Annotated in this window: 41 protein-coding genes; 14 read left to right on the forward strand and 27 right to left on the reverse strand. The window is 65.7% G+C overall.

Annotated features, from left to right (window positions below):
* The 4 genes from BO1_RS33120 to BO1_RS60380 all read left to right on the forward strand — a co-directional run.
* A partial coding sequence (locus tag BO1_RS33120) for a DUF2345 domain-containing protein (RefSeq protein ID WP_028221231.1) occupies positions 1–703 on the forward strand: 703 nt, incomplete at its 5' end.
* Between the two features lie 2 nt (positions 704–705).
* The gene (locus BO1_RS33125) at positions 706–2,583 is read left to right on the forward strand and encodes a phospholipase D-like domain-containing protein (protein WP_028221232.1); all 1,878 of its coding nucleotides are present in this window, start codon (positions 706–708) and stop codon (positions 2,581–2,583) included.
* Between the two features lie 3 nt (positions 2,584–2,586).
* Positions 2,587–3,867 (forward strand): SEL1-like repeat protein, encoded by a 1,281-nt coding sequence (locus BO1_RS33130; protein ID WP_245643967.1) that lies wholly within the window; start codon positions 2,587–2,589, stop codon positions 3,865–3,867.
* A gap of 277 nt (positions 3,868–4,144) precedes the next feature.
* Complete coding sequence (locus BO1_RS60380; protein ID WP_167338415.1) at positions 4,145–4,564, forward strand: HypC/HybG/HupF family hydrogenase formation chaperone; 420 nt, start codon at positions 4,145–4,147, stop codon at positions 4,562–4,564.
* A gap of 15 nt (positions 4,565–4,579) precedes the next feature.
* Here the strand turns inward: BO1_RS60380 and BO1_RS53775 are convergent, their stop codons facing one another.
* On the reverse strand, positions 4,580–7,114 hold the full coding sequence (locus tag BO1_RS53775) for a penicillin-binding protein 1A (protein ID WP_084688378.1): 2,535 nt from the start codon (positions 7,112–7,114) through the stop codon (positions 4,580–4,582).
* A gap of 398 nt (positions 7,115–7,512) precedes the next feature.
* Between BO1_RS53775 and BO1_RS33145 the strand changes: the two genes are divergently transcribed.
* On the forward strand, positions 7,513–8,634 hold the full coding sequence (locus tag BO1_RS33145) for a porin (protein WP_028221234.1): 1,122 nt from the start codon (positions 7,513–7,515) through the stop codon (positions 8,632–8,634).
* A gap of 9 nt (positions 8,635–8,643) precedes the next feature.
* Here BO1_RS33145 and BO1_RS33150 read toward each other — a convergent pair whose 3' ends face one another.
* The 5 genes from BO1_RS33150 to BO1_RS33170 form a co-directional block, all read right to left on the reverse strand.
* Entirely contained in the window at positions 8,644–8,943 is a 300-nt protein-coding gene (locus BO1_RS33150; RefSeq protein WP_028221235.1) for a hypothetical protein, read from the reverse strand.
* A gap of 141 nt (positions 8,944–9,084) precedes the next feature.
* Positions 9,085–9,699 carry a flavin reductase family protein gene (locus BO1_RS33155; RefSeq protein ID WP_028221236.1) on the reverse strand — a complete coding sequence of 205 codons (615 nt, stop codon included), beginning with the start codon at positions 9,697–9,699 and terminating at the stop codon, positions 9,085–9,087.
* Positions 9,700–10,226: 527 nt separating this feature from the next.
* Positions 10,227–10,382, reverse strand: a complete 156-nt coding sequence (locus tag BO1_RS60385; protein ID WP_167338416.1) for a hypothetical protein — start codon at positions 10,380–10,382, stop codon at positions 10,227–10,229.
* Between the two features lie 204 nt (positions 10,383–10,586).
* Positions 10,587–11,744, reverse strand: a complete 1,158-nt coding sequence (locus BO1_RS60390; protein ID WP_028221237.1) for a hypothetical protein — start codon at positions 11,742–11,744, stop codon at positions 10,587–10,589.
* A 311-nt stretch (positions 11,745–12,055) separates the two neighbouring features.
* Positions 12,056–12,742, reverse strand: coding sequence for an MgtC/SapB family protein (locus BO1_RS33170; RefSeq protein ID WP_028221238.1), 687 nt, complete (start codon positions 12,740–12,742; stop codon positions 12,056–12,058).
* 234 nt (positions 12,743–12,976) lie between these two features.
* On the opposite strand from BO1_RS33170, the gene BO1_RS33175 reads away from it, so the two are divergent.
* Complete coding sequence (locus BO1_RS33175) at positions 12,977–14,068, forward strand: AGE family epimerase/isomerase (protein ID WP_028221239.1); 1,092 nt, start codon at positions 12,977–12,979, stop codon at positions 14,066–14,068.
* Here BO1_RS33175 and BO1_RS33180 read toward each other — a convergent pair.
* A complete protein-coding gene (locus BO1_RS33180) occupies positions 14,065–15,657 on the reverse strand; it encodes a methyl-accepting chemotaxis protein (protein WP_028221240.1) in 1,593 nt (530 codons plus the stop codon). The two genes, BO1_RS33175 and BO1_RS33180, sit on opposite strands and share 4 nt — an antisense overlap.
* Positions 15,658–15,937: 280 nt before the next feature.
* Between BO1_RS33180 and BO1_RS53780 the strand changes: the two genes are divergently transcribed.
* Complete coding sequence (locus BO1_RS53780; RefSeq protein ID WP_043287601.1) at positions 15,938–16,393, forward strand: PaaI family thioesterase; 456 nt, start codon at positions 15,938–15,940, stop codon at positions 16,391–16,393.
* Positions 16,394–16,490: 97 nt separating this feature from the next.
* Here BO1_RS53780 and BO1_RS33190 read toward each other — a convergent pair whose 3' ends face one another.
* From BO1_RS33190 to BO1_RS33205, 4 genes are all read right to left on the reverse strand, one after another.
* Positions 16,491–17,339 carry an ureidoglycolate lyase gene (locus BO1_RS33190; RefSeq protein ID WP_028221241.1) on the reverse strand — a complete coding sequence of 283 codons (849 nt, stop codon included), beginning with the start codon at positions 17,337–17,339 and terminating at the stop codon, positions 16,491–16,493.
* A gap of 25 nt (positions 17,340–17,364) precedes the next feature.
* Positions 17,365–18,108, reverse strand: a complete 744-nt coding sequence (locus BO1_RS33195) for an SDR family oxidoreductase (RefSeq protein ID WP_028221242.1) — start codon at positions 18,106–18,108, stop codon at positions 17,365–17,367.
* 157 nt (positions 18,109–18,265) lie between these two features.
* Complete coding sequence (locus BO1_RS33200; RefSeq protein ID WP_028221243.1) at positions 18,266–19,135, reverse strand: amidohydrolase family protein; 870 nt, start codon at positions 19,133–19,135, stop codon at positions 18,266–18,268.
* A gap of 46 nt (positions 19,136–19,181) precedes the next feature.
* Positions 19,182–20,216, reverse strand: coding sequence for an aldo/keto reductase (locus BO1_RS33205; protein WP_028221244.1), 1,035 nt, complete (start codon positions 20,214–20,216; stop codon positions 19,182–19,184).
* A 397-nt stretch (positions 20,217–20,613) separates the two neighbouring features.
* Here BO1_RS33205 and BO1_RS33215 point away from each other — a divergent pair, with 397 nt between their 5' ends.
* Together BO1_RS33215 and BO1_RS33220 are read left to right on the forward strand one after the other, a co-directional pair.
* Positions 20,614–21,042, forward strand: a complete 429-nt coding sequence (locus BO1_RS33215; protein WP_245643968.1) for an excisionase family DNA-binding protein — start codon at positions 20,614–20,616, stop codon at positions 21,040–21,042.
* The gene (locus BO1_RS33220; RefSeq protein WP_028221247.1) at positions 21,043–21,624 is read left to right on the forward strand and encodes a PIN domain-containing protein; all 582 of its coding nucleotides are present in this window, start codon (positions 21,043–21,045) and stop codon (positions 21,622–21,624) included.
* A gap of 49 nt (positions 21,625–21,673) precedes the next feature.
* Here BO1_RS33220 and BO1_RS53785 read toward each other — a convergent pair whose 3' ends face one another.
* On the reverse strand, positions 21,674–23,704 hold the full coding sequence (locus tag BO1_RS53785) for an O-linked N-acetylglucosamine transferase, SPINDLY family protein (protein ID WP_052409697.1): 2,031 nt from the start codon (positions 23,702–23,704) through the stop codon (positions 21,674–21,676).
* A gap of 189 nt (positions 23,705–23,893) precedes the next feature.
* On the opposite strand from BO1_RS53785, the gene BO1_RS33230 reads away from it, so the two are divergent.
* Positions 23,894–24,439, forward strand: coding sequence for a hypothetical protein (locus BO1_RS33230; RefSeq protein ID WP_028221248.1), 546 nt, complete (start codon positions 23,894–23,896; stop codon positions 24,437–24,439).
* Between the two features lie 100 nt (positions 24,440–24,539).
* Here the strand turns inward: BO1_RS33230 and BO1_RS33235 are convergent, their stop codons facing one another.
* From BO1_RS33235 to BO1_RS33255, 4 genes are all read right to left on the reverse strand, one after another.
* Complete coding sequence (locus BO1_RS33235) at positions 24,540–26,906, reverse strand: bifunctional acetate--CoA ligase family protein/GNAT family N-acetyltransferase (protein ID WP_028221249.1); 2,367 nt, start codon at positions 26,904–26,906, stop codon at positions 24,540–24,542.
* A 179-nt stretch (positions 26,907–27,085) separates the two neighbouring features.
* Positions 27,086–28,687 (reverse strand): peptide chain release factor 3, encoded by a 1,602-nt coding sequence (locus BO1_RS33240; protein ID WP_028221250.1) that lies wholly within the window; start codon positions 28,685–28,687, stop codon positions 27,086–27,088.
* A 385-nt stretch (positions 28,688–29,072) separates the two neighbouring features.
* Complete coding sequence (locus BO1_RS33250) at positions 29,073–29,369, reverse strand: H-NS histone family protein (RefSeq protein ID WP_028221251.1); 297 nt, start codon at positions 29,367–29,369, stop codon at positions 29,073–29,075.
* Positions 29,370–29,526: 157 nt separating this feature from the next.
* Positions 29,527–29,736 (reverse strand): hypothetical protein, encoded by a 210-nt coding sequence (locus BO1_RS33255; protein WP_028221252.1) that lies wholly within the window; start codon positions 29,734–29,736, stop codon positions 29,527–29,529.
* Between the two features lie 430 nt (positions 29,737–30,166).
* Here BO1_RS33255 and BO1_RS33260 point away from each other — a divergent pair, with 430 nt between their 5' ends.
* Positions 30,167–31,357 (forward strand): helix-turn-helix transcriptional regulator, encoded by a 1,191-nt coding sequence (locus tag BO1_RS33260; RefSeq protein WP_028221253.1) that lies wholly within the window; start codon positions 30,167–30,169, stop codon positions 31,355–31,357.
* A 105-nt stretch (positions 31,358–31,462) separates the two neighbouring features.
* Here BO1_RS33260 and BO1_RS33265 read toward each other — a convergent pair whose 3' ends face one another.
* Both BO1_RS33265 and BO1_RS33270 read right to left on the reverse strand, forming a co-directional pair.
* Positions 31,463–31,741: a hypothetical protein gene (locus BO1_RS33265; RefSeq protein ID WP_028221254.1), complete on the reverse strand. Its 279-nt coding sequence runs from the start codon at positions 31,739–31,741 to the stop codon at positions 31,463–31,465.
* 105 nt (positions 31,742–31,846) lie between these two features.
* Complete coding sequence (locus tag BO1_RS33270) at positions 31,847–32,458, reverse strand: BON domain-containing protein (protein ID WP_084688384.1); 612 nt, start codon at positions 32,456–32,458, stop codon at positions 31,847–31,849.
* Positions 32,459–32,892: 434 nt separating this feature from the next.
* Here BO1_RS33270 and BO1_RS33275 point away from each other — a divergent pair, with 434 nt between their 5' ends.
* Positions 32,893–34,293 carry a GntP family permease gene (locus BO1_RS33275; RefSeq protein ID WP_028221256.1) on the forward strand — a complete coding sequence of 467 codons (1,401 nt, stop codon included), beginning with the start codon at positions 32,893–32,895 and terminating at the stop codon, positions 34,291–34,293.
* 32 nt (positions 34,294–34,325) lie between these two features.
* Here BO1_RS33275 and BO1_RS33280 read toward each other — a convergent pair whose 3' ends face one another.
* Positions 34,326–34,919: a TetR-like C-terminal domain-containing protein gene (locus BO1_RS33280; protein WP_028221257.1), complete on the reverse strand. Its 594-nt coding sequence runs from the start codon at positions 34,917–34,919 to the stop codon at positions 34,326–34,328.
* Between the two features lie 166 nt (positions 34,920–35,085).
* Between BO1_RS33280 and BO1_RS33285 the strand changes: the two genes are divergently transcribed.
* Positions 35,086–36,333: an alpha/beta hydrolase family protein gene (locus BO1_RS33285; protein ID WP_043287604.1), complete on the forward strand. Its 1,248-nt coding sequence runs from the start codon at positions 35,086–35,088 to the stop codon at positions 36,331–36,333.
* 62 nt (positions 36,334–36,395) lie between these two features.
* Here BO1_RS33285 and BO1_RS53790 read toward each other — a convergent pair whose 3' ends face one another.
* From BO1_RS53790 to BO1_RS33305, 4 genes are all read right to left on the reverse strand, one after another.
* Positions 36,396–37,967 carry an amino acid permease gene (locus BO1_RS53790; protein WP_052409698.1) on the reverse strand — a complete coding sequence of 524 codons (1,572 nt, stop codon included), beginning with the start codon at positions 37,965–37,967 and terminating at the stop codon, positions 36,396–36,398.
* A 429-nt stretch (positions 37,968–38,396) separates the two neighbouring features.
* Complete coding sequence (locus BO1_RS33295; RefSeq protein ID WP_028221259.1) at positions 38,397–39,821, reverse strand: aldehyde dehydrogenase family protein; 1,425 nt, start codon at positions 39,819–39,821, stop codon at positions 38,397–38,399.
* A gap of 26 nt (positions 39,822–39,847) precedes the next feature.
* The gene (locus tag BO1_RS33300) at positions 39,848–41,239 is read right to left on the reverse strand and encodes an aspartate aminotransferase family protein (protein ID WP_028221260.1); all 1,392 of its coding nucleotides are present in this window, start codon (positions 41,237–41,239) and stop codon (positions 39,848–39,850) included.
* Between the two features lie 50 nt (positions 41,240–41,289).
* The gene (locus BO1_RS33305) at positions 41,290–42,684 is read right to left on the reverse strand and encodes an APC family permease (RefSeq protein WP_028221261.1); all 1,395 of its coding nucleotides are present in this window, start codon (positions 42,682–42,684) and stop codon (positions 41,290–41,292) included.
* A 254-nt stretch (positions 42,685–42,938) separates the two neighbouring features.
* On the opposite strand from BO1_RS33305, the gene BO1_RS33310 reads away from it, so the two are divergent.
* A complete protein-coding gene (locus BO1_RS33310; RefSeq protein WP_028221262.1) occupies positions 42,939–44,036 on the forward strand; it encodes an AraC family transcriptional regulator in 1,098 nt (365 codons plus the stop codon).
* 47 nt (positions 44,037–44,083) lie between these two features.
* Here the strand turns inward: BO1_RS33310 and BO1_RS33315 are convergent, their stop codons facing one another.
* From BO1_RS33315 to dmpG, 4 genes are all read right to left on the reverse strand, one after another.
* A complete protein-coding gene (locus BO1_RS33315) occupies positions 44,084–45,799 on the reverse strand; it encodes a dihydroxyacetone kinase family protein (protein WP_028221263.1) in 1,716 nt (571 codons plus the stop codon).
* A 255-nt stretch (positions 45,800–46,054) separates the two neighbouring features.
* Positions 46,055–46,939: an alpha/beta fold hydrolase gene (locus BO1_RS33320; protein ID WP_028221264.1), complete on the reverse strand. Its 885-nt coding sequence runs from the start codon at positions 46,937–46,939 to the stop codon at positions 46,055–46,057.
* 87 nt (positions 46,940–47,026) lie between these two features.
* Positions 47,027–48,283: a 3-(3-hydroxy-phenyl)propionate transporter MhpT gene (gene mhpT, locus BO1_RS33325; protein WP_043287606.1), complete on the reverse strand. Its 1,257-nt coding sequence runs from the start codon at positions 48,281–48,283 to the stop codon at positions 47,027–47,029.
* Between the two features lie 104 nt (positions 48,284–48,387).
* Positions 48,388–49,177 (reverse strand): 4-hydroxy-2-oxovalerate aldolase (dmpG, locus tag BO1_RS33330; protein WP_028221266.1); only part of this gene is annotated, 790 nt, incomplete at its 5' end.

Below are 49,177 nucleotides of genomic sequence, written 5' to 3' on the forward strand. Positions count from 1 at the left end.
GGTGGCGGCGGGCGAGAGAATTTCGCTGTTCGTGCAAAAGGCTGGCTTCAAGGCTTTTGCGGCGAAGGGTCCCGTCGAGGTGCAGGCGCAGGGCGGCCCGATATCGCTTGATGCGGACCAGGACCTGACGATAGCGAGCGTCAACGGCGTGGCGCGCATCGTTGCGAAGACCGCACTTACGCTCGAATCCGGCGGCGCGTTTATACAGATGAGGGACGGCAGCATTACGCTGGGCGGCCCCAATGACCTGTTCCTGAAAGTCATCACGATCCAGAAGCAGGGCAAGGCGCCCCTGAACCAGCCTCTGGACCTGAGCCATCCGGCGCTCTCGGGCCTGCCGACCGTGCCACTCACGTTCAGCACGGGGGGCTCGCCTGCTTCGCGGGCCGCCATTCCCGCTGGCATGCCGTACAGGCTGTTTGTAGGCAGCACCCTCGTCAAACAGGGGGTATTCGATCAAACCGGGCTGCTTCAGGTCGATCATCACCCCACGACGCAGAAGTACACGCTGAAGCTCGCCAACGGCGCGAGCTATACGATTCCTGTCGCGGAGCAGTACCGTGGCAAGGAGGGCAACGGTGAGCTTGCCAACGGCGGCTTTCACCACTACGAAGGCCAGCCTGGCACGGATGCCGGCAAGGTGAATCGCGCGGAGCATCGTGCGGACTACGACAAGATGCTTGATTCCGGCAAGGATTCCTGAGTATGGAACAGCAGAAACCCATTGTTGTACCCATTGCACTGTCCCACACCCGGAGTGCGACGATCACGCTACCGTGGTTCGTGCAGCGCTCGGAATATCGTCCGAGGCGAGCAAACTACAAGCCACTTGTAAATGGGCTGGAGGCGTTCGGCGCGCTCTACGATGCCATCGATGCAGCTACCACGACCATCGATTACGTCTGTTGGGGTTTCCAGCCGTCGATGTATTTCCGGCGCGACGGTGGCAAGTCGCTTCGCATTGGCGATCTGCTTATCAAAAAGGCGAAACAGGGCGTCAAGGTCCGCATCCTGTGCTGGCTCGACACACTGCATATTGCCCAGTTTGGTGAGCCGTCGATGCCGCTGTACGACGCGACGCGGCCCTTGTCACAAAACGAAGACAAGGATCAGCGAGCGTATGACCAGAGCTGGTACTTTCGTGCGCGCATGCCAGCAAGCAGTCCTGCGGAACTGGCCCGAAGGGCCTCGGCTCGCCAGATTGGCGCACAGTTTGTCGTGAGCGGCTGGAGCAGCCCGCGTCAGTCCCTTGTTGCAGAGCCGCTGAGAGATATCGGTATCGAGCTCGTCACGCGCGATTTTTCCTGGCAGGATCGTAACGAAATCCGGGATCGAGAAAACCTGATGCGTCGGCTCGGTGCCGGACCAAGCTGGTCCGCAGCGAACATTGGCTACACGACCGAGCCATCTCACCACCAGAAAATGGTGTTGATCGACTACGAAAAGCCCGAAGTCGCAGTCGGCTTCGTGATGGGGCACAACACGCTCGATGCCTATTGGGACGACGACGGACACAGCTACGTCAAGAAATCGCCCAACGCAGGACGCAACGGCGCGACGCCACGGCAGGATATGTCGGCTATCGTGGCGGGGCCAATCCTTGAAAGCCTGAACGATAATTTTTGTAGAGCATGGAGGCGGGATGCAAAGGAGGATCTGCTCGCGAAGCGCGACGCGCTGAAGGACAAACTGCAACCGCGTGACGAGATCGGCATCCGTGTCATGGCGCAGATCAACCGCACGCAGTCACAGGAAGGTGTGCGCAATATTGAGCCGATGTATCTCCAGGCGGTCAACAACGCGACGAAGTTCATCTATATCGAGAACCAGTATTTTCGCTGGTCCGCGCTTGCGGAAAAGATCAAGAGCGCCGCGCAGGCGCAGATTTCGTGGGGGCGCGATCCTGCAAAGCCGATCTATCTGTTTGTCGTGACGAATTCCGACGATGATGCACTGGACAAGGGGCAAGGGACGACCTACGACATGCTCAACAACCTGGGGCGGGCAGACACCATGCCCAACGTTGCCCGCCTGGAGCAGACGGATTCGCTACAGGAGCAGTTGAATGCAGCCGAGCACGTCAAGGCCATCGCGCCGACGACGGCGCAACGACAGGCGGCAGCGCAAAAGGTTGACAGCCTGAGCCAGCAGATCGGCGAGGCCAATAACCATGCCGTTATTCCCCAGCCGGTTCCCGGTCTGAAAGTCCTCGTCTGCACCTTGGTGGCAAAGGACTCGCCACCTGGGCAATGGATGCCGGTGTACGTGCACAGCAAGATCATGGTGGTGGACGACGTGTTCCTTACGCACGGCTCGGCCAACGTGAACCGGCGCAGCATGGCAGTGGACAGCGAACTGAACATCTGCCATGAGCGGATGGACGTGACGCAGCCGTTGCGCAGGCAACTTTGGGATATCCACACGGGCGGACAGGGGGCGCAGGATGATCCGAAGGAAGCATTCAAGCAATGGGGAAGAATCCTTGACAGGAATACGAAGCGACAGGGTGAAAAAACGGAGTCGCCGTGTGCGTCGCTCATTGCTTTCAAGAGCATGACGACAAAACGGTTGCGCGTGGACTGACGCATGAGAACCCTGATCTATATGCTGGTGCTGGCGGGGTTGATCTGCGCCTGCTCGAACAAGGAGAATGCTGTGCCCTCCCAGACTGACATGAATGCTGCACGCACCAGGCTCGCCTTTACCTGCACTCACGAAGCGGATCATCTGCCGCCACTCGATCCGCAGGCTGATACGCTCTTCAAATACGGGCTGTTCATCGAGAAGAAACCCGGTCCAAAGGACTTCGACGCCGCTGCCCGTTATTACCGGATCGCCGCCGCACATGGTCACTACAAGGCCAACAACAATCTGCAACTGCTGGTCTCTACGGGGCAGGCGAAGTCTCCTGATGCCCCCAGAGAAACCGTCGACCTTGCCGAGCAACTGACCGCTGCCGGAATTCCAGGTGGCTACTACGACATGGGCCACTACCTTGAACTTGGCTATGGTGTGGTCATGGACGAGAAAAAGGCGCTGGTTTTTATACGCAAGGCTGCGGACCTCGGTAGTCCGGAGGCCCAGGCCTATGTTGCGGAATTGCTTGCGCCAGCAGATCGCGCACCGGATATTGCGAGGCAGATGCGCCTATGTGCAGGCGATCAAGGCTATGGTCCAGCCGCTCGTTTGCTTGGAGTAGAGGCACAAGATGACGGTAAGTTTGACGTTGCTGTAGTCGCCTTTCAGGCAGGCGTTAAAGCTGGAGATACGCTTTCTGCCTCATCTTTGGAGGCCGGCTTTAGGGGGCCATCCACATCGAACGAACTGGATTACCTTGATCTTTCGAACGACCCCGAACGCTCACGTCGCTACAAACTGATCGGCAAGTTTCTGGACGACCATGACGGCCTCAACCCCAAGGTTCCCGAGATTGACCAAATCGTACCGCTACCGCCCGCAAAGCTGCCGGAATGGGACGGCACATTCCAGTGGCAGAAGGAGCAGGACGCCGCCACGCCGCCGCAGAAGCCTGCCGAATCGCTTGTCGCGAAACTGGCCCGTGAGAAGAACCTCGACGCGGCGACAGGGTTGCCGCTCAAGCCAGCAAAGAGCGCGCAGGCCGAACGCGTACCGCTCGGCACGCTTGTGCGCACGGGCGCGATATGTCCGCAGGACGGCATCTGGAGTGACCGGTATTGGGCGGACCGGCATCCGGGCGCGACCCGTCATTTCACGAAGGGAGAGACAATGCCCAAGATCGCCCTGACCACTCCCCGTCTCATTCCGGTACTCGATGCGCTGTTCGGCATGCGCATTCACTGGACCAATGCGGACTGGAGTCTTGTGGCCTATGACGAGCAGGCGTAGCGGCGTGCTTCGCGCAAATCACAGGGTGTGATTCATGGAAACAACCAACCTCGCCTGCGGCCTCTGGAAGCTGATCGGGAACGGTATCAAAGCGTTCGTTCGCGGGCACGACTGCAAGCCCGCCGCGCTCGTCGTGCATCCCTCGCACCTGGAAGATCTGTCACTTGCGCGCAATCAATCGGCCCGTTGCCAAGCGGTCCCAGGCAACGAGATGCTGCTACCTTGCGCCGTCGTTCCCGCTCGACAAGCCGCCCATTCGCGGTGTCCAGGAAGTGCCATGACCCGATTCATCCGCCCGTCCGCTCGCCCCGCAGCTCCCGGCATGCCTCCGCGCTCGCGGCCAGACGCGCGCATGCCGCAAACCTCAAGATCCGGGCAGCCGATGCTCGTTGGCGTTCCCGCCCGCATCGTCTGCGCGGAGGGCCTGGCCGCCCAGGCCGTGACGCGTCACGGCGCCTGCGCGATCGATCTCGCGCGCACCGGCCCGCTGCCGGCCGGCGCCTGGGTGCTGGCGTTCCGCGGCGCGGCGCGCACGGTCATCGACGCCGAACGCGCCCGTGACATCGACACGGCGCTCGATGCGCTCGAAACCATCGCCAGCGGCGAGCTTGACGGCGCGCATGCGTCGCCGGGTCTCGCGCACTATCTGACGCTCGTGAATGGGCGCGGCTGCGCGCGCCTCATCCAAAACCGCTAAGCGCCGCGCGCCGGGTCAGTTGCCCTGCGGCTGCGCAGCCGATGGCGCAGGCGACGGCGTAGGCGGCGTGTATTGCGCACCGTTGCTGTTGCCCGCGTCGTTATCCGAATCGGAGTCGTCGGGCGTGGGCGTCGGTGCGAGCGACGGCTCCTGCGGCGGATACGGCGCCTGCTCCTGATGCGGCGGCTGCGCCGCCGACGCGCCCGAGGCACCCGAAGCGCCGATCACCGGCGGCTCGCCGAACATGCGCTGGATCTCAGGCGGCACGGGCGCCCCCGAAGCCGCGCCCGCTGGCGCGACGCCGCTCGTCGGCGGCACCTCAGTGGGTTCGGACGCCGGCGCCACAACAGGCGCGCTGGGCCGCGGCGCCGGAGCGCGGGCCGGCGCGCGCGGCGCCTCGGCGGGCGGCTTCGCGGCGAACAGGCCGTCGATCCACGTCTTGAGCCGGTCGCGGAAGGTTTCGAACGCGCCCGGCGTGACCTCGGTCGCGAAGCGTGCACGCGGATCGACGATGCGCGCGCGCAACGCCCGCTGGAAGAAGTCGCCGACGATCGGCAGCGCGCTGCGCGCGCCCTCGCTCTGAAGCGTGACGCGGCCGTCGTCGAAGCCCACCCACGCGCCAGCCACCAGTTGCGGGTCCATGAGGATGAACCAGCCGTCCGCGTTGTCCTGGGTCGTGCCGGTCTTGCCGGCCACGTCGGCGCGAATGCCGAAGCGCGTGCGGATGCTCGCGCCCGTGCCGCGATTCACGACGTCGCGCATCGTGTCGAGCAGCGTGCGGTCCGCCGATGCGGAAAGCGCGCGCTCGGGCGAGGCGCTCGCGAATTGCGCGAGCACATTGCCCTTGCTGTCCTCGATGCTCGTGACCATGCGCGGCTCCAGGTACTCGCCGTCGTTCGCAATGGTGCTGTACGCCGACACCATCTCCTTCAGCGTGACCGGGCTCGTGCCGAGCGCGAGCGACGGCACCGGGTTCAACTGGCTGTCGCGCACGCCCATCGCGCGCGCGAGACGCGCGACTTTGTCGGGGCCCACCGCCTGCATCACCTGCGCCGTGATGCGGTTGCGCGACAACGCGAGCGCGTCGCGCAGCGTCATCGGCTTGTTGCTGGGCGGCACGTCGTCGTTAGGACGCCAGATCTCGCCGCCTTCGAGCGGCATTTCTACGGGCCGGTCGATCAGCGTATCGGTGGGTTTCGCGCCGTCCGCGAACGCGGCGCCATAGACGAAGGCCTTGAACGTCGAACCCGGCTGACGACGCGCCTGCTGCACGTGATCGAACGGCTCGTCGGCGAAATCGCGGCTGCCTACCCATGCCTTGATCTGCCCGTTGCGCGGATCGATCGCAAGGAAGCCGGCCTGCACCGTGGTCTTGTCCTTGCACAGCGCGCGCATGAACGTGCGGTCGGCGGCGAGCTTCTTGAGCGCGTCCTCGTCGCTCGCACCCGCGTCGCGCGCGCTCTTGTAGTCGGGCGTCTCGCGCATGAAGGTCTTGAACAGATCGTTGCCGGCGTAGCAGCCGTTACGTCCGCTCCATGCACTATTCGCGCTGCCCTGCAGCTGATTGGCGTGCTGCTTGAGCGCGGCGGTGGCCATCGCCTGCAGACGCGAATCGATCGTTGTGTGCACAACGAGTCCGTCGGAATAGATGTTGTAGTCGTTGCGGTCCGCCCACGCGATCAGCCATTTGCGCAGCTGCTGCGCGAAATGCGGCGCGGGACCAGGCGGCTCGGTCTGGCGCTCGAAGTCCAGACGCAGCGGCTTCTTCGAGAGCGTCGCGTATTGCGCGTCCGTGAGCTTGCCGTACTTCACCATCTGCGCGAGCACGGTGTTGCGCCGCGCGAGCGCGCGCTCGGGATTGATCACCGGGTTGTAGTAGGCGTTGCCCTTGAGCATGCCGGTGAGCGTCGCGCTTTGCAGCACCGTGAGCTGATCCGCGGACACGCCGAAGTAGGTGCGCGCCGCCATCTCGATGCCGAACGCGTTGTAGAGGAACGGCACCGTATTCAGATAGGTTTCGAGGATCTGCGGCTTGCTATAGACGGCCTCGATCTTGAACGCGGTGATCGCCTCCTTGATCTTGCGCGTGAGCGTGGGCGCGCGGCCGATCTCGTCGGGATAGAGGTTGCGCGCGAGCTGCTGCGTGATGGTCGAGCCGCCCTGGCGGTCGCCCGAGAACGTGTGCAGCGCCGCGCCGGCCGTGCGCTTGAAGTCGATGCCGTGATGCTCGTAGAAGCGGTGGTCCTCGGTCGAGATCAGCGCATCGACCATGTGCGGCGAGATCTGCGAAAGCGGCACCCACTCGCGGTTCGAGGGCTTGAATTCGGCTAGCAGCTTGCCGTCGGCGGAAAGAATCTGCGCGGGCTGATCCACCCGCGCCTTGCGGATGTCGCCGATGCTCGGCGTGAACGGAATCAGCACCAGCACATAGAGCACGAGCGCCGCGGGCAGCACGCCGATGGCGATTAGCACGCCGCGCCAGGTGGGATGGCGCAGATGATGAAGGCCCTTGCCGAGCCACGGCCGCACGAACGCGCAGACGCGCGACATGAGGGGCTTCAGGCGGGAGGACCACTTCGCGGCTTGGGCGCGGATGAACGACACGGAACGCTTCACGCGGGGCTTCAGGATCGGCTGACAAAGCGTGCATCGTACCAAAACTGCCGGGCACGCCTTCTATCGCACCGGCGGCAATGCAAGCCGCACCCGCGCCGCGATTTATGACACGGCGATGAAATATTTATTCCGGATCGAGGAAGAATCCTCTCCAGTCACAGCCGATTTTCCGGCGGCTGTCGATCCTTACACTCCTGACGCTGCTTGCCGGCCTTCGCCCGCAGCAAGCCCATTCCAAACGCTACGAAAAAACAGCCTCAGGAGCTTTACACGTGAAAAAGAACGCCCCCACGCTCGCCTCGACTGCCGCGCTCGGCGCTGCGGTTGGCCTTATTGGCGCCCTCGCCTCCACCACCGCGCATGCGCAAAGCTCGGTGACGCTCTACGGCCTGATCGACGCCGGCATCATGTACACGAACAACGTCGCGAACGGCAAGTCGGGCAGCGCGCTCTGGCAGGCGACGAGCGGCAACGTCAACGGCAGCCGCTTCGGCGTGCGCGGCAGCGAGGACCTGGGCGGCGGATTGCATGCCGTGTTCGTGCTCGAAAACGGCTTCAACGTGCAGAACGGCAAGCTCGGCCAGGACGGCCGCATGTTCGGCCGCCAGGCTTACGTGGGACTCGCGAGCGATCAGTTCGGCACGCTCACGCTGGGCCGCCAGTACGACGATCTGGTGGACTTCGTCTCCCCGCTCTCGGCCACGGCGGGCACCTTCGGCGACACGGGCTTCGCGCATCCGTTCGACAACGACAACCTCAACCACTCGCTGCGCATCAACAACGCGGTCAAGTACACGAGCAACAGCTATAGCGGCTTGAAGTTCGGCGCCCTGTACGCGTTCTCGAATCAGCCCGATTTCGCGGCCAACCGCGTCTATAGCTTCGGCGCGAGCTACAACAACGGCCCGCTCGCGGTGGCCGCCGGCTATCTGCAAATGAACGGCACGCAAGGCGCGAATGCGAGCAGCCCGGGCGCCGTGGACCTCGCCGAGTCGACGGCCAACGGCAAGGGCGGCTTCTCGCTTGGCGCGGACCGCCTGCGCTCGTTCGGCGGCGGCCTGAACTACAGCTTCGGCCCGGCCACGGCCGGCTTCGTGTTCACGCGCAGCGAGTACGCGGGCACGAACGCGTTCGGCTCGCAGGGCGGCGACATGAGCTTCAACAATTACGAAGTGAACGGCAAGTACCAGCTGAACCCGGCCTGGAGCCTCGGCCTCGCTTATACCTACACCGACGGCCACGTCGACCGCACGAGCTGGGGCGCCGATCCGAAGTGGCAGCAGGTGGACGCGCAGGTGGTGTATCGCCTCTCGAAGCGCACCGACCTCTACGCCGAAGCGATGTACCAGCACGCCACGGGCCACAACTACGTGGCGTTCATCAACACGGCGGGCGGCGCTTCGTCGACGGCGAATCAGGTGGTGGGCACGGTGGGCCTGCGCGCGCGCTTCTAAGGCGCGACGCTAGGCCAGCACCAGCGACAGCGCGATCGAGATCCACACCGCGCACGCGCCCGCCAGAAAGGCGCGGCGCGCGAGCAGGAAGCGCGACTCGTCGCCGGCCTTCTGGGGCGAGGTGGCGAGCCAGGGCACGCTGCCGAGACAGGCGAAGCCCGCCAGCGCCAGCACGACGATCACGCGGTCGCCGAGGCGCCACGGCACGGGCTCATGCAGGCCCCAGTAGCCGAGAAAGATCATGCCGATGGAAAACATCGTCGACGCCGCCGAGCTGAGCGCGACGACCGATCCGGTCGGAGATTGCATGGACTGTCTCCCCTCGCGCGAGACGCGCCGTGTGGGCCGTTACGGGTGATTGCGGGTTCTTTGCGGGTGACTTGCGGGCCATTATCGCGGCGCACAGCGGCGGCGGCAACGCGGCCGCCAGGCCCGCCAGGCATCACGCACTCAGGCCGTGGGCCGCACCATCTCGAACATCTCGCCGATCTGCGCGTAGTCGGCGCGATAGCCCGCGCGCATGATGGGCTGCGCGGCATGGGTGTCGAAGAGCCCGTCTTTCAGATACTGCTGCTGGATGTGCACGCCCACGACCTGGCCGAGCGCGAGCCAGTTGTCCATGGGCGAGCCGTCGAGCGCGGTCAGACGCACGATCTGCAGCAGCTTGCATTCGAGCGCGGCCGGCGCCTCGGCCACGTGCGGCACCGCCACGTTGCGGCCCGGCGCGGGCGTGAGTCCGGCGAGCGCGAACTCGTCGATCTCGGCGGCAACGGGCGCGGAGCTGCGGTTCATCTGCTCGGCCAGCGGGTACGACGCGAGATTCCAGACGAACTCGCCGGTCGCCTCGATATTGGCGATGCTGTCCTTGCGGCCTTCGCTGCAAAAGCCGATCACGGCGGGGAACGTGGCGAAGGCACCGAAGAAGCTGTATGGCGCGAGATTCGGCACGCCGTCCGGCGAGCGGGTCGAGATCCAGCCGATCAGGCGCGGGGCGACGATCGCCTTGAACGGGTCGTGCGGCAGGCCGTGGCCGGTGGCGGGGTCGTAGAAGTAAGTGTCGGACATGGTGAGCGGTGGGGGTTCTTGCGGCTCACACTATGACACGGGGCGGGGACGCGCGCTGACGGTGGAAGGGTGGGTATTTATCCACAGTTTTTGTTCACAGGCCTGTGGGCAACACCGGGAAATCGAAGCCAGGTGGTTGATCCGAAAGGACTAACTGCCAGACACCGCTTCGCAGGCGCGCGCAGAGGCTCGCGACTTTTCCACAGATTTTGTTCACAGCCCTGTGGACAAGCTCTGGGCGGTTCACCCAAGTACCTGTCGACAAAGGGAAACTATGTCGTGCGCGTTAACCGCCGCCATTGGGCGCGTCGCGCCGCTTTGGGCATGGCGCAGCGGGCGCCATTAAATCTGCATAACGAAATATTTATCCTGCACGCCCTCACCGGATGGCCAGCTACACGTTCAGCTCCAGACGCAACAAAGCCGGCTCTCTAACAAGAACCGGCTTCATTTGATGTAACGACTGTGGGAGCGATCGATCAGAGCGGCGCGAATGGCTGCGCTCTTACGCTCCCGATGCGGCGAGATTAGTCGCGCGGCATGCCGAAGGGCGTGTAGTGCGAGCGACGGATGCGATCTGCTTCGCGGTGACGCGCTGCATACGAGTATTCGGCATCCATCGGCAGGTTCGGCGACGCGAAGAGGTCGTTCACCTTTTGGAGGACTGCAAGGATAAAGCTCATGGTGACTCCCGGTTAGACAAGCTTTTAAGGGTTTTCCCTAGGAACAAAAGCATTATAGGGTTTTCCCTAGTCGAACGCTAGTGCAGTGCAGCAAGAAATCTGCGGCAGCGCGTCGCAGCTTGATGGCAGGTCACCCATGTGTTGCATCAGCACAACACATAGGTGGCCATAAATTTAGGGGTCAAAACGAAGGAAGGGTGTAGGTCAGCTTTTTGGCGCAGCCTGACGGGAGGGGCTGGCGTGCTGCGGATGCGTCTTGGACGAGGTGCTGCTCGCAGCGCGCGATGCGGCTTTTTCCGGCGTTTTCGGCGCCTTGCTCACTCGCGCGGCACGGCGCGGCGGCGTTGCAGCCGACTGTGCAGCGCCCGCGCCCGTCCCAGCCGCAGCCGGCGGCGGCACCGGCGCAGCCGCCAACGCCGCAGTGGCCGGCGCGGCGAGACGCGCCGCAACGCTGTCGAGCGCGGCCTGCTGGTTCTGCATCAGCACGTCGAAGCGCTGCTGCTGCGCTGCCGTATCGGCGGAGAGGCTCGCAAGCAGGAGCGTCTGCGCGATCGCCACGCCCGCCGTCACCACGAGTGCGGCAACGGCCGCCGTCAACAGCCACTTCGTCCTGCGTGTCTGTGCGGCCATCGCCGCGACGATCTCGGTGGGCAAGCCGGCCACGGCGCGCTCGGCGCCCAGGCTTGCCGCGCGCTCGGGCACTAAGCCGTGGACCGCCGCGTCGACGTCCGCGGGATGCACCACCGAGATCAAGCGCGCGGGGTGGCCCGTGGTACTCGTGGCCGCGTAGGAAAAGCCGCTCGCCGGCAATGGCACGGCCACCGGTTCGTTGGCTGCGCCGTGAGAGCCAGGCACGGGTTCGGGAGCAGGTCGCGCAGGCTCTTGCGCGGCTACCGCTTCAGGCTGCGGCGGCGCGCTGGCCGTAGCGGCCGCAGTGGCCGCAGTAGCCGCGGTGGTCGAAGTGGCCGCACTAGCCGCCAGTTGCTGCATTTGCGCCACCGCACCTTGCACGTCACGTGATTCTGGTACCCCGGCTGCCGGAACCACCGTCCCTGATGCCTGCGTACTTGCGGACTCGTCGTTCGGTCGGTCCGGCTCCAGCGCCTCGCGCTCAAAAGTGGCAGCAAGTTGCGGCGCTTCGCTATGCGCGCTAGCCGCCGCTGGTTCGTCCGGGCCGCCGCCGGAATTCGCGGCATCCTCCACCGGCACGACTGCCGCTTTCGTGCGCGCCGCGCGCCGCGCGGGCGCCGCACGACCTTCCTTGGTGCTCGCGGCCTGCACCGTGCCTTCGGCTTCGGGCTCTAGCGCCGGCTCACGGCCTTCGCCAAAAAGATCGAGCGTGAGCGCACCGCCAGGCTCCACCGATTCGGTGTCCGCTGACAGGCTGGCTTCAGTTTCGGTGGAAGGCGTCGCTGCTCGACGCCGGGACGGCGCGCTGCGCCCAGCGCGTCCGGTATTGGAGGGTTCGTTTTCTGCGTGTTCGGCCATGGATCGACGATGAGACTCGCTTCAGGTGAACTCGCGTCGCGCGTCGGTCACGCCTGGCCGCAGCGTGACAGCCGCGTTTCGCTCCTCGGACACGCGTCCTCAAGAACCCGCGCGCCGCTGGTCAGGCATCTTAGCGGCAAACGTCAGACCTGTGAGCCCCTCGAATGTGAAGCATGCGTGACGGATCAACCTTGCGCGTCGTCCTCGCGAAACTCCTTGACGACAGACAGGCGCCGCAGCGCCGTGCAGATCGCCTCGTACTCCATCGACGAGACGCGGCTCAGCACGATCATCACCTCGTCGAGTTCGGGCGAGTCGTCGCTCTGCTGGACCACGAACTGCTTCACGCGCGGGCTGGACGTGCCCAGCGCGTCGTGCAGCGAATGGAAGCTGAGCGCGCCGCGCTCGACCAGCAGCGTGATGCGCCGGCGCTGCCGGAACGTGATGAAGCGACGCTCGAGCGGCTTGATGCCCGCGAGGATGATGAGAATGATGACGGTGGCCGCGATCGCCGCCGTGTAGAGACCGCCCCCCACCGCAAGGCCGACGGCGGCCACCGACCACAGGCTCGCGGCCGTCGTCAGGCCGCGCACGATCTCGCCGCGCAGCAGGATCGAGCCGGCGCCGAGAAAGCCGATGCCGGAGACCACCTGGGCGGCCATCCGCGAGGGATCGAGCACGACGTGCTCGCCGCCGAGCACATCGGCAAAGCCGAACGCGGAGACGATCATGATGAGCGCCGAGCCCACGCAGACCAGCATGTGGGTGCGCAACCCCGCGGCCCACGACAGACGTTCGCGCTCGAAGCCAATCACGCTGCCGAGTGCGGCGGCCAGCACCAGCCGCGAAATGAGTTCGAAGTTACCGAGCATGGTTATCGCTCTCCTTGTTGTTGTGGATGCGCGCCGCTTGCGCGGGCCATCCCGTTGTTGGAATCGCCACGGCCCAACGCCCCGGTGCCCCGGTGCCATCATGGCCGGTCCCGGTGCGGCGCGCCGCCGCGTGTCAAGCATCGTACGCCCCATAATCGAGACAGACTGGCCCCGGCGTACAATCGCGGACACCCAGTTTTCCTCGTGCCCGCGCCTTGCGCGCCCACGTCTTTCATGAACGCTCTCACCAGCGCAGCGAGCCTGCGCGATTATTTCGACCGCACGATCCTGCCGTTGTGGCGCGGCCCCGGCTTCAATGTGGCGCTACGCCTGCCGCACGAAGCGCTCGACGCGTCGGGCACGGCGCCGCTGCCCGACGTGCGCTATCGCGCGATGGCCTGCGCCCGCCAGCTCTTCGTGTTCTCGCAGGCCGGCGAGCATGAGGCCGCGCATGCGCACACGCTCTTCGAATCGCTGCGCCATACCTTTGCCGACCGCGCGCACGGCGGATGGTTCTACAGCGTCGATGCGCAGGGCGCGCCGCTCGACACCACGAAGGACCTCTATACGCATGCGTTCGTGGTGTTCGCGTGCGCGGCATACGGCCAGCGCTTCGGCGTGGCCGAGGCGCTCGAAACGGCGCGCGAGACATCCGCGCTGACCGTCGAGCGCTTCAGAGCGCACGACGGCTTGCTGAACGCGGCGCTCGACGCGTCCTTTGCGAGCGTCACGAGCGGGCCGCTGCAGAATCCGCTGATGCATCTGACCGAGGCGTGGCTCGTGGCCCGCGACGCCACCGGCGACGCCGCATTCGACACGGCGATCACGCGGCTCATCGAAGCGCTCGCGCGCAACTTCCTGCACGCGGGCACGGGCTGCATCGCCGAATTGCCGCTCGGCACGGCGGGCAACCGCCTCGAGCCCGGACATCAGTTCGAGTGGTTCTGGCTCGCGGCACAGGCGGGAGCACACCGGCTGGGTGATTCGGGGCTTCAGGAGGCGCTCGCGCGCGCGTTCGCATTCGCTGTGAAGCACGGCGTGGACCCGGTCACCGGCGCGGTGGCGGCGTCCCTCGATGAACAGGGCCGCGTGATCGACGCCACGCAGCGCATCTGGGCGCAGACGGAGTATCTGCGCGCCATCGCGACGCACGGCGATGCCGTTGTGCGCGCAACGCTGGAGGCGCAGATCGGGAAATTTGCGCAGCGCTTTCTCACGCCGCAAGGCTGGGTGGAATGCAGAAGCGCGAGCGGAGAGGTCGCCCGCGCGGACATGCCGTCAACTACGCCGTATCACCTGCTGACGGCGTACCGCGCGCTGCCCTAGCGCGCCGCGGCTTGCGCGAGCCCGCGGCCTTCGGCCAGCACCGCAGGCGAAATCTCGAACGCCGCCACCGCATCGGCCAGTTGCCGGGTCTGCTTGTGCAGCGAAGCCGCCGCCGCCGCGGCCTCCTCGACCAGCGCCGCGTTTTGCTGCGTCATCTGATCCATCTGCGAAACGGCGGTATTGACCTGGTCGATGCCCGCGCTCTGCTCGAGCGACGAGGCGCTGATGCCCGCCATCATCTGCGTGACGCGCGAGATCGACGTCGACACGTCGCGCATGGCCGAGCCCGCGCGCTCGACGAGCTCCGAGCCGCCGCGGATCTGCGCCACCGACTCGCTGATCAGGGTCTTGATCTCCTTGGCCGATTGCGCGCTGCGCTGCGCGAGCCCGCGCACCTCGCCCGCCACCACGGCGAAGCCGCGCCCCTGCTCGCCCGCGCGCGCCGCTTCCACGGCCGCGTTGAGCGCGAGAATGTTGGTCTGGAACGCAATCCCGTCGATCACGCCGATGATTTCCGCGATCTTGTCCGAGCTTTGCGCGATGCCGTGCATGCGCTCGACCACCTCGCCCACCACGGCGCCGCCGCGCGCGGTGGCGTCGAGCGCCGCCTCGGCGAGGGCATTGGCCTCGCGCGCGTTTTCGGCCGTGTTGCGCACCGTGCCCGTCAGCTCTTCCATGCTGGCTGCCGTCTCTTCGAGCGAGGCCGCCTGCGACTCCGTGCGCGCCGAGAGATCGGCGTTGCCGGTCGCGATCTCGTCCGCGCCCACGTGGATCGAGCCGGCCGCCTCGCGCACCGTGTGAACCGTGCGCGCAAGGCTCGCCTGCATCATCGCGAGATCGCGAAACAGCAGGCCGATCTCGTTGTCGCCGCGCGCGGCCACGGTTTCGTTCAGGCGTCCGCGCGCGATGCGGTCGAAGTGGCGGCCCGCTTCCTCGAGCGGCGCCACCACGCCGCGGCGCAGCGCGAAGTGCACACCCGTGGCGAGCGCGATCAGCACGATCAGGATCGCGATGCCCACGGTCTGGAACAGCGCGAGACGCGCATCGATCGACGCGAGCGATGCGTGGCTGGCCGCCGCGCTAAAGCGCGCGAAGTCGCGCAGCTCGGCGAGGTAGGCGTCCTGGTACGACTGGGTCGGCTGGTCGAGGAAGGCCTGGATGTTGTTGGCGTTGAGGTCGTCGATCAGTTCGGCGAGCGCCTTGCGGTAGACCTGATAGCGCTGGCCAAGCGCGGCCACGCGTGCGCGGTCTTCTTCATTGACCGGCTCGACCGCCGTGAGCTCCGCGTACGACTGGTCGGCGGCACTCAATTGCTCCTGCGCGTGGCTGATGATGTCGGTCGGCGCCGCGCCGCCGCCGCGAATCAGGCGGGTGCCCGCGCGCGAGAGATTGATGCGCGCGTCCATCAAATGCTGGGTGGTTTCGTTGGCGGCGCTCGCCTGGCGCAGCGCCACTCGGGACAGATCCTTCACGTCGTCGTGCGTGCGGGTGAGCGCCCAGAAGCCGAGCCCTTCGGTCACGAGTTGGAGCACGCAGAATGCGGCTAAAACGCACAAAAGGCCGGATGCGACCTTGATCTTGCTGAACATCTTGAACACCTGGGATGGCAGTGAGTAGGTTCGGCGCGCGCGGGGTAACGCACACGCCCGCACGGGTTTACGGCCTCGCAAACGTTGGATTGAGGTCAATTGCGCGAAATTTCTGCATCAAATGCGCAATAGCGTGTTGCAGAAACGATTCCCGCGCGATTTCCGCTATTTTTCGCAACAATCTGGGGATGGTGCCCTTGCGATTCACCTTGCGCCGCCGCATGGCGCTTCCTACAGTGGTTAGGAAACTACGTGGGCGTGGCCCCTGAGGAATCCGAACATGACCGACTTGCTGGATCGCGCGCGCGGCGCGCTTCACGCCCAACCGTTCAGCATGCTGCTCGGGGCCGAACTCATGCACGCCGGGCCCGACGAGCTGACGCTGCGCCTGCCCGTGCGCGAAGAACTGAAGCAGCAGCACGGTTTCGTGCACGGCGGGGTCATCAGCTATCTCGCCGACAACGCGCTCACGTTCGCGGGCGCGCTGGCGCTCGGTCCGCGCGTGGTGACGGGCGAGTACAAGATCAATTACCTGCGGCCCGCCATTTCCGGCACGCTGGTGGCGCGGGCGCGGGTGGTCTTTGCGGGGCGGCAGCAGGCCACCTGCCAGTGCAGCGTGTTCGTGATGGAGAACGGCGACGAGCACCTGGTGGCGCTCGCGCAGGGCACGGTCAGCCGGATGGGCGAAGCGGGAGGCACGAACGGCGGGCACGGAGAAACCACCCCACCCGCGTGACCGTTGCACGGCGAGGGAAGCCAAAAAGCAGAACGGCCGCGGGTGTTCCGCGGCCGTTTATTCATCATGCTGCTGTAAAGTCAGAACGGGCGCCCTCTCATTCGGCCGCGCGCGTCTTCTGCGTCTGCACGCCCAGCCCTTCAATGCCAAGGCGCACAGTCTGGCCCGGTTTCAGGTACACCGGCTCGGGCTTCACGCCCATGCCCACGCCCGGCGGCGTGCCGGTGGAAATCACATCGCCCGGCTGCAGGCTCATGCACTGCGAGAGATACGACACCAGTTTCGCAACCGTAAAGATCATCGTGCGCGTGCTGCCGTTCTGGTAGCGGTGGCCGTCCACTTCGAGCCACATCGAGAGATTCTGCGGATCGGACACCTCATCGCGCGTGACGAGCCACGGGCCGGTCGGGCCGAAGGTGTCGAAGCCCTTGCCCTTGTCCCACTGGCCGCCGCGCTCGATCTGCCACTCGCGCTCCGACACGTCGTTGACGATGCAGTAGCCCGCCACGTAGTTCAGTGCATCGGCCTCGCTCACGTTCTTCGCATGCTTGCCGATCACCACGCCCAGCTCGACTTCCCAGTCGGTCTTCTTCGAGCCGCGCGGGATCTCGATGTCGTCGTCCGCGCCGATGATCGCGCTCGTCCACTTGTTGAACACCACCGGCTCGCTCGGCACCGGCATGCCCGATTCGGCGGCGTGATCGGCGTAGTTCAGGCCGATGCACACCATCTTGCCGATATGACCCACGCAGGGCCCGAGGCGCGGATTGCCCTCCACGAGCGGCAGCGTTTCGGGGTCGATCGTGCGCAGTTGCGCGAGGCCCGCGTCGGAGAGCACGTCGCCGGCGATGTCGGCAACGGCGCCCGACAGCGCGCGAATGCGGCCTTCGGTATCCAGAAGACCCGGCTTTTCATGCCCCTTGGGGCCATAGCGAAGCAATTTCATCGTCTCTGTTCCTTGATTTGGTGCACTAGTTAGACCACCCGCCATCGATTACATGCGTCTGGCCAGTCGTGAACGCCGACTCGTCCGACGCGAGATAGAGCGCGAGCGCCGCGATCTCCTCGGGTTTGCCCACGCGGCCCATCGGCTGGCGCGCGACAAAGGCCGCGCGCGCCGCATCGACGCTCGTGCCCTGCGCCGCCGCCTGGGCGGCGATGCGCTCCTCGAGCGAGGGCGAGGCCACGGTGCCGGGGCAGATCGCGTTGCAACGGATGCCGCGCGTCACGAAGTCGGCGGCCACGGCCTTGGTCAACCCTATCACCGCCGCCTTGGACGCGCCGTAGACGAAGCGGTTGGGCACGCCCTTCACGCTCGACGCCGCCGACGACATATTGATGATCGAGCCGCCGCCCGCCTCCAGCATCGCGGGCAGGAAAGCGCGGATGGTCCGGTACATCGCTTTTACGTTGAGGTCGAATGCGAAGTCCCAGTCCGCTTCGCTTGCTTCGAGAATCGAGCCCGCGTGCACGAAGCCCGCGCAGTTGAACAGCACGTCGACGGTGCCCAGTTCCCGTGCGAGCGCCGCGATGGCCGCGCCGTCGCGCACGTCGAGCTTGCGCGCCTCGACCGGCAAGGCTGCCAGCGCGTCGATGCGGATATCGGTCGCGATCACGCGTGCGCCCTCGCGCGCAAACAGCTCGGCCGCGGCGTAGCCGATGCCCTGGCCCGCTGCGGTGATCAGGGCCGTCTTGCCGGCCAGTCTTTGTGCCATCTGCCACTCCCGTCGATGCGGACGCGCTTGCCGCGTTCAGTTCAGTGATGAGGCTTGGGTTAATGATCGATGCGATGCCGCTGGGATGCCACGCTTGTGAAGCAAGCGGCCATTATGGCCAGCCGCGCCAGCGCCGTGGCGGTTTAACGGACGTTTTCTAACCGGCTGGATCGGTCCGCAGCCCGTAGAACGCGGCCGCGTTGCCACCGAACACGGCGGCACGCTCGCGCTCGCCCAGACGCGCGAGCAGGCGCTCAGCGCTCGCATGCCAGCGTTCGTAGTCGCCGTTGAGATTGAGCACGGGCCAGTCGCTGCCCCACATGAGCCGGTGCGCGCCGAAGCTCGCGAGCAGATGCTCGACCCACGGCCTGAGCGTGGCGTCGCTCCAGCCCGGCGCGGCCTCGGTGGCGAGACCCGACACCTTGCAGTACACCTGCGGAAAGCGCGCGAGGCGCGTGATCGCCTGCGACCACGCGGCGTAGCCAGGCGAGCCTGCGCCGCCCTCGCCGGCGTCCTTGATCGGCGGCTTCGCGCCGTGATCGATCACCACGCGCAGCGCGCGATGGCGCGCGAGGAACGTTTCGAGCGCGCTCGCGTGGCGCGTGATGATGAGCGCATCGAACGCGAGGTCGTGGGCGATCAGGGCCTCGATGGCGCGTGACGTATCCGCCTTCGCGATCCAGTCGTCGTCGGGCAGGTCTTGCAGCATCGGGCGCACGGCGCGCAGCTTGGGCTCGCGCGCCAGCTCGTCGATCAGCTCGGGCGCCAGCGGATCGTCGAGCGGCACCCAGCCCACTACGCCCGCGATCGAATCGTCGTGGCGCGCGAGATCGAGCAGATACCAGGTTTCGTCGACGGTGGGCGCCGCCTGCACGACCACGGTGCGCGCGACGCCGCAGCGTGAGCGCAGCGGCGCAAGATCGGCGGGACCGAAGGACCGGTAGAGCGGCGCGCTCAGCTCGGGCGTGAGCCAGCCATAATCGCCGCGCGCGGGGTCCCAGTAGTGCTGGTGCGCGTCGATCTGCAGGTGCGCGATGTGCTTTGTCATGGCGTCCGGCGTCGAGGGTTTGGCTTCAGGGCAGCGGCGCGCGTGCGTCGACGAGGCCCTCGTCGCGCAACGCGAGCCAAAACTCGGGCGGCAGCGTGGTCTCGAACGACGCCACGTTCTCGCGCACTTCCGCCGCGCTGCGCGCGCCGGTGAGCACGCTCGCCACGGCGGGATGCGCATAGGGAAACTGCAGCGCCGCCGCCGCGAGCGGCACGCCGTGCGCGCGGCAGACCGCTTCCAGGCGCGCCACGCGCTCCACCACGTCGGGCGGCGCCTCGCCGTAGTTGAACTTGCGGTCTCCGGCGAGACCGCGCGCGAGAATGCCCGAATTGAAAGCGCCGCCCAGCAGGATGCTCACGCCATGCTGGCTGCACGCGGGCAGCAGATCGTCAAGCGGCGCCTGTTCGAGCAGCGTGTAGCGGCCCGCCAGCAGTGCGCAGTCGATCGGGAATTCGCGCATCGCTTCGAGTATCACTTCGCGCTCGTTCACGCCGAAACCCACGGCCTTGACCGCACCCGACGCGCGCAGTTCGTCCAGCGCGCGAAAACCGCCGCCATCCGTGAGTTGCCGCCAGTAGTGCGCGTTGCGCTCGCCATGCGTGAGGCGGCCGATGTCGTGCACGAGCAGGATGTCGATCTCGACGATGCCGAGCCGCTGCTGGCTATCCTCGAACGAACGCAGGATGCCTTCGCGCGTGTAGTCGTAAATGGCTTCGAACGGCAGCGGATCTTGCCAGCCTTCGCTGCCGTCGTAGGGATGGGTGCGCGGCACGAAACGGCGGCCCACTTTGGTCGACAGCACATACTCGCGGCGCGGATAGCGCCGCAATGCATCGCCGAGGCGATGCTCCGCTTTCGTATGGCCATAGTGCGGCGCCGTGTCGAACAAGCGCACGCCGGCCGCCCACGCGGCATCGACGGTGGCCTGCGCCTCTTCGCCGGTGAGATCTCGATACAGGCCGCCGAGCGGCGCCGTGCCCAGACTCAGCGCACTCACTTCGAGCGGCGTGCGCCCGATGCGGCGGCGCTGCGCGACCTGCGGATGGGGCTCCTGCGCCATGCGGGGTGTCTCCTCGATTGAATCAACGATGCACGCCGCGCGTGGGCATCAGTGCTTCAGCGCTTACAGGCTTGCGTGCTTGCTGCGAAGCGACCACCGGCGCGCGCACTGGGCCGACCGGCTCGAAGGTGTTGTCCGTAAGAATAAACTCCTGATGGTCGGGCGTCTCCGAATTCGTGCGCGCACGGCCGAAGACCGTGCAGGCGTTGCCGATGTTTCGGGAGGGGTGAGGCAAGCCGCTGGCGGGACGATATGCCTCAGCCCCATACGTTTCACTTATTGCATTTAATTCACTTGTTTCATATAGTATGTGCATCGCAGGCAGCTATTGGCTACACGCATCAGGAGCCACGCCATGCCCACTCTCAAACGAAATCCCAAGGAAGCACCTCCGGCAATGAGCGAACACGAAATGGAACTGGCCCGCGTCGCGCAGCGCTGCATCATGGAAGCGCTCGATCACTCGCGAGCGGTCTCCATCACGCTCACGACCGAAACCGGCCTCCATCCCTCGATCGAAGTGCCGCCCGCCGCGCTCAAGCTCATCGGCCAGTTGCTCGGTGCAATGAGCGAAGGCAAGACCGTTGTGCTCATGCCCGACAAGCAGGAGTTCACAACCGTCGAAGCCGCCAACTACCTCAACGTCTCGCGGCCGTTCGTGATCAAGGAGATCGAGGAAGGCCGGCTCAAGCACCGCATGGTCGGCACCCACCGTCGCATCGCCGTGGAAGACCTGCTGGCGTACGAGCGCGCGATGCGCGAACGGCAGTCCGCCGCGCTCGACCGCATGGCTGAAAACGCCCGCGACCTCGGGCTGGATTACTGAATGGCGGGGAACGCACGCTACACGGCTTTACTGGACGCGTGCGTTCTGTTCCCCATTGCCATGACCGATGCGCTCATGAGCCTCGCAACCGCGGGACTTTTTGCTGCAAAGTGGACGCGTCGCATTGAACAAGAATGGATGGCGGCCCTGGAGCGGCATCGCCCCGATCTCGTGGGCAAATTAGACGTGCGCCGCGACGCCATGCACGACGCCGTACCGGACTGGCAAATCCCGGACGGAGCATGGAAACACCTCGTGCCCTCTATCGCGCTACCCGATCCCAACGACGCACACGTACTCGCAGCCGCTATTGCGGGCCACGCCGACTGCATCGTCACAACGAACCTGCGCGATTTTCCTGCTGAGGCAGTCGCGGCCCATGGCATCGACGTGGTCGATCCCGATCGCTTCATCGTCCGTCAGTGGGATCTCGATACGCTCGTCTGCATCGCTGCGTTCAAGCGAATGCGGGCGCGCTGGAAAAAGCCCGAAGCCACCGCTGAGGATTTTGCCCGCGCGCTCGAACGCGGCGGGCTGCCGGGCACGGCCATGCGAATCAGGGAAGCCGTGGAGTTGATCTAATCCGCCGTGCCCATGCTCGTGCGATGGCATGCTCCATTCCAGCGGCGTCTCACCTCTTCACCACCACCGGTCCTTCGCTCCCTTCTCCACCCTTCGCCTCCCGCGCGACGATTGCCACGAAGAGCCGCTCCAGATCGCGCGTGAACCGCACCGTATCGAAGAGCGGCGCATCGGCCTTCGCCCGTGCGAGCCGTTTGCGGATCTGCGCATGCCAGGCCGGATCGCTCGCGAGCGCGAGCGCAATCTGAAAATAAGCGTCGAGATCGCGCGCAACCAGCGCTTCGAGCCCCACCGCGTGCAGCAGGCTCGCGCCCACGCGGCCCGCGAACAGCGAGCCCAGCGCCGACACCATCGGCACGCCCGCCCACAACGCGTCGCTGCCGGTCGTGTGCGAGCCGGTCGGCAGCGTGTCGAGTGCGAGGTCCGCGAGTTGCAGCCGCGCGAGATGCGCCTCCTGCGGCAAGCGCTTCGCGAAAATCACGCGCTCGCGTGCCACGCCGTTCGTTTCGAAGAAGTCGTGCAGATTCGCCTGCGCCCGCTCGCTCCCCGGATCGAGCAGCCAGAGCACACTGCCCGGCGTCGCGGCAAGCAGGCGGCACCAGACCGCCGCCACCTGCGCATTGAGCTTGAAGGTCTGATTGAAGCTGCAGAACACGAAGCCACGCTCGGGCAAGCCCACTTCGGCGCGCGAAGGCGGCCGCCCGCACTGGCGCCGATGGTCGTTCGGCTGGTAGCAATGCGGCATCAGCGCGAGCGTCTCGCTGTAGTGCGGCGCCGCGGCAGACGGCGTCACCACCGCATCGCCGATCACATAGTCCGCGAGGCGCGGCTCGCCGAGCGAGCCCGGATAGCCCAGCCAGCTCACGATCACGGGCGTGGGCCGCAGCGCCGTGATGCCGAGGCGCGTGCCGGTCGTATAGCCCTTCAGATCGACGAGCAGGTGGATGCCGTCGTCCGCGATCTGCGCTGCCGCCTGCGCGTCGGTGAGCGCGCCGATCTCGTGCAGCGTGGCGGGCAGCGCCGCGAGCCGTTCGCGCCATGCGGCATCGGGCACGGCCTCGCCGTACGAATACAGATGGATGTCGAAGCGCGCGGGGTCGTGCAGTTCGAGCACACCCGCGAGCAGGCGCAGCGTGGCGTGATCGTAGAAGTCGGAGGAGAGATAGCCGATGCGCAGGCGCGCATCCGCCTCCCAGGCCGCCAGCGCCTCGGCAAGACCCGCGCCGCGTGCGACGAGCGGCGGCGCGGCCAGCTCGCCGCGCCAGCGCGACTGCGCGAAGCGCCGCCCGGCCTCGCGGTGCAGCCCCGGCGTGAGCGCCGGGATGCCCAGCAGCCCCCACGGCGTGAGATTCTCGGCCGCGCCCGTGGCGACCATCTCGAGCGCCGCCTGGTCGATCTTGTCCAGATCGCGCCAGTGCGCAACGCGCCGCCGCACGTACTGCGCCGACTCCCAGCGCCCGCCCCGGCAGTACGCTTCGTCGGCCTCGTCGAGGCGATTCAGGCGCTCCAGCAAGCCGCCGTAGCACTGCCAGAAGTGCGCCGACTTCGGCTCGAGCTCGAGCGCACGCCTCAGGCTCGCCTCGGCAGCCTCGTACAGCCCTGCCTCCTGCTGCACCATGGCGAGATTGCCGTGCGCGAGGGCATAGCCGGGATCGATTTCAATGGCCGCGCGATACGCGGCCTCGGCGTGAGTGGCGTCGTTGCGCTTCTTGAGGAGGTTGCCCACGTTGTTGAACATGCGCGCCTCGCGCACGCCCAGATTGATGGCCGCGAAGTAAGCCGCGATCGCCTCGTTGTCGCGGCCCTGCCAGAGCAGCGTCCACGCGAGGTCGCGCTGCAGCGCCCCATTCTCGCCCATCGAAAGCGCCTGGCGGATCGCCTGTTCGCCTTCCACATAGCGCTTCTGGCGCGCGAGCGCGACGCCAAGCTGATGCCACGCAGCGACAGACTGCGGATCCTGCGCCACGATTTCGCGAAAAAGGGCCTCGGCAAGCGTGTACTGCTCGGCGTTCAGGCGGTCGATGCCGCGCTTGAGCAATGCGTCGGAACGCGACGACGGAGTCGGAGTGGAGATTTTCATCACGCCATCGTAGGAAGCGTGATGGGGTGCGAATATCAGAACGTTCCTGGTTTTCTGCGGCGCACGCCGGGCCCTTGCGCGCGTTCAGCATCGCGACTGGAAGCCCGGCGCGCAAAACGGTTAGAATGGCCACCCTCTCAAAATACCGTCCGGTGTGCGCAAGGCGCGCCGGACGCGCATGCATACCTCATGGCGAAACTTCTGACCGATCAAGAATTCCAGCGTTTTTCCGAGCTTCAGCAGAAACAGGCCAGCTTCACGATTTCGAGCGAGGAAGCCGACGAATTGCGCGATATCGTCGCGCGCGCCCAGCAAAAGCGCGACGACCGCGCGAGCGCGATGAAGACCGTCGAAACCGCGATCGAGCAATTCGAGATCACGCCCGATGAGTTGTTCTCGGCCGAGCAGATTGCCGAAGCCGCGCGCAACTTCGGTCTGATCCCGGCCACGCGCAAGGAGCGCGTGCTGCCGCCTTCGCTGACCCTCAACGGCAAGACGCATCAGTGGACGACGCGCGCCCTGCCCGAGGAAATCCGCACGCCGCTGTTCGAGGCGTTCCAGGGCGGCCAGTCGGTCAAGGCATTCATCGCCACGCCGAAGGACGCCGCGCGTTGCGCCGCGACCATCGCCCGGCTCGAGAAGGAAACCGGCGCGCAATACGCACAGGCCTGGCTCGAAGAGCTCGCCGTCACGCGTGCCCAGGTGGACGACGCGCTCACGAAAATCGCCGCCTGATTGCGGCTGGCGAGAATCCAGGCCTGATGCAACGGCATGACACGGAGGCGCCGCGCAGCGAAGCTGCGCCGCACCGTGCCTCCGGACAGGACACGCCGCGTCAGTCGAGCGGCATCCTGAACCCCACCACGCCCGGGTCCTCCGTCGGCGTCACCGTGAAGCCGCAGGCGCGCGCGAGCCCGATCATCGGCGCATTCTCGCGCAGCGCCTCGCCGAGCAGCCAGTGCGTGCCGCGCGAGCGCACGTAGGCAATCATGCGCTCCAGCAGCAGGCGGCCGAGGCCGCGCCCCTTCAGATTCGACTGGATCGTGAGCGCAAACTCGGCGGTCTCGTTGTCCGGGTCGGCCACCGCGCGCCCCACGCCCAGCGTGCGCGGCTTGCCGTCCTCGCCCTCGACGGTCGCGATGAGCGCCATCTCGCGGTCGTAATCGATCTGCGTCATACGCGCGAGCTGCGTGTGGTCGAAGCTGCGCACCGCCGAGAAAAAGCGCAGGCGCAGGTCGTCGGGCGTCATCGTGTCGATGAACGCGCGGTGCATCTCCTCGTCTTCGGGCCGGATCGGCCGGATCGTCAGGCGCTGGCCGTGCCAGTCGAACGTCTCTTCGAGCCTGCGCGGATACGGCATGATCGCGAAGCGGCTGCGCTTTTCCGCCAGCGCGAGGCGCGGCGCGACCACCTTCACCGCGTCAGGCAACACCCGCAGCGTCACCTGCATCCCGACGATCTCACGCACCTCGCACACCACCTGCGAAAGCTCGGTGAGCACCGCGAGCGTGGGCTCGGGCGTGGTGTAGCGCGTATACGGCGAGTGCGCGACGATGTCGCGCGAGAGCACCGGGTTCAACGGCGGCAGGCTGTAGACGCGCAGCGGCGGCGAGAAGCCGTCCGGTGATGGCGCCACGAAGTGGAACACGGGGCCGAAATTCTCGTCGTCGCGAAACTCCACGCTCACGTCGACGATGGCTTGCTCCGCGAACTGCGCCGCGCTCTCCAGCGTCTCGAGCCCGAACGAGCCCAATAGCCGCGCCGCCTCCGCGCCCTCGAGCGTGTCGCGCCCCGCCGCCAGCGCCGCGCGCGCCACGCCCTGCGCAGCCTCGATCGCTGCCGCGCCTTGCGCGGGCATGCTCTCGGGCGTCTGCATCAGGAGTTCGCGCCCGAGCCGGTAATCGACGAGACGCGCAAACGCGCGCGCGAGGCGCCGCGGCGTGGTATGCACGGGAATGCCGTGCGCGTGCAGCGCGTCGCGCGTGGCGTCGTCCACGCCGCCGAAGAAGCACGCGAGCATGCCGCGATACGCGAAGCGCTGGTTTTCGATGAGCGTGCGCGCGACCTCGGCCACCGGCGCGCTGTGGGTGGGCGCGTGCACGACGAACGCGGTGCCGGTCGAGCGCTGCGAAGCGAGCGCTTGCAACGCGAGGCCGAAGTGCTCGGGCCTCGCCGTATCGCCGAGCACGAGCGGATTGCCGGCCTGCGCATGCGGCAAGGCCGCCTCGAGTGCGGCGCGCGCCTCGTCGTTCCATCGCGCGAGCGTGTCGCCGGCCTTCATGAAGGCGTCGCGCGCGAGCGTGGCCACGCCGCGGTCGCTCGTGATGAGCGTGGCCGTGTCGCTCGCGGCCACGCGTCCCAGGCCCAGCGTTTCGATTTCGTCGAGCAGGTCGTCGAGCGTGTCCACGCGCACGATGCCCGCGCGCCGGAACGCCGCCGTGTAGAGCGCGTCGCCCGGATCGTCGCGGCCGCTGCGCAGCGCGAGCACGGGCTTGTTGCGCGCCGCCGCCCGCGCGGCCGACATGAACTTGCGCGCCGCGCTGATGCTGTCCACTTCGAGCAGGATCGCGCGCGTGGTCGGATCGCTCGCGAGGTAGTCGAGCACATCGCCGACATCGACATCGGCTTCGTCGCCCAGCGCCACCGCATGCGAGAAGCCGAGCCCGCGCGGGCCGGCCCAGCGCAGCACGGCGTTGGTGAGCGCGTTGGATTGCGAGACCCACGCCACGCCACCGGTGCGCGCGACGGTGGCGGCCGCGCCGAGCTGCGCGTTGAGCGCCGGCGTGAGCGCGCCGAGCGTGCCGGGCCCGAGAATGCGCAGCAGATGCGGGCGCGCTGCCGCGAGCGCGTGGCGCAGGTCGGCGCGGTCTTCTTCGTTGCGCACTTCGCCCACGATGATCGCGGCGCGCGTGCCCATGCCGCCGAGCCGGTGTACGAGCGCAGGCCAGGTGGCGGGCCGCGTACAGACGATCGCGACGGTGGGCGCCTCGGGCAGGTCGCCGGTATCGGCGAGCACGGGCTTGCCGTCGAAGCTCTCGAAATCGCCTGCATGACGCGGATTGATCGCCCAGAGCGGACCGGCAAAACCGCCTTCGATGAGGCGCTGCCACACCATGTTGCCGATGCTGCCCGGCCGCTGCGAGGCCCCGATCACCGCTACGGATTTCGGCTGGAATATCGCGTCGAGATTGCGTACGGTCACTGCCCCTCCTCGCTGTTCGTGTGGGCGCGCGCGCACGGGCAGCGCCGCCGGATGTCGTCACGAATGAGGATAGGCGAATCGGGAATGCGCTGCGCGCATTTCGCCGCGTGCGCTTGCGTGGCGCACAGCGACACGGCGCCGCCGGGCCGGGCGCCGTCGCGCGGGGCGCCGCCCGGTGCTTACATGTTCTTGCGGAACGGCGCGCCCGAATGCTCGCGCAACTCGTTGAACACGATCTTCGGCCACGCCTTCTGGGCGACCTCGATCTCGGAGACGTGCGAGGCGAGATACGTGGGGGCGTTCGACGCATCGTAGGCCATGCGGGCCGCGTACGAATCGGTGAAGCGGCGCAGCTCGTTGGGGTCGTCGCAAGTGACCCAGCGCGAGAGGCGGTAGCGCGCCGGCATGATGCGCACTTCCACCTTGTACTCCGCCGCAAGGCGATGCGAGACCACTTCGAACTGCAGCTGGCCCACGGCGCCCAGGATCGTCGCGCCGCCGTGCAGCGGGCGGAACACCTGAATTGCGCCCTCTTCGCCGAGCTGCTTGAGCGCTTCGCCCAGTTGCTTCGCGCGCATCGGGTCGACCACTTCGATGGTCTGGAAGATTTCGGGCGCGAAGAACGGCAGGCCCGTGAACTGCAGGTCTTCGCCTTCGGTGAGCGTGTCGCCGAGGCTCAGCGTGCCGTGATTAGGAATGCCGATGATGTCGCCAGGGTAGGCTTCGGCCACGGTCTCGCGGCGCTGCGAGAGGAAGCTCACGACGTTGTTGGCGCGGAAGGTCTTGTTGTTGCGCGTGACCTTCAGTTGCATGCCGCGCTCGAAGCGGCCCGAGCACACGCGGATGAACGCCACGCGGTCGCGGTGCGCGAGGTCCATGTTGGCCTGCACCTTGAACACGACGCCCGTGAACTTGGGCTCGTCGGGCGACACCGGACGCTGCACGGTCATGCGCGGCGAGGGCGGCGGCGCGAGGTCGACGAGCGCGTCGAGAATCTCCTTCACGCCGAAGTTGTTGATCGCCGAGCCGAACAGCACCGGCGACTGCTCGCCGGCGAGGAACGCGTCGCGGTCGAACGCGGGCGTCGCGCCCGTGATCAGCTCGACCTCGTCCTTGGTGCGCTTCCAGTGATAGCCGAAGCGCGCTTCGCCATCGGCATCGCCAATGTTCTGCAGCGTTTCCACCGCGCCGCCGAGCGATTGCTCGCCCGCGCGGAACACGCGCACCTGGTCGCGCTGGATGTCGTAGACGCCCTGGAACTCCTTGCCCATGCCGATGGGCCAGGTGAACGGCACCGCGGCCACGCCCAGGTGCTGCTCGATTTCGTCGAGCAGGTCGAGCGGCTCGCGCACTTCGCGGTCGAGCTTGTTGATGAAGGTGAGAATGGGCGTCTTGCGGCTGCGGCAGACTTCGAGCAGCTTGAGCGTCTGCGCTTCCACACCGTTCGCGCCGTCGATCACCATCACCGCCGCGTCCACTGCCGTGAGCACGCGGTAGGTGTCTTCGGAGAAGTCCTCGTGGCCCGGCGTGTCCAGCAGGTTGATGACGGCGTCGCCGTACTCGAACTGCATGACCGAGCTCGCGACCGAAATGCCGCGCTGCTTTTCGATCTCCATCCAGTCGGAGGTCGCGAAGCGGCCGCTCTTCTTGCCCTTCACGGTACCGGCGATCTGGATCGCGCCCGAGAACAGCAGCAGCTTTTCGGTGAGCGTGGTTTTGCCCGCGTCCGGGTGAGAAATGACCGCGAACGTGCGGCGGCGTCTGAGTTCGGCAACTGACATGGATGGAGGGGTATCGCTGATGAAATCGGGCAGCCGGCCGTGCGGCGGGCGTTGCGGATGCGGCGAGCCGGTGCGCACGGCAGAAGGCGCCGGGGACGAATGATACACGGCATTGCCGCGCGCGACTAAAAGTTAACGGCGAGTTCGCTGAGCGCGCAAGAGGAGAAGCGCTCGCGGGGCGCCTGCTGGCGATGGCCGGCGGCGTGCCCGAGGTGAGCTTTTACGGGAGCGGTGCGCGGCGCACGCACGCCAGACGGGCCGCGCGCCGCGCAAAGGTGAGGTTTTACGGGACCAGGCTCGCGCTCAACGCCTGCTCGAGCCCCGTTTCGAGTCCCGTTTCGAGTCCCGCTTCGGGCGCCATTTCTGGCTCCGCTTCGAGTCCCAATTACTCCGTGATCAGAAAACGGTCGCGGTTCTTCACGCCAGCGAGCCAGCCCGGCGCGCGGCCACGGCCGCTCCAGGTCTCGCCGGTTTTCGGGTTCCTGTAACGCGCCGGCAGCGGCTTCTTGCGCGCACCAGCCACGGGCCGGCTGGAGAAACCGAGTTCTTCCGGCGTGATGTCGTACTCCGCGATCTTTTCCTTGATGTCGGCAATCGCTTGCTCGATTTCCTTTTCGCGTGCCGCCGCAACTTCCTTGTGCAGCTTTTCGAGTTGGGCGGTCAGTTGCTTGTAGCTCGGCATAAACAATGATCTCCAGTTCGGTCACACATTCGTATTGTGAACGTTCTGGCGCCCATGCGTGCCAAATGACGCGTTTTTTTGGTCGGTTTGAGCCAATTTATTGCGGTTCTGTACACGGAGCGGGCTGCGCCCGGCAGCCCTGACGGACCGTTTCGTGTCACACGCGTTCTTTGGCGCGTGCCTCCAGCTCGCACAGCGCTTCCGACAGACGCTTGACGCGCTGCGCCTGCGAAGGCACCAGATTTGCGCTCGATACCGAATCGACGCGGTTGCGCCAATAAGAAAGCGGAATGCGATCGTTGCCTGAGAGCCGAGCAATGACGTGCTCGAGGTGCTCTATGTCCTTTTCAAGTTGATGATGATTCATTGCCCCCCCTGGAATAACCTTTTTTCTGGAAGACGCCTCTACAATGGCATCTGCGCATTCAATATTCCATAACACAAGGCGATTAACCCGCCGCATTACATCAACGCAACCGGACGTTTCACCGGCCGCCCCGGTCATTTTTCTGGCTCATTTACCCTTTTTTACCATTTCATTTCAGGGGTCCCTGTTTCAGGCGCAACGATTTCAGCGTGCCCGGCCATCGGAGAATAAGCCCGGCACGGCGTGCCATCGGTTGCCTACCGCACGGAACGCGACGGGAGCGTCGTCCACCCTCACGGTTATCAGTCATCGAAAGAACCGAAGATTAACGGCGGCAATCGCGCCTGTATATTCCTCAGTTGTGCAGGGAATATGCACTGCGCATTTCGCGCAACACGCGGTCGCGTTGGATTTTGATAACGAGAACGGTGTGAATTCGAACGATTCGCAGCACGACAGTCTGCTGCATGCGATTTACGCAACAATAGAACGCCCGGCGGGCTGGACGGATTTTTGCGTCCAATTCAGGAAATCGATCGAGGCGGCCTCGATTCATCTCTGTGTATTCGATCGACAGCGCGAACTCTTTTCATGGACCGACGGTTTCAGCATTCGGGAAACCGAGCCGCTCGAACTGATCCGCCCGCTTTACCGCGACGATGCCCGCCTCGAATGGCTGCGCGCGTTCCCACCCGGCAAATGGCTACATTGCGGCCCGGACCGGGAGACCGGCGAGGGCCATCCGGTCTTCGAGCCGGCCCTGATGGCAACCGGCGGCGGCTTCGTTTCGATCTGCAAGCTGATCGACAGCGGCGCGCTCACGGCCATGATCGCCTGTCGCGGCCCCGCGCGCGGCGCCCCGCTGCCGGAGGCCACGCGCGCGCTGCTCGAGCGGCTCGCGCCCCATCTGGTGCGCGCGGTGCGCCTGAGCGTGCGCCGCCTCCTGCCCGACGCCGATGCGCTCACGGGCCGCGTGCGTCCGCCCGCCATGCTCGTGAGCGCGAGCGGCGAGGTCCTGCACGGCAACGAAGCCGCACAACGGCTTCTGCGCGCCACCTCGCTCGTGCGCGTACGCGGCAGGCGGCTGGCGTTCTCCGCGCCTTATCAGGCACGCTTCCTGGAGGATGTGGCGATTTGCGAGGCGCGCCTGAAGAACCGCGCGAGCGGCGCGCGGGCGGCGGCGGCGCGCATTCGCGCGTTGCGCATCGTGGGCGCCGCCGACACGGCCGACGGCGAGCGGGGCCGCGCCGCGCCACTGCCTGGCGGCCCGGAAGTGCTCTATGCGTTCTACAACGTGGTGACGCCCGGCGAAGTCGCCGGCCTGCGCGCCCTTGCGGCGCTCACGTTCTATCACCCGCGCTCGGCGCCGGCGGTGGACGAGCAGGTGCTGGCCACGGCGTTCGAGCTCTCGCCCGCCGAGTGCCGGATCGTGCATCTGCTGGTGGACGGGCTCACGCCGAAGGAAATCGCCGCGCAGGTGAGCGTGCAATACGACACGGTGCGCAAGCAACTACAGTCGATCTTCCAGAAGACCGCCACGCGGCGCCAGCCCGATCTACTGCGCCTGTTGATGAACCTGCCCGCGCGCAGCCGCGGCGGCGGCGCGGATGGCAACGCTTGATGCCGCGGTGCGCCGCGAGCCGGACGCGCTCCACTGCCCGCGGCCCGCGGCCCGCGGCCGCCACGCCCGGAAACGGTGAACAGGCGGCGCAACCGCGCGTGCCCGTTACTTGGTACGGCAAGCGAATACGAGGGTGTACGTGTCGCCGCTGGTGGACTTATCGACGGTGTCGTAGCCGGCGCCGCCACAGCGTGCCTGGGCCTGCTGGACGCACGAGTCGTGGTCGCCCGCGGCGGAGCACTGCACGGGGACCGTGGGGCGGCCGTCCGAGAGGAACAGCGGCGGACCGCTGCTGCAGGCGGCCAGCGCCGCGAGCATCGCACAGGCGCCCAGCGTGGACGACAGCCTGCCAAAGCGGGACAACAACGAACCGGAACGAATCATGGGGTACCCCGAGGGCCTTCTAGTTTTTCGACGTTGCGATTGTGCCATGCCGGACCGCGCCTGCGCGGCGCGCAAGCCGCATCGCACACGGAGTCTGGCGAAGTTTTAGCGGACCGGGGGCAAGGTCTTGTAGGGCGGCAATGCCTGCGGATCAGCGCGCAAACGCACGAACACCTTGTCGACGTCGGGAATCGCCTCGAGGCGGCGCTCGAGCGCCGCGCGGTCGAAGCCCGCCGGCGCGCAGCCTTCCGCGTAGACGAAGCGCCGCTGCACCGTGATCCACAGACTCGTGCCGACGAGCGAGGTGTCGCCCTTGAACGTCTCGCGGATCGCCTTGGCGATGTCCGCGTCGTAGAGGTAGGAATTCGGCTTCGCGCACTTGTGCGCGAGCCAGCAGGTGGTGCCGCGCTCCACCCGGTAGTGCGCATCGTCGTCGGCTTCGGCCTTCGTCATGCGCGGGCCGAGCGGCTGCGGGCATGCGCCCGGCGCATTCGAGAGCGCGAAGAACGGATCGTTGTACCAGTTCCTGATTTCATCGGGATTGGCGGCCGAAGCGCTGGTGCTGGTTGCCGTGTCCGCTGCGCTCACGTCGCTCACTTCTATTGCGCCGCCCAAGGCGGCAGTGCCATTTGCCGCGGGCTGCGCCACGGCCCCAGGCGCCGCAGCCGCCAGCATGAAAACCACCACGAAGGCCGCCGCAACCCTGGCCGCAGCCATCGTTGTCAGCCGCGCGTGCCGTCTCGCTCGCGGGCGTGGCCGCCTTCCCCGCACTGCCCCGATTTCCCGCATCGCCGTCTCCTTCCTGCCCCGGCGCGCCGCCCATCGTCCCGCGCACCCGCTCTCGTCAAGATAGGACTGCGCAGCTTGCGTCGCAATACTTAAGCGTTTCGGTACAATCGCCGCGGCGCACCATGCGCCAGCCAATGCAATAAAACTGCCGTACAGAAGTGCATCGACGAAGTGCAACACGCATTGCCGCAACCACCTTGCATGGAACCGGCGTTAGCGCTCCGCATGGACCAGGAACAAGAGCTTGCATGGGATCAGAGGCAGTGCTGAAGCACTCACGCTGACCAACAGGCGCAGCACTCGCTCCCGCCGTAGCGCCAACGCCGCATCGAGCCGTGCATGGGATCGACACAGGAGACCCCATGTCGTTTGTTATCGTTTTAGCCGCCCTCGCCTTTCTCATGCTCGCGGCCTATCGCGGCTACAGCGTGATCCTTTTCGCACCGGTGGCCGCCCTTGGCGCCGTCCTGCTCACCGATCCCGCCGCCGTCGCGCCCGTCTTCTCCGGCATCTTCATGGAAAAGATGGTGGGCTTCGTGAAGCTCTACTTCCCCGTGTTCCTGCTTGGCGCCGTATTCGGCAAGGTGATCGAACTATCGGGCTACTCCGAGGCGATCGTCCACGCCGCGATCCGCTATATCGGCCGCTCGCGCGCGAACGCCGTGATCGTGGCCGTGTGCGCGCTGCTCACGTACGGCGGCGTGTCGCTGTTCGTGGTGGTGTTCGCGGTGTACCCGTTCGCCGCCGAGCTCTATCGCCAGAGCGACATTCCCAAGCGCCTCATGCCCGGCGCCATCGCGCTGGGCGCGTTCTCGTTCACGATGGATTCGCTGCCCGGCACGCCGCAAATCCAGAACATCATCCCCACCACGTTCTTCAAGACCACGGCGTGGGCCGCGCCGGCGCTCGGCGTGATCGGCTCGCTCTTCATCATCGTCGTGGGCCTGACGTATCTCGAGTGGCGCCGCCGCAGCGCGATGGCGAAGGGCGAAGGCTATGGCACCTCGCTCGTGAACGAGCCCGAGCACGTGAAGACCGACCATCTGCCCAATCCGCTCCTCGCCATTACGCCGCTCGTGCTCGTGGGCGTGGCGAACTTCTTCCTGACACGCTGGATTCCGCAGTGGTACGGCGACACCTACACGGTCACGGCCGAAGTGCTGCCCGGCATCCACGCGCCGGTCACCACGACGGTCAAGCAGCTGGTTGGGATCTGGTCGGTCGAGGGCGCGCTGCTGCTCGGCATCGCGTTCGTGATCGTCACGGCGTTCTCGCGCGTGAAGGAGCGTTTCGCCACCGGCACGAAGGCCGCCGTGGCGGGTGCGCTGCTCGCCTCGCTCAACACCGCTTCGGAGTACGGATTTGGCGGCGTGATCGCGGCACTGCCTGGCTTCATCGTCGTGAGCGATGCGCTCAAGAGCATTCCGAATCCGCTCGTGAACGCGGCGGTCTCGGTGAGCGCGCTCGCGGGCATCACCGGCTCGGCTTCGGGCGGCATGAGCATTGCGCTCGCCGCCATGTCCGATCTGTTCATCAAGAGCGCGCAGGCCGCGCATATTCCGCTCGACGTGCTGCATCGCGTGGTGGCGATGGCCAGCGGCGGCATGGACACGCTCCCGCATAACGGCGCGGTGATTACGCTGCTCGCGGTGACGGGGCTCACGCACCGCGAATCGTATCGCGACATTTTCGCGGTCACGATCATCAAGACGATGGCCGTGTTCTTCGTGATCGCGGTTTTTTACGCGACCGGGATCGTTTGAGAGAGACTGTTTGAGAAACGGCCGCGCCGGCCTCAACCCTGCGCGGCTTCGATACCGGCCAGCAGGAATGCCCGGTCAACCCATCGCGTCGTACTTTCCACCGTCTGCTTTCCACTCCTGAACAGGGCCTGCATATAGAGGGGTGCGAGCACGATTTCAACAATCAGTTCAGCACTCGGTACGACTTCGCCCCGCCTGCGCCCTGCGTCGAGCATTTGATTCAGCTCTTCCAGGCGTCGTCCAATCGGGGTCTTCATGATGTCCGGTTCTTCCGCCGGAACTTGCGGCGTCATCGCCATCACGCGCATCAGCGACAGCGAATGCTGATTGCCCAGAGCGCGCGCGATCGACATCGCCCACGTCACCAGATTGTCACGCACCGATCCACTGGTCGGGATCGGCTCATCTCGTATGAGCCGTTCAACCGCGACGTCGGCCATCAGATTCCGGATATCCCCCCAGCGTCTGTACAGACTGGTCTTATTGACCGCAGACCGTTCAGCGATCTCAAGCATTGACGGGATCTCGCCTTGCCGTTCGTTCAAGAGGGCTTCCACCGCGTCGAACACCGCGTTCTTGACCCGTGTGCTCCGCCCTTTGGGGCGCTTTTGTGAAGTCTCAGTCATGCCCAATTAAAGCAAATTCTGTTGCTTTTTGTCCAGATCTGTGCAAAAGTGAATTTAGTTGCTTTAGCTGGAAAGGGGGGGCGAGTGCAATCGACTACGCTCGCGCCGCGCGAGGCGATCGGCTGCCGCCCTTCCGTTAACCCTTGAATTGATTAAGGAAATTGCCATGACCATGCAAGCAGCCGTGAATCCGTCCGCAGGGCCTTCCGCGTTCCTTTTCCCCGGCGACGAACAATTCTGGTTCGAGACGGTGCGCATGTTCGGCGCCGACGAGTATGGCGGCGGCTCGTTTGGCGAGGTCATGGCGGTCAGCACCCGTATCACGGCGGGCGACTACGACAGCTGGTATGAAGCCTGGAACGCCATGGCGGATCGCATCGCCGCCGAAGGCGATCGCCAGCTTGCCGGCAACCATCGGATCAGCGCTCGCGACAGCTACCTTCGTGCCTGCAACTATTACCGCTCCTCGGAGTTCTTCCTGCATGCCAATCCGCGGGACCCGCGTGTCAGCCGTGCCTATGAACGCTCGGTTGCCTGCTATCGGGCGGCGGGGGCACTGCACGACCCGGAGATCAAACCGGTGGAAATTCCCTATGAAGGCACCACGTTGCCCGGCTATTTCCACCGCGCAGGTGAGGGAGTGCGGCCGCTGCTAATCATGCATAGCGGCTTCGACGGCTCCGCCGAGGAACTGCATTGGAGTGGGGCGCGGGCGGCGGTGGAGCGCGGCTATCATGTGCTGTGCTTTGACGGCCCTGGCCAGTACGGGCCCCTGCACAGACACGGACTGGTCTTCCGGCACGACTGGGAGAACGTCGTCACGCCGGTCGTCGATTTCGCCCTGACGCTGCCCGGCATCGATTCGTCCCGCATCGCGCTTCGCGGGGAAAGCCTCGGCGGCTATCTCGCACCCCGCGCGGCGGCCTTCGAACACCGCATTGCCGCGGTGATTGCCAACGACGGCCTTTACGATTACGGCGCGCATCACGTGAGCCGCATGCCCGATGCCGGTCGGGAGGCGCTATTGACCGAACTGAGGGCCGGTCCTGTGCCGCAGGTAAACCGGGCGATGGCAGCGGCCATGGAGGCATCGCCCGTGGTGCGCTGGGCGATTAGCCACGGCATGTGGTGCTTCGGCGCGGCAACGCCCAGTGAATACATCGGCAAGACGCTCGACTACACGCTGGCAGGCGGAGTCGCCGGGCAAATCCGCTGCCCTACGCTCGTCTGCGAAGCCGAGGACGACCTGTTCTTCAAGGGGCAGCCTCAGCAGCTTTACGACCATCTCACGTGCCCAAAGACGCTGATGACCTTTACCAATGCGGAGGGCGCAGGTGCGCATTGCGAGGTCGGGGCCGGCCGCCTCGCCAATGCCCGTATGTTCGACTGGCTTGATGAGACGCTGGGGATCTGATCGGAAAGCTTGCTAAGCACATCAGGTGTTCCAGCAGGGCGGTCGGTTTCCCCTCCGCCCTTCTACACTTCCTGGCCGGCTTTAACGACGGCTTCACCCCGAGCCGGCAGCGCGCCATTCATCTGTGCAGATGCACGCACTTGCGCCATGTACGGCTCGATATCCATTTCGCCGTACCCGATAAGGCGGCTCTTCTTCACGATCCGATAGCCGACCCACATCACAACGAACAAGGGAATCCCGATATAGGTGGCCAGCACGCTCGCCCAGTCGATCTTGTTGGCCATGAACGCCTGGTAGTCCTGTCCGAGCATGACAACGAGACACACCGCAAAAGCGAATATCGGCCCAATCGGAAACCACTTCGATCGATACGGCAGCTCCTCGAGCGAGAAACCCTGCGCGACGAAGCCCTTGCGGAAACGATAATGGCTGGCCGCAATGCCCAGCCAGGCGATGAACCCGGTCATGCCCGACGTGTTGAGCAGCCACATATAGACGGTTTTATCGCCGTACATCGACGAAAGGAAACACAGCGCCCCCACCGCAGTGGTGGCGTAAAGCGCATTCCTTGGCACGCCGCTCGCCGAAAGCTTGCCGAAGAGCCTCGGTGCACGCCCCTCGATCGCCAGGTTATAGAGCATCCGCGTAGAGGCATACATGCCCGAATTGCCCGCGGACAGCACGGCGGTCAGGATCACCGCATTCATGACGCCCGCCGAAACCGCCAGGCCGGCGCGACGAAATACGAGCGTGAACGGGCTGACGCCAATATCGGTCACATCGGATTTCAGGAGGTTCGGGTCGGTATGCGGAATCAGCAGACCGATGACGAAAATGGCGAGCACGTAAAACAGCAGAATTCGCCAGAACACCTGTCGTACCGCGCGCGGAATGTTTTTGCCGGGATTCTCCGATTCCCCGGCGGCGACGCCGATAAGTTCGGTTCCCTGAAAAGAGAAGCCCGCGATCATGGTGACGCCCAACAAGGCCGGCAAGCCACCGGTGAACGGTCCGCCATCCAGGGTGAAGTTGCCCCAGACGTGATCGGCCCCGCCCTTCAGGATGCCGATGATCATCAGCAAGCCGATGCCGATGAACGCAACGACGGTAATCACCTTGATCAGCGAGAACCAGTATTCGGCTTCGCCGAAACCGCGCACGGAGAGCGCGTTGAGCAGGAACATCACAGTGAGGAAAGCGGCGCTCCACCAGACCCCGGGAACATGGGGAAACCAGTAGCCCATCACCAGTTGCGAGGCCACCAGTTCGACCGCGATGGTCACGGCCCAGTTGTACCAGTAGTTCCATCCCAGCGCGAAGCCAAAGCCCTCGTCGACGAACTTCGCGCCGTAGGTCGCGAACGAGCCGGAGACGGGCATGAACGCCGCCATTTCCCCGAGGCTCGTCATCAGGAAGTAGACCATCAAGCCGATCACGAGGTATGCGGCCATGGCGCCGCCGGGTCCGGCCTGGGAAATGGACGCCCCCGAAGCGACGAATAGACCGGTGCCGATCGATCCACCGATCGCAATCATGGTCAGATGGCGGGCTTTTAGACTACGGTGCAGGGCAGGCGTGGTGTCCCGAGCGCCGGAAGGGGGCGCTGAAACGCGATGTGAATCCGAATCCATATTAATTCTGACTTCTTTCTAGCTAGTGTTACAGGGGGAATCGAGTTTCCAGGCCATCCGGGAGCCCGGTGGCCACGGCCATTGCGCAAGAGGATGCAATGCCCGGACAGGCGTGCCGCTCGATTGAGCGACCCGATCGCCCATCCTCAATGAGAGTTGAGCCGTGATTTTATAGCAGTGCACGCCCGGCGAGCCGCCCACCCACCTGGGCACCGGACCTGCGGGCTGTTGCGCGCGCAAGGCAAGGCGAAATATCCGCCGCGCGCGAGAACCGGCATTCGAGCCGTCAATGAGGGGACGTGTCCGCCCCCAAAGGCAAGCGCCCAAGGGTCGGGGCACGGGGGACAGTCGCCTCCAGCGAGGCAACCAGAGAGGGATTGACAACGGTGGCGTCCGCGCGAGCATCGCGCGGACGCTGCGAAGCACCGGTTACGCGTAACCGGTCGTTCCCTTCGTTTCCAGATATTCCGCCAGCCCGAACTCGGCGTATTCGCGTCCGTTGCCGGAGCGCTTGAAGCCGCCGAACGGCGCCGCCGGATTCCAGGGCGGATAGTTGATATGGACGTTCCCAACCCGCAGCCGTGCCGCGACACGGCGTGCATGATCGAGGTCCTTCGACTGCACGTAGGCGGCGAGACCGTACACGGAGTCGTTGGCGAGCGCGATCGCCTCCTCTTCGGACCGGTAGGTCATGATGGACAGCACGGGCCCAAAGATCTCCTCCCGCGCGATCGTCATATCCGGCCGCACGTTGGAAAATACCGTGGGCCGCACGTAGAACCCCTCATTCAAGCCTTCGGGGCGCCCCATCCCGCCCGCAATCAGCGTTGCGCCCTCCTCGATACCGACGCCGATGCAGTGCTGGATGCGGTCGAACTGCGTCCGGCTGACGACGGGCCCGACTTCGGTACTGCCGTCGCGCGGGTTTCCGACGACGGTCCGCTCGGCTTCGGCGCGCGCCGCCTGCTCCGCGCGATGCAGATGATCGACGTGCACGAGCATGCGAGTCGGCGCATTGCACGACTGCCCGCTATTGCTGAAACAGCTTCGTGCGCCGCGCGTGACGGCATCCTCGATATCGGCGTCGGGAAGAATGATATTCGGGCTCTTGCTGCCCAGTTCCTGATGGACCCGCTTCACCGTATCCGCGGCGGCCTTCGCGACCTCGATGCCCGCGCGCGTCGACCCCGTGAACGACACCATGTCGACGTCGGGATGCCGTGACAGCGCGTCGCCCACGACATGCCCGTATCCGTGCACGAGATTGAAGACTCCGGGCGGCACGCCCGCCTCGTCCAGGATCTCCGCGAACAGAATGCCGCTGAACGGCGCAATCTCGCTGGGCTTGAGCACCATCGTGCAGCCCGCGGCCAGCGCCGGCGCGACCTTGCAAACGATCTGGTTGATTGGCCAGTTCCACGGGGTAATCAGCGCACACACGCCTATCGGCTCGTGCGACACGAGCAGCGAGTCGGTCTGCTTGCGGAACGGAAACGAGCGCAGCGCGCGGATCGTCTGCTCGAGATGCGCGGTGCCGACCGCGGCTTGCATCGCGCGCGAAAACTCGATAGGCGCGCCCATTTCCTGACTGATGGTCTGCGCGACTTCTTCGTAGCGCCGCTGGTAGATTGCCAGCACCTGCTCCAGCAAGCCAAGCCGCTGCTCGACCGTCCAGCGCGAGAACACGTCGAACGCGCGCTTCGCCGCCTCCACCGCTCGATTGACTTCGTCAGGTCCGCCGATCCTCAGTTGTGCATAGGGCACCTCCGTTGCCGGATCGATGACATCGATCGCCTGCGCGCCGACGGGATCGAGCCACTGCCCGCCGATAAAGCTCTGCCTGGTCCTACGCATCGAATACTCCTGTGAGTCCTTCATGTTCAGCGCGTCGCGCGCGCGTACGCGTCGGCGACGATGTCGCGAATCTGTGCGACAAACCACGAAATCTCGTCGCGCGACATCACGAGCGGCGGCGAGAACTGCAAGATCGGCGTGCCTTCGTGATCGACGCCCGCGCGGCAAAGGAGCCCCGCGTCGAACAGCGCGGGAGCGAGCACCGTCGAGACGAACGTCTGCGCGCTCATATCGGCCTTCCAGCGGCGCGCTTCTTTGTCGGACACGAGTTCGAGCGAGTAGTGATAGCCGTCGCCGCGCACGTCGCCCACGCACGGCAATTCGAGCAGCGCGTTCAGTTGCGAACGGAAATAGCCCTCGTTTTCGCGCACGTTCTCGAGCACGCCCTCACGCTCCATGATCGACAGATTGGCCAGCGCGGCCGCGCACGCGACCGGATGGCCGCCATACGTCGCGCCGTGCAGGAACATCTGCTGCGGGCCCTCGAGCACGGTGTTGACGACCGCGTCGCTCGCGATCACGCCGCCGAGCGGGACGTAGCCCGAGGCAATGCCCTTTGCGAACGTCAGAATGTCCGGCTTGAAGCCATAGCGGCGCGAGCCGAAATATTCGCCGAGACGGCCAAAGCCGCAAATCACTTCGTCTGTCATCAGCAACACGCCATGGCGATCGCAGAGTTCGCGCAGCCCCTGCGCATAGCCCGCCGGCGGCGTCAGGCTGCCACCGGCGTTCTGCAGCGGCTCGACGACGATGGCCGCCACGGTATCCGGGCCTTCCTGAATGATCAGCGATTCGATTTCGTCGAGCAGGAATTGCGTGAACTGCGCCTCCGTCTCGCCCACGGGGCGGCCGTAGCGCTTCGTGTTGTTGACGTGCCGCACCCCCGACATCAGCGGCTCGAAATGCTTGCGGAAATTCGTCAGGCCGTTCAATGCCAGCGCGCCGAACGAGGTGCCGTGATAAGCCACGCGACGCGCGATGAACTTGCGCCGCTGCGGCTCGCCGCGCGCCTGGTGGTACTGACGAACCAGCTTGATGGCCGATTCGTTCGACTCCGACCCGCTCGAGGTGAAGAACACCCGGTTCAGTCCTTCCGGTGCGAGCGTCGCGAGCTTGTGAGAGAGACGGATGGCGGGTTCGTGTCCATTGCCCCAGTTGGTCGCGAACGGCAGCCGGACCATCTGATCGCGAACCGCGTCGCCAATCTCGGCGCCGTGGCTATAGCCGATCTGGACACAGTACAGGCCCGCCAGCCCGTCGAAGTAACGTTTGCCACCTTGGTCGACGAGCCAGCAACCCTCGCTGTGGTCGAAAACGGTCAAGTCCTTGTCGCCATAGGCGTCGGCGTGCGTGAAGTGCATCAGCAGATGGCGCTTGCCCAGGGCCTGCAAGTCTTGTTTGAGGTCCGCGTTGCTCATTGTTTCGTTCTCCTGTTTCATTTCCACATCAGAATCCTGCAATCTGCCGCTCAGTTCATCGTGAGCGTCGGCGCCGGGCGGGTGAACCCGCGCGTGAGCCAGACGAGCTGGCAGAGCCCGACCACCAGCCAACCCATACCCACGTAGAACGTCTCGCGCGACAGTCCCGACCAGAGCCAGACATTCATGGCGAAGCCGATCGCCGGCATCAGTCCGAATTTGAGCCAGCCGGCGAGGTGGCGGTGTTCCCGCTGGCCCAGATAACTGCGAATCACACAGAGATTCACACCCGCGAAGGCGATGAGCGCGCCGAAACTGATCATCGTCGAAGCCATGTCGAGCGTGATGAACAATGCCGAGAACGACAGGGCCCCGACCACGAGCGTCGCCCGCACCGGCGTCCCGAGCCGCACATGCAGATGTCCGAAGATGCGCTCCGGCAGCACCTGGTCGCGGCCCATCGCAAACAGCACGCGCGTCACGCTGGCCTGCCCGGCCATGGCGCTCGCGAAACACCCGGCCACGTACACCGCGACGAAGAAAGCCGACAGCGTGCTGCCGCCAATGCGCTGCATCAACTCCAGGCTCGCCGAATCGAGGTCCTTGAACGCATGCCAGTCGGGATAGACGAGTTGCCCCACGAATGCCACCACGATGAAAAGCAGTCCGGCCAGCAGCGTGCACAGCAAGATGGCGCGCGGCACCGTGCGCCTGGGATCGCGCGTTTCCTCGGACAGCGTCGTAACGGCGTCGAAGCCGAGAAACGACAGGCAGAGAATCGCCGCACCCGCAAAGATCGCTGCGTTCTCCGAGAGCGGCAACGCGAGCGACACCGGCTGGCCGTGCGCGACAGCGAACTGCGACGCGGCAATCAGGAAGATCGCGATAAACACGATCTGGCTCGCAATGAGTATCAGGTTGACGCGGCTGACGAGCCGGATGCCGAAGACGTTCAGGACAGTGACGAGCGCGATGCTCCCGACGACCCACACGGTCTGCGGCACGGCGGGAAACACCTCCTTCATGTAGACGCCGATGACGAGGTAACTGATCATCGGAATGAACAGGTAATCCAGAAGCAGCGCCCATCCCACCATGAAGCCCGCCGACGTGCCGAAATTGCGGCTCGCGAACGTATACGCCGAGCCGGCGCTCGGGATGAGCCGCGCCATGTGGCCATAACTGCAGGCCGTGAACAACATCGCGACCAGCGTCACCGCATAAGCCGCGGCGAGGTGCCCGTTCGTCTTCGCGGAAACGAGGCCGTACGTGGTGAACACCGTCATCGGCAACATGTAGGCCAGCCCGAAGATCACCAGCGTGAACAGTCCGAGCTTGCGTGGCGGCGTATTCGCCGTTGCTTGTCCCTCTCTATCCCACAGCACGCTTTCGCGGCTATTCGATGCCGCTAGATGCGTACGTCGATTCGACTCTCGAGTCCTCATGCATCCCTCACATGGCGATTGCCCACGACTATGTCTCCATTTTTTTACCGGCGGCGCTCGAACGCCACCGCACGGGAAAGATTGTGGAACGACAATAATTCGACGACGAATGAGAAAAGCGGACGTTATAGGGGGATATTTTCGGACAGCTTTTTTGTGCCGGACGCGGAAAATGGCTCCGTGGTCCCGAAACCGCTTGTCATCGAGCGCGCATTCCCGCTATGTTTCGCGAGAGACAATCGCAGCCCGTGCCAATGAATGCCGAATCACGCCGAAGACAGAGCACCGCCGAACGCCGCCTGCGTTCATCGCCAGGCCTGGATTGGCTGCCTGGACGACAGGAAGACATTCCGGCTACCGTCCACGCCATTGCCGCGGCATTGGACGAGTGCCGCGTTCGGCGCCTCGATGCCGCCGCCTTGCTCGACGGCACGGGCCTGAGCGCGAATGAAGTCGCCTCGCCATCCATTTACGTGAACCGCAGCCAGGAGCAGCGTTGCTTTCGCAATCTCTTGCGGGCCAGCCGGAGTCCGTCGATCGGCCTCGCGATCGGCAGCCGGCTACACGTCTCGACGCTGGGTCTCGCCGGCTACGCCATGTTGATCAGCGGCTCGGTCATCCAGGCGTTCGGCTGCATGAGCCAATTTCCGCTCTTCATGGGCCTCTATTTCGACGTCCACGTGCGCGCGTCCGCCGAGGGCATGACGGTGTCCATCGCGCGCTACAACGGCGAGCCCGATATCGAGGCCTATCAGACCGACATGTGCCTCTCGAGCCTGCGGCTGATCGTGTCCGATCTCGTCGGCAGAGCGGTGTGGCCCGACCAGGTGAATCTCGTGCGCCGTCCCGGGCGTTACCTGGCCGAGTATGTGCGCCACTACGGTTGCCGGCCGAATTTCAACGCCAACGAAAACGCTCTCGTCTTCACGTCGATCAGCGGCCTGGAGATGCCCCGCCTCGCGAATGAAGTGAGCTTCAACGCGCTCCACCAGCAATGCGAGGCGCTCGAGCGTCAATGGGCTGCGATGATCGGCACGCGCTTCGCCGATCGCGCGAGGGCGTTGATGGTGCGCGACCTGTCGCGCTTCAAGTCGATGACTGCGCTTGCCGGCGCGCTGCACATGACGGAGCGCACGCTGCGCAGACGGCTAGAGAAGGATGGGCTGTCGTTTCATGCGCTACTCGAGGAAGTCCGCCACGAGGCGGCGACCCGGCTTCTGAACGACGGCTCGCTGTCGGTGGCGGCGATCGCCGAACAGCTCGGCTATAGCGAGCCACGGAGCTTCCGCCACGCGTTTCGCCGTTGGACCGGCCGGGCGCCGCGTGCAATCGACGGCGCGTCAGACCGTTGAAAACCACGCGGCTAGCCGGTGAGCTCGCCGCAACATTGAAGCGGCCTTCACACCTTGCCGCCCACGTGCGGGCGCAACGCCGCCAGCCAGCACACCACCGCCACCGCGCCGGCATCGGGTGAGCCGATCGCCCGCTCGCCCAGATAGCTCGCACGCCCCACGCGCGGGTGCATATGCGCCGTTGCGTGCGCACCATGCTCGGCCGCCGCCACTGCGGCCGCCCAGGCGCGCTGCACCGTCTGGCCGTGATTGAGCGCCTCTTCGAAGGCGTCGTGCGCGGGAATCAGTGCGTCCAGCATCGTGCGGTCGCCGGCTTTCGCGCCGCCCAGTTCGCTGATCGCCTCGATCGCGCCACGAAACGCCTGCGCCCATTCGTGCGGCGCGGGCTCCGGCTTGTCCGCGAGATGGCGCGACGCGCGCAAGAGCGCGGTGGCGTAGAACGGCCCCGAGCTGCCCGCGATGGCCCGGCGCAAGCTCGCGCCGAGCGACGCCAGCGCTTGCGGCGCCGTGCCGAGCGCATGAACCGGCGTAGCGGCCACCGCATCGGCGGCGCGCCGCATGCTCACGCCAAGATCGCCGTCACCAGCGAACGCATCGAGTTCGGTCAGGCGCGCTTCGTTCTCGACCAGCGCGAGCGCGATCGCGTCGAGCGCCGCCTTGAGCCGCGCCGCCCACGCCGCGCGCGCGGCGTCGAGCGACGGTGCTACGGATTCCTCATGATGAACACCCGATGTATCGAGGCGGATGGTCGGGTTCACGCAGCCCTTGCCGGGCCATGCGTGTGCATCGGTATGCGCATCGAGCAAGCCGAGCTTGCCGTCGTCCACGCGCATCAGCGAAATCGAGCAGCCCGGCATGTTCAGCGCCGAGAGGAAGGTGCCGGCCCACGCCCGCTCCACGTACACCTCGCGGCAGCGCAGGCTCGCAATGGCCGCGCGCAGCACGATATCGAGCTCCATTTGCGGCGTGGCGCCGAGGCCGTTGACCAGCAGCACGACGCGTTCGCCGCGCGTGATGGCGAGCTCGTCGAGGATATTGATCAGCAATGCTTCGGTGAGCTCGTTGGCCGGCAGCGGTACGCTGCGCTCCACGCCCTTTTCGCCGTGGATGCCGAGCCCGATTTCGATTTCGTCGTCGGCGAGGCTGAAGCTCGACTTCTCGACGCCCGGCAGCGTGCAGCCGTCGAGCGCGACGCCCATCGTGCCGAGATTGGCGGCCGCGTCGCGCGCGATCGCCGCCACCACTTCGAGGGTCGCACCGCGCGCCGCAGCCGCGCCCGCGATCTTGTGAATCAGCACCGTGCCGGCAATGCCACGCCGCTGATGGCGCTCGGCGTGACCGCGCAGCGCGACGTCGTCGGCGACGGTCACGACTTCCACGGGGATGCCCTCTGCGCGTGCCAGTTCGGCGGCAAGCCCGAAGTTGAGCCGGTCGCCGGTGTAGTTCTTGACGATGAGCAGCGCGCCCTTCTGGCCCGCCGTTGCGCGGATGGCCGCGAGCACGGCGTCGGTGGGCGGCGACGTGAACACCTCGCCGCATACTGCGGCGCTCAGCATGCCAGCGCCCACGTAGCCGCCATGCGCGGGTTCATGGCCGCTGCCGCCGCCCGAGATGAGCGCGACCGGACGCGCATAGGACTCTGGAATGTCCCGGCGGATCAGCACGTTCTCCTCGCCGAGGATGACGACATTCGGTGCCTGCAGCGCGATGCCTTCGAGCATCTCGCGCACGACGTCGGACGGGTGATTGACGAGTTTTTTCATGACGGCCCTGATGAATGCGGTTGAACATCCCGGCAGGCAGCCTCGCCTTGACGCGACGCCATGCAAACAGCATAGCGCGCCGTCGGGTTCAGTCAGTGTACCCCCCTCGTCATTGCGGTGTGCAAAACGTATCTAAACACCCGCCCCGTTCGTTTCTGCGCGGCGGCAGACCTGCCGCCGCCTCCCGGTGCCGCGCGAAACGCCGGCGAAGCGGCCCGCACCGCTTCGCCCTGCGTCTACCGTGGCGGCACGGCATCAGTGCTGCAGAAAGTCGAGCACCATGCGGTTGAACGCGTCCGCATGCTCCCACTGCGCCCAGTGGCCGCAACGGTTGAACACGTGCAGCTGCGCGTTCTGCATCCCGGCGATCAGGCGCAGACCGATATCCATCGGCACGAAGCGGTCGTCGCGGCCCCAGATCACGAGCGTGGGCGCCGCGATCTCGCCAAGGCGCGGGCCGTAGTCGGTGAATTGCTTCGGATTGGCCGCCAGGCTCTTGACGAAGTTCTCGAGATGGACGCGCTGCGCGAGCATATTGTCCAGACGCGCCTTCATGAGGTCCTCGGTCAGCGCGCTCGGGTCGTAGACGAACACGTTCATCATGCGCTTGAGGTTCTCGATGGTCGGCTCGCGATACAGCCCCTGCAGCAGCTTGATGCCTTCGGTGGGCATCGGCGCGAAGTTGCTCGGGCCACCGGTGCCGCCGCCCATGAGCACGAGCTTGCCCACGCGCTGCGGATTCGCGAGCGCAAACGCCACCGCGCTGTGACCGCCCATCGAATTGCCGAGGATATGCACGCGCTCGATGTCGAGCACGTCGAGCAGGCCCTTGAGCACGCGGCCGTTCAGCTCCGAGCGCGACCCGGTGCAGACGATGGGATCGCTCTTGCTCCAGCCCGGGCAGTCCATCAGGATCACGCGATAGCCCGCCGCCACGAGCGGCTCGACGTTGCGGTTGAAGTTGGCCCAGCCGCTCGCGCCGGGCCCCGAGCCGTGCAGCATCACGACCGTCTCGCCATGCGCGTGTGCGGTGTTTGCGCCGGTGTCGTTGTAGTGAATTTGCAGCTCGAGCTCGCCTTCCTTCACGCGGGCGAACCGGCTCGTGGAGGCTTCGGTAATCGCTTGTGCCGTTGCAGTCATGATGATGTCCTTGCTGTAAAACGCTGTGATCCGCAAAAGAGAGGGGCTTCACCCCCTCCATGAAATATTCGATATCCTTACTTCATTTCAAACGCGCTGAGCACCGGGCGCGCCGTACCGTGCGAAGCCGCCCACCACCGTCAAGGCCGCGAGCGCCGCGATCACGCAAAGCGGAATGCTCGACGCCACCAGCATCGAGGCGCTCTGACCCAGCGCGAACAACTGGCCCGCCACGAGCGGCCCAAGGATCGATCCGAGCCGCCCCACCGCCACAGCAGCGCCTACGCCCGTGCCGCGTACTTCCGTGGGATACGCGTGGCCCGCGAGCGCGTAGAGCACCGACTGGCCGCCCACGAGGAACAGGCCGCACAGCAAGCCGCCGCACGCCATCGAAGCCGCGCCGCTGGCGAGCGCGAGTGCCGCCAACGCCAGCGCAATGCCCACATACATGCCGATCACCGTGCGCCGACGGCCGAGGCGGTCCATGAGCGTCGCGATCGCCACCGCCCCGATGCCGCCGCCGAGGTTGAACATCATCAGCACGATGTTCGATTGCACGCGCGTGAGGCCGCGCGAGAGCACCATCGAAGGCAGCCAGTTCATCAGGAAGTACAGCACGATCAGCGTGCCCAGGTAGCTGACCCAGAGCGCGAGCGTCGTGCGCGCGCGGCCATGGCGCCACAGCGCATCCGTCACACCGGGCACGCCCTCGCGCACCTTCGAGGCCTGCGCCGCCACGAACTGCTGCGACTCGCGCAGAAAAATGCCGAGCAGCGGCACCATCACGATCGGCCCGAGGCCGCCGACATAAAACACGTCGCGCCAGCTCGCCGGGCTCGCACCCAGCATGCCGATCACCGCCGCAATCGCCGCGCCGAACGGCATGCCGCAGTACATCGCGCCCACTGCCGTGCTGCGCTGCTGCGGACCCGCCGCTTCCGAGCACAGCGCAATGAGGTTCGGCATCGCGGCGCCCAGACCGAGGCCCGTCAACAGACGCGCGATCAGCAGGCTCTCGAAGCTCCAGACCAGCGTGGTCGCCAGCGAGAACAGGCCGAACAACGCCACCGATCCCATCAGCACGCGCTTGCGGCCGAAGCGGTCGGCGAGGCGGCCGCCCAGCGCCGCGCCCGGCAGCAGACCGATTGCGCCCGCGCTGAACGCCCAGCCCATCTGCGCGACGGCGAGCGAAAACTCCTTCGCCATGCGCGGTCCGGCTACGCCCGCCGATTGCAGATCCAGCCCTTCGAGCAGCGCGATCGCGAGGCACAGGCCTATTGTGGCCTTGCCACTCGTCGCGCCACCGCTATGCCCTCCATTAGCAGAACTGATTCGTGACGTCATTTCCAAAGTCTCCGATGTTGTGATTGAGCCGCTCTTTGCGACGGCTATTCGTAATCAATGACGATGACGCCGCGTGCCAGATGGTGGTGGCACACGGCGCGTATTTACTGCTCGAGCGCTTGCGCGCGCTTCTTCAAATCGAGTGCCACGTCTACGATCATGTCTTCCTGGCCGCCCACCATGCGGCGCTTGCCCAGTTCGACGAGGATGTCGACGGTTTTCAGGCCGTACTTCTTCGCGGCCACTTCCGAGTGGCGCAGGAAGCTCGAATACACACCCGCATAGCCGAGCGCGAGCGTTTCGCGATCGACGCGCACCGGGCGGTCCTGCAGCGGGCGTACGATGTCGTCGGCGGCATCCATCAGCGTGTAAAGGTCGGTGCCGTGGTTCCAGCCCATGCGCTCCGCTGCGGCGATGAACACTTCGAGCGGCGCGTTGCCCGCACCGGCGCCCATGCCGGCGAGCGACGCATCGATGCGGTCGCAGCCTTCTTCCACCGCGACGATCGAGTTCGCCACGCCGAGCGAGAGGTTATGGTGCGCGTGCATGCCCGTTTGCGTTTCGGGTTTCAGCACCTGTTTTACGGCGCGAAAACGGTCGCGTACGTCGTTCATCGTGAGCGCGCCGCCAGAGTCCACCACGTAGATGCAGGTCGCGCCGTAGTTCTCCATCTTCTTCGCCTCGACGGCGAGGTTTTCGGGCGTGGTCATGTGGCTCATCATCAGGAAGCCCACCGTGTCCATGCCGAGTTCGCGCGCGTATTCGATGTGCTGCTTCGAGATGTCCGCTTCCGTGCAGTGGGTGGCCACGCGCACCACGCGCGCGCCGGCGTTGTACGCCGCTTTCAGGTCATGAATCGTGCCGATGCCGGGCAGCAGCAGCGTGGCGATCTTT

This window comes from Paraburkholderia oxyphila NBRC 105797, from assembly GCF_000685075.1.
GTDB classification, from domain to species: Bacteria; Pseudomonadota; Gammaproteobacteria; order Burkholderiales; family Burkholderiaceae; genus Paraburkholderia; species Paraburkholderia oxyphila.

What these genes read in the sequence shown, in the direction of transcription:
- BO1_RS53775 (WP_084688378.1), bottom strand. Translation starts at nt 7,114, where the DNA reads ATGTCGCGCGTCTGCGCGTTCGTGCGGCCGTGGCTCGGCAAGGGCCTT.
- BO1_RS33295 (WP_028221259.1), bottom strand. Translation starts at nt 39,821, where the DNA reads ATGCGTAGGACCAGGCAGAGCTTTATCGGCGGGCAGTGGCTCGATCCC.
- BO1_RS33305 (WP_028221261.1), bottom strand. Translation starts at nt 42,684, where the DNA reads ATGAGGACTCGAGAGTCGAATCGACGTACGCATCTAGCGGCATCGAAT.
- BO1_RS53780 (WP_043287601.1), top strand. Translation starts at nt 15,938, where the DNA reads ATGACCGACTTGCTGGATCGCGCGCGCGGCGCGCTTCACGCCCAACCG.
- BO1_RS33190 (WP_028221241.1), bottom strand. Translation starts at nt 17,339, where the DNA reads ATGAAATTGCTTCGCTATGGCCCCAAGGGGCATGAAAAGCCGGGTCTT.
- BO1_RS33230 (WP_028221248.1), top strand. Translation starts at nt 23,894, where the DNA reads ATGGCGAAACTTCTGACCGATCAAGAATTCCAGCGTTTTTCCGAGCTT.
- BO1_RS33155 (WP_028221236.1), bottom strand. Translation starts at nt 9,699, where the DNA reads ATGTCCGACACTTACTTCTACGACCCCGCCACCGGCCACGGCCTGCCG.
- BO1_RS33265 (WP_028221254.1), bottom strand. Translation starts at nt 31,741, where the DNA reads ATGATTCGTTCCGGTTCGTTGTTGTCCCGCTTTGGCAGGCTGTCGTCC.
- BO1_RS53785 (WP_052409697.1), bottom strand. Translation starts at nt 23,704, where the DNA reads ATGAAAATCTCCACTCCGACTCCGTCGTCGCGTTCCGACGCATTGCTC.
- BO1_RS33170 (WP_028221238.1), bottom strand. Translation starts at nt 12,742, where the DNA reads ATGCTCGGTAACTTCGAACTCATTTCGCGGCTGGTGCTGGCCGCCGCA.
- BO1_RS60380 (WP_167338415.1), top strand. Translation starts at nt 4,145, where the DNA reads ATGACCCGATTCATCCGCCCGTCCGCTCGCCCCGCAGCTCCCGGCATG.
- BO1_RS33125 (WP_028221232.1), top strand. Translation starts at nt 706, where the DNA reads ATGGAACAGCAGAAACCCATTGTTGTACCCATTGCACTGTCCCACACC.
- BO1_RS33180 (WP_028221240.1), bottom strand. Translation starts at nt 15,657, where the DNA reads ATGTTCAGCAAGATCAAGGTCGCATCCGGCCTTTTGTGCGTTTTAGCC.
- BO1_RS33280 (WP_028221257.1), bottom strand. Translation starts at nt 34,919, where the DNA reads ATGACTGAGACTTCACAAAAGCGCCCCAAAGGGCGGAGCACACGGGTC.
- BO1_RS33275 (WP_028221256.1), top strand. Translation starts at nt 32,893, where the DNA reads ATGTCGTTTGTTATCGTTTTAGCCGCCCTCGCCTTTCTCATGCTCGCG.
- BO1_RS33285 (WP_043287604.1), top strand. Translation starts at nt 35,086, where the DNA reads ATGACCATGCAAGCAGCCGTGAATCCGTCCGCAGGGCCTTCCGCGTTC.
- BO1_RS33175 (WP_028221239.1), top strand. Translation starts at nt 12,977, where the DNA reads ATGAACGCTCTCACCAGCGCAGCGAGCCTGCGCGATTATTTCGACCGC.
- BO1_RS33130 (WP_245643967.1), top strand. Translation starts at nt 2,587, where the DNA reads ATGAGAACCCTGATCTATATGCTGGTGCTGGCGGGGTTGATCTGCGCC.
- BO1_RS33195 (WP_028221242.1), bottom strand. Translation starts at nt 18,108, where the DNA reads ATGGCACAAAGACTGGCCGGCAAGACGGCCCTGATCACCGCAGCGGGC.
- BO1_RS60385 (WP_167338416.1), bottom strand. Translation starts at nt 10,382, where the DNA reads ATGAGCTTTATCCTTGCAGTCCTCCAAAAGGTGAACGACCTCTTCGCG.
- BO1_RS33320 (WP_028221264.1), bottom strand. Translation starts at nt 46,939, where the DNA reads ATGACTGCAACGGCACAAGCGATTACCGAAGCCTCCACGAGCCGGTTC.
- BO1_RS33150 (WP_028221235.1), bottom strand. Translation starts at nt 8,943, where the DNA reads ATGCAATCTCCGACCGGATCGGTCGTCGCGCTCAGCTCGGCGGCGTCG.
- BO1_RS53790 (WP_052409698.1), bottom strand. Translation starts at nt 37,967, where the DNA reads ATGGATTCGGATTCACATCGCGTTTCAGCGCCCCCTTCCGGCGCTCGG.
- BO1_RS33270 (WP_084688384.1), bottom strand. Translation starts at nt 32,458, where the DNA reads ATGGCTGCGGCCAGGGTTGCGGCGGCCTTCGTGGTGGTTTTCATGCTG.
- BO1_RS33220 (WP_028221247.1), top strand. Translation starts at nt 21,043, where the DNA reads ATGGCGGGGAACGCACGCTACACGGCTTTACTGGACGCGTGCGTTCTG.
- BO1_RS33240 (WP_028221250.1), bottom strand. Translation starts at nt 28,687, where the DNA reads ATGTCAGTTGCCGAACTCAGACGCCGCCGCACGTTCGCGGTCATTTCT.
- BO1_RS33315 (WP_028221263.1), bottom strand. Translation starts at nt 45,799, where the DNA reads ATGAAAAAACTCGTCAATCACCCGTCCGACGTCGTGCGCGAGATGCTC.
- BO1_RS33250 (WP_028221251.1), bottom strand. Translation starts at nt 29,369, where the DNA reads ATGCCGAGCTACAAGCAACTGACCGCCCAACTCGAAAAGCTGCACAAG.
- BO1_RS33300 (WP_028221260.1), bottom strand. Translation starts at nt 41,239, where the DNA reads ATGAGCAACGCGGACCTCAAACAAGACTTGCAGGCCCTGGGCAAGCGC.
- BO1_RS33310 (WP_028221262.1), top strand. Translation starts at nt 42,939, where the DNA reads ATGAATGCCGAATCACGCCGAAGACAGAGCACCGCCGAACGCCGCCTG.
- mhpT (WP_043287606.1), bottom strand. Translation starts at nt 48,283, where the DNA reads ATGACGTCACGAATCAGTTCTGCTAATGGAGGGCATAGCGGTGGCGCG.
- BO1_RS33215 (WP_245643968.1), top strand. Translation starts at nt 20,614, where the DNA reads ATGAGCGAACACGAAATGGAACTGGCCCGCGTCGCGCAGCGCTGCATC.
- BO1_RS33255 (WP_028221252.1), bottom strand. Translation starts at nt 29,736, where the DNA reads ATGAATCATCATCAACTTGAAAAGGACATAGAGCACCTCGAGCACGTC.
- BO1_RS33205 (WP_028221244.1), bottom strand. Translation starts at nt 20,216, where the DNA reads ATGGCGCAGGAGCCCCATCCGCAGGTCGCGCAGCGCCGCCGCATCGGG.